We start from the raw sequence: 54,755 nt of genomic DNA, 5'->3' as shown, positions 1-54,755 counted from the left end.
TACTTTGCTGCCCGCATCGTCCAATTGTTCGCCCCAGGCGCGCGCCGCCTGCGCCCAATGGAGGTGATCGAACATTTCGACGGCGTGGTGCGTGGTGAACTTGACCTGCGCCTGGAAAGCGCCGCCGCCTCGGAATATGCCGCCAACACCAAGGATGATGCCGGGTTCTGGTTGCCGCCCGTGGTGTGGTCACTGTCAGCGCGCCGAGTCATGACACTCAGCTGGGCCGACGGTATCCCGCTGGGAGAAAACGAAGCGTTGGACGCAGCCGGCCACAACCGCCGCGATCTGGGCGAACGGGTCCTGCGCCTGTTCCTTTTGCACGCCTTGCGCGATGGCTATTTCCACGCTGATATGCATCAGGGCAACCTCAAGGTCGCCGCGAACGGTGATATTATCGCCTATGATTACGGCATCATGGGCCATATCGACGAATACACCCGCCGGGTTTACGCCGAGATCCTCTTTGGCTTCATCCGTCGCGACTACAAACGCGTGGCCGAGGTCCACTTCGAAGCAGGCTACGTCCCCGCCAATCAGGACGTCGACGAATTCGCCCGAGCCCTGCGCGCAGTGGGCGAGCCGATCTTTGGAATGGACGCCACCCGTATCTCGATGGGCCGCCTACTGAACTACCTGTTCGAAGTCACCGAACGCTTCGGCATGGAAACGCGAACCGAATTGATCCTGCTGCAACGCACGATGGTTGTTGTCGAAGGCGTCGCGCGCTCCCTCGACCCGCATATCAACATCTGGGAGGTCGCCCGCCCGGTAGTTGAGGACTACATCAAGAAATCCATCGGCCCTCGCGCCGCGCTGCGTGATTTCAGCAAAACCGCAATGGTGCTGGCACGTTTCGGCCCACGCCTTCCGGGATTGGTTGAAAACGCGCTGATCGCGCAGACGCAAAAGGACGCACCCAAAGGCATCGGCCTCCGATCCCAACTGCTGCCTGCCTCGCTGGGTGCTATCGCGGGTGCCGTCCTTGCCTGCCTGTTCCTGACATTGGGCTAACGCGGAACCCGCCTGCTTCATTTGGCCAAAAATTCCTCGGGGGAATCGCGCGTCCGCGCGATGGGGGGCAGACAGCCCCCTACCCAAGCTCTGGTCAGAGCCGCTCGATGGCCAAGGCAATCCCTTGCCCGCCTCCGATACACATAGTGACCAGCCCTTTGGACCCACCGATGCGCTCCAATTCATACAGCGCCTTCAATGTGATGATCGCCCCGGTCGCCCCAACCGGGTGACCCAGAGCAATTGCACCGCCATTCGGGTTCACCTTCGCCGCATCCAGCCCAAGCTCCTGATTGACTGCCAGCGCCTGCGCCGCAAAGGCCTCGTTGCTTTCGATCACGTCAAAGTCGTCTACCGACAGACCAGTCTTGTCCAACAGGTTCCGCACCGCAGGAACTGGCCCAATGCCCATCACCTCGGGACGCACTCCGGCATGAGCATAACCCAGCACCCGCGCCTTGGGCTTCAAGCCGGCCTTCTCAGCCGCATCCGCGGTCGCCAGAACCATCGCCGCCGCGCCGTCATTGATACCCGACGCGTTGCCCGCAGTCACACGTCCATCCTTTTGGAACACAGGTCGCAATCCAGCCAACGCCTCGACGGTGGTGGCCTTGGGATGCTCATCGACCTGGAAGTCGACCATGTCGCGTTTGACCTTGACCTGCACGGGCGCGATCTGACTGTCAAAATAACCTGCCTCGATGGCCGCCGCCGCGCGGGACTGGCTGGTCAGAGCGAATTCATCCATTTGCTCGCGACTGATCTGGTGTTCATCTGCGACATTCTCGGCGGTCACGCCCATATGTCCCGTACCAAACGGACAGTTCAAAGCCCCCAACATCATGTCCAGCGAAGACACATCGCCCATCTTTGCACCCCAGCGCGCCTGCGGAACGATATAAGGGCTACGCGACATACTCTCAGCCCCACCTGCCACCGCAAACTCCGCATCCCCCAGCATCAAGGACTGCACTGCCGACACAATCGCTTGCGCCCCCGAGCCACACAGCCGGTTCACATTCATCGCTGGCGTCCCGTTCGGAATTCCCGCCTGCATCGCCGCGACGCGCGACAGGTACATATCGCGCGGCTCGGTGTTGATCACATGACCAAACACCACATGCCCGATTTGAGCGCCCTCGACCCCTGACCGCTCCATCGCTGCTTCAGTTGCCACTGTGGCCAAATCAATCGGCGCGGTCGACGCCAGTGCTCCGCCAAAGGTTCCAATTGCGGTGCGGGCACCGTCCAGCAATACGATATCGGTCATGTCTGTCTCCTCCAGGATTCGGCGCCAGTATGCACCTGCAGCATAAACATGTCCTATGAGACGTCCCGTCACGGTTAGAATTGACAATCATCTGCTCAGGGCGCATGAAATTCCGTCATGACGGAGAACACTGACGATATCCTGACACGCCTACCTGCTCGCCTGAAAGAGGCGCGCCGGGCCAAGGGCCTGTCTTTGGAAGCCGTGGCCAATCTCAGCGGTGTGTCCCGCTCGATGGTCAGCCAGATCGAACGGGGTGAAAGCAGCCCCACCATCTCAACCCTTTGGAACCTGACCCGTGCCCTTCAGGTCGATTTTGCGGGTCTGCTGGAAGAGTCCAACACCACCGATCAGGTGGAAGTGCTGCGCAAGGCCGAAGTGCCCAGCATCGACAATATGGGCCAGAAATGCCGTATCCGCATATTGTCCCCACCAGAAGAAGCCGGAGGGCACGAGGTTTACGATATCGAGTTCGATGCGGATGGCGCCCTGAACAGCCAACCCCATGCACGCGGTGCACGGGAACAACTGACAGTGCTGGAAGGCGCGGTGCGCGTGACCTCAGGCACCGCGTCCCGTGACCTTCAACAAGGTGATACAGCGCGTTACGCAGCAGATGTTGCGCACTCGATAATCGCCAATGGCCCGGCGCGCGTGTTCCTGATCGTTAAGAACGCCTGACATCAGCGATTTTCCGCCTTTACGGATTTTTTTCTTAAATATTGTAATTCCCCCATTTGGGAATTACATCCGTTATGTTAGATATGCGACTCACATTAACGGAGACCGCCATGGCAGACGCATTCCTGTCCCACATCACGGACACCCTCGCGCAGATCGAATCCGAAGGTCTGTATAAACGCGAACGAATGATCACCTCGCCTCAGGGCGGTGAAATCACGGTGGGCGACAAGCAGGTGATCAACCTGTGCGCCAACAACTATCTGGGTCTGGCCGATCACCCCGCGCTGATCGACGCCGCCAAAGGCGCGATGGAGCCCAAGGGGTTCGGCATGGCCTCAGTCCGGTTCATCTGCGGGACGCAGGATATTCACCGTGAGCTGGAGCAGAAGCTGGCCAAGTTCCTGAACAAGGACGATGCGATCCTGTTCGCCGCCTGTTTCGACGCCAATGGCGGACTGTTTGAGCCTTTGTTAGGGCCAGAAGACGCCATCATCTCGGACAGTTTGAACCACGCCTCGATCATCGACGGCGTGCGGCTGTGCAAGGCCAAGCGCTATCGCTATCTGAACAACGACATGAACGACCTCGAAGCCTGGTTGAAACAGGCGCGCGAGGACGGGGCGCGACATATCATGATCGCGACCGACGGCGTGTTCTCGATGGACGGCTATCTGGCCAACCTTCCGAAGATCCGCGAACTGGCTGACAAGTACGATGCCATCGTCATGGTTGACGACTGCCACGCCACCGGTTTCATGGGACCGAGCGGCGCGGGCACACCTGATCACTTTGGCGTCGACGTGGACATTCTGACAGGGACCTTGGGCAAAGCACTTGGTGGGGCAATCGGCGGCTACATCGCCGGGCCGCAGCCAGTGATTGATTTGCTGCGGCAGCGGGCGCGGCCCTATCTGTTCTCAAACTCGCTGCCACCTTCCATCGTCGCCGCAGGAATTGAGGCGATCCGTCTGGTCGAAGAAGGCGACATGCTGCGCGCCCAACTATTCGGAAACGCAAAGTACTGGCGCGCGGGGCTCGAGAAACTAGGCTTCGACTTGCTGCCGGGAGAACACCCGATCATCCCTGTCATGCTGGGTGAAGCAACGCTGGCGCAAGACATGGCCTCGCGGCTGTTTGACGAGGGCGTTTATGTCTCCGGTTTCTTTTTCCCCGTCGTTCCGCGCGGGCAAGCGCGGATCAGAACACAGATGAATGCGGCTCTAACAAAGGACGAATTGGACCGTGCACTGGCAGCCTTTGGTAAGGTCGGCAAAGAATTGGGAGTAATCTGATGCGACCCAACACAATGAAAGCTTTGGAGAAATCCAGGCCCGAGGAAGGTTTGTGGATGGTGCAGGCCCCTGTGCCCGAGATCGGGCCGGAGGAAGTGCTGATCAAAATCAACAAGACCGGCATTTGCGGCACCGATATCCACATCTGGAACTGGGACGACTGGGCCGCCGCCACCGTGCCAGTGCCTATGATCACTGGCCACGAATTCGCGGGCGAGATCGTCGAGATCGGACGCAACGTGAGCGGTCTTGAGATCGGCCAGCGTTGTTCAGGCGAAGGTCATCTGATTACTACGGACAGCCGCCAGAGCCGGGCCGGGAAGTTTCACCTCGACCCCGGCACGCGCGGGATCGGTGTGAATGAACAGGGCGCTTTTGCTCAATACCTGAAACTGCCCGCCTTCAACGTGGTACCCTTGCCGGATGACGTGCCGGATGAGATCGGAGCCATCCTCGACCCGCTCGGAAACGCCGTGCACACCGCGTTGAGCTTCGATTTGCTGGGAGAGGACGTTCTGATCACCGGCGCTGGTCCCATCGGCATCATGGCCGCCGCCGTTGCGCGCCATGCCGGCGCGCGCCATGTGGTGATCACCGATATCAACCCAGACCGTCTGAAATTGGCCGAACACGTAGTGCCGACTGTCCGCACCGTCGATGTGTCCAAGGAAGACCTGCAGGACGTCATCACCGAACTGGGCATGAAAGAGGGATTCGACGTCGGGCTGGAAATGTCCGGCTCGCAGATCGCCTTGGACCAGATGGTCGAAGCACTGGTGATGGGTGGGAAAATTGCTCTACTTGGCATTCCACCCGGAAAATCGCCGGTCGATTGGTCACGCATCGTATTCAAGGCCATCACCATCAAAGGCGTTTATGGGCGTGAAATGTTCGAGACCTGGTACAAAATGATCGCGATGTTGCAGAACGGTCTGGATGTCAGCCGGGTCATCACGCACGAGCTGAAGGTCGACGATTTCACCGAAGGTTTCGCCGCGATGAAATCGGGCCGGTCGGGAAAAGTGGTTCTGGACTGGACCTAACGCTCTGGAATTGCGTGGGTTCAGCCCCTACACATGGGTGAACTCACGCGTTTGGAGGAGCACATGGGCGACAAAGACGATCGGTATCTAGAACGCGGGATCGAGGACTCTCTGGTCACCGATTTCGCGCAGACTCACCGCAAGAGCTATGGCGATTTCCTTCAACTCAAGACTCTGCTGAACCTGCAAAAGACCTTTCAGGACCCTGCGCAACCCGATGAGATGCTGTTCATCATCATCCATCAGGTCAGCGAACTGTGGCTGAAGCTGATGCATCACCAATTGGTCGAGGTGCGCCACTTCCTGCAACAGGACGATTTCGGCCCAGCGATGAAGAACCTCGACCGGGTGAAGGCGATTCAGCGGCAGTTGATCTCAGCCTGGGAGACACTGCTGACCATGACACCAGCAGATTACATGACCTTTAGGCAGGCGCTGGGGAATTCCTCGGGTTTTCAAAGCTATGGCTATCGCCAGATCGAATTCATTCTGGGAAATAAGGATGCCTCGACCTTAAAAGTCCACGAACATGACCCCGAAGTCATGGCGATGCTAGATGATGCGCTAACCAAACCGTCGCTGTATGACGAAGTCCTGTTCATGCTGGCTCGCCAGGGGTTTGAGGTGCCACAGGACCTGCTGGACCGCGACTTCTCGCAACCCTATTCCGGCGACCCACGCGTGGTAAAAATTTGGGTGCAGGTTTTTTGCGACACAGACCGGCATTGGGACCTCTACGCATTGGCTGAAAAGCTGATGGATGTAGAGTCCCTTTTCCAGCGCTGGCGCTTCGATCATGTCACAGCGGTCGAGCGCGTGATCGGAGACCAACCCGGCACCGGAGGGTCCAGTGGTGTGTCCTTCCTGCGCAAAGCCTTGGATTTGAGGTTTTTTCATGATCTTTACGATATGCGCACCGAACTGATGTATGCGGATCAGGAGTAAACCATGCTGTACCGGGGTTTCACTCAAGCCGAACTGGATCAGGAATACTCACCCCGCTCGATGATAGGCGGTGACCTGACTCCTTATCTGGAGAGTTACGCCGCACTCAGCGCACAGCATCGGGCCCAGATGGACGTGATCGGGAACATATCATACGGAGACGGCACGGCTCAGGTTCTGGATTTCTTTCCCGCGCGCGTGACCAACGGTCCGCTGCACGTGTTCATCCACGGCGGCTACTGGCAGGCACTGAGCCAACGCGAATCGGCCATGATGGCGCCCGCCATTGTTGAGGCAGGAAATGCCTTTGCGACGCTGAACTACACACTCGCCCCAGCCGCGCGCATCGGCCACATGATCGCAGAGTGCCGGGACGCACTGCTCTGGCTGGCAGCCAACGCGCGTGATCTGGGCTTCGACCCGTCGCAGATTACCCTGTCGGGGCACAGCGCCGGGGCACAGCTGGTGAGTATGGTCATGGCGACCTCGGCCGACGCACTGGCCCGTTCCGGGCTACGCGTCCGCGATGTGATTCTGATCAGCGGGGTCTATGATCTGGAACCGATCAGCCTGACCCCCGTCAACGACCCGCTTCAACTGACCCCGGTCGAGGTGCATGATTTGTCCCCGATCCTGAACCTGCCCGCCCCTGGCCCACGCTATCACATTACAGTGGCCGAGCGGGACACGCCTGAGTTCATCCGCCAGAGCCGCGACTATGCCGAATTTCTGCGCAAGGGCGGACATTCGGTCAGTTTCGATCTGAAGTCGGGGATGCAGCATTTCGACATTATTATGCATCCAAGTACGTTTCTGCCCGCATCACGGTAATCAATTGTATTGGGCATCAGAAAGTTTTGATCTTTGCGTCGCACTCCGGTTCAACCAATACAAACCGTACATTTTGCCCGAGCCTCGAATGTCCGGTTCGGGCCCACTTCGACGGATGCTGCGCAATGGGCGAAGGTCTGCTTCAGTAGCAATCCCCTCTGATCACCCATGAATCAGCAGTCTTGAATATGTAGAATGAACCTGTATCGCCGAGAAACATTTTGCCTTTGTCGTTCGAGTCGACTTGAAAGAAGAACTGCGCATCTTTTGGCCAATCAGCACCCTGAATCCATGTAGGCCAACCGCCAACTTTTACCGGGCACTTGTTGCGAAGTTCGAAATATCGATCAGATGAGTATTTGCTTTTAAAGAACCAATCATCTGCGGCAGCTTGCGCAACATTTGTTGGCACTTCGTCGGCCATGTCTTCCCAGCTTGGCTGTTCAGATATCGTTTCACGCCAGAAAATAGGAAAAGTGGGTAGATCGGAGCTTTCCCTGTAACCGACCCCAAGAGGGACAAGTTTATCGATGTCAGTGTACGTCCGAACAAGAAATCCATTGCCGTTTTCTGCACCCCAAAAGGTGGATGATTGCAAATCCATCCAAATATTTATGACTGCAAACTCTTCGAAGGCGGGCGGAATTTCTGGTAATTCATCAACACGAATTTGCAGCACAGGATGCATAGCCCGTCCCGACTGGCTGCATACTGGGACATCCTCATCTTGCGCACCTAGAAAATTTCCACCCCACCAGCTCGCAGCCCTGTTTTCCTTTTGGGGTTTGCTCCCGCCGATCTCCCCGAGAATTGCAGTTGTCGCCAGTTCATCCAGTCGATTCACAGCAGTTTGCATTTCCTGCTGTGTGGGTTCGGCAGCCTTGGTGTCCGAGACTTTAGGTCGGGCAACTGGTTGGGAAAATAGAGACTTAATCCGATCTAGAAATGGCATGTCATCTTCTTCTTAAATCTATCGTCTCCTTAATATCTGGAAAGACTATATAGTGCGATAGCAGTCATTCGCGCTGTTACAGAGAACGGCAGGAAGGTCCGCTCAGCCGACGTTAAATCAAATTCACTCCGTGTTCAGGTCAGGATTGCATGACGCGAAGTGTTTCTGAGATGCCGAAACTCGCGGACAAGACAAAAAAGGTAATCAACGGCCAACAAAAAAAGCGGCCCAAAGGGGCCGCTTTTCATAATTTCTTTTCCGGACCGGATCAATCCAGCGTACGCGTAACCTCTTCACGCTCGAAGATTTCGATCACGTCGCCCTGACGTATATCGTCATAGTTTTCGAACGCCATACCGCATTCCTGACCCGACTGAACCTCGGCCACTTCGTCCTTGAAACGCTTCAGCGTCTTCAGCGTGCCTTCGTGGATCACCACGTTGTCGCGCAGCAGGCGGACACCTGCGGAACGGCGGGCAACACCTTCGGTGACCAGACAGCCAGCAACCTTGCCAACGCCGGTGACCTTGAAGACTTCGCGTATCTCGGCGTAGCCGATGAACTTCTCGCGGATCTCGGCGCTCAGCAGGCCAGATGCGGCCGCTTTCACGTCATCCACGAGGTCATAGATCACCGAGTAGTAGCGGATCTCAACACCCTTCTGGTTCGCGGTGTTCCGCGCCGATGCGTTGGCACGGACGTTGAACCCGAAGATCGGTGCACCTGAAGCTTCGGCAAGACCGACGTCTGTCTCGGTGATCGCACCCACGCCCGAATGCAGAACGCGCACGCGCACCTCGTCGTTGCCGATCTTTTCCATCGCCTGAACGATGGCTTCGGCCGAACCTTGTACGTCCGCTTTCATCAGAATCGGCAACTCGGTGACGTTTTCGTCTTCCTTGGCTTTCTGCATCAACTGCTCAAGGGTGGTCGCGGCGCCAGCGGCAGCGCGTTTGTCCTTGGCGGCCTGTTCGCGGTAGGCGGCAATCTCACGGGCCTGCGCTTCGGTCTCGGTCACGTTCAGAACGTCACCGGCCTCGGGCGTACCGTTGAGACCCAGAACTTCGACAGGAACCGAGGGGCCAGCTTCTTTGACGCGTTCACCCTTGTCGTTGATCAGCGCGCGGACCTTACCGTACTGCTCACCCACAACGAAGATGTCGCCCTGATGCAGCGTACCGTTCTGAACCAGAACGGTGGCGACCGGGCCGCGGCCCACATCCAGCTGCGCCTCGATCACGGCACCCTGGGCGGCGCGGTCGGGGTTGGCTTTCAGTTCCAGAATCTCGGCCTGCAGCGCGATGGCTTCCAGCAGTTCGTCCAGACCTTGACCGGTGATGGCAGAGACTTCGACGTCCTGAACCTCACCCGACATTTTTTCGACGATGACTTCGTGCTGCAACAGATCGGTCCGCACCTTGTCGGGGTTCGCATCCGGCTTGTCCACCTTGTTGATCGCCACGATCATCGGCACTCCGGCCGCTTTCGCGTGGTTGATCGCCTCGATCGTCTGCGGCATCACCGCGTCGTCAGCAGCAACAACCAGAACCACGATATCCGTGACCTGAGCACCGCGCGAACGCATCGAGGTAAAGGCCGCGTGGCCCGGTGTATCCAAGAAGGTCAGCGTGGTGCCGCCATCGGTTTTCACCTGATACGCGCCGATATGCTGGGTGATTCCCCCGGCTTCACCGGCGACAACACGCGCATCGCGAATCGCATCCAGCAACGAGGTCTTACCGTGGTCGACGTGACCCATGATGGTAATTACCGGCGGGCGCGGCTGCAGGTCTTCTTCCTTGTCTTCGACTTCTTTGATGACGTCTTCAACGTCCGAATCAGAGACACGGGTAACCTTGTGGCCAAATTCTTCGATGATCAGTTCGGCGGTGTCTGCGTCAATGGTCTGGTTCTGCGTGACCATCATGCCCATCTGCATCAGCGATTTGACCACGTCAGCCACACGCTCGGCCATACGGTTGGCCAATTCCGAAACCACGATCGCCTCGGGCAACTGAACGTCGCGGATTACCTTTTCCCGCTCGACCGGGCCGCCCATGGCTTTCTGACGCGCACGCTCTTGCTTGCGCTTCATCGACGCCATCGAGCGTTGGCGGTTGCCTTCACCACCAGTGGCCTGACCTAGTGTCAGCTTACCGGAACGGCGGTTGTCGTCACGACCCTTGCCACGACCACGCTGTTCACGCTCGCGATCCTGCTTGCGCGGAGTCGCTGCGGGTGCCGGCTTGCTGGCCGGGGCGCGGGCGGCTTTGGGTTCTTCGGGGGCCGGCGCTGCTGCGGCGCGTTTGGCAGCTTCTTCTGCCTCTTTGCGCTTACGCTCTTCCTCTTCAGCCTTCTGACGCGCACGTTCTTCGGCCTCACGCTGTTCGCGTTCCTTGGCTTCCTGCTCGGCACGACGACGGGCACGCTCTTCCTCGCGCGCCTTTTCGGCAGCCTCACGGGCGGCGGCTTCTTCGGCCTCACGCGCCTTGGCGGCCTGCAGTGCCTTCATCCGGCGCGCCATTTCAGCGTCAGAGATACCCGCAGGGCGGCGCGACGGATCACCCGACGGCGTTGCTCCGCCACCCGGTTTGCCGGCGCCCGGCTTGGGAACCACCACGCGTTTGCGTTTGGTTTCCACCACGACATTCTTGGTACGTCCGTGGCTGAAACTCTGTTTCACATTTCCGGGGCGTGCCCCGCCACGAAGACCCAATGTCTTTTTGCCGTCATTATCGCTCATAAAGCTTCTTACCCTTCCGCGCGGCCCCTGCCGCCGTCATCCGTTTCGCGCAAGCCACGCAGGCGCTGCGCTTCCTCTACAACACGTTTGGCGAGTCCACCAGAGGCCAAGGCCGCATGAATCACGGTTTGGCGCCCAAATGCCTGTCCTAACTCGTCCGCCGTGAGCCATCCGATGTATTTTCCGAAGTGCGGCGTGCTGAGTTTCGACTTGCCGCGCCCCGATCCGTCGGTGGCCTGAATCAGCACCTGGGCTTCTTCCCGGTCCAGCCACGTCTTGACCTTTTCGTATCCGGCGACCGCGTCGCCGGACTTGCGTGCCAGGCTCAGCAATTCGATCACCCGGCGCGCAACCTGTTTTTCGACCTCTTCGCTCAGGTCTTGCGGCACGCTCACTTGCGCCTTGAACCCACGTGCGAACAGCTTCTTGCCCACGGCCTTTTCCAGTGCAGCACGATCCGCCGCCACATATACCCCGCGCCCCGGCAATTTCGCCGCGACATCCGGATAGACCTGACCGTCCGGCCCCGTCACAAAGCGGATCAGCCCGTATTTGGGCTGAACCTCGCCCGTGGCGATGCACTTGCGTTCGGGTCCTTCGGACCGATCCTTATGGACGCCACCGCGACCCATGTGCGCACCCCGAGGCCCTGAGATCAGGCCTCGGCCTCCTCTTCAGCAACTTCGCCGTCTTCTTCGGCTTGCTCCAGTTCGGCCGGATCAACCCAACCCAGCATGATGCGCGCGGTCATGACCAGATCCTGCGCTTCTTCCAGCGAAACGCCGAAAGGCTCAAGCACACCGTCATCCTTGATACGCTCACCGTCGACCGTGGTCCAGCCGCCCGCCAGTTCCCAGTCGGCGCAGGTGGCAAAGTCTTCCAGCGTTTTCACGTCGTCCTTCGCCAGTGCCTCTACCATCTGGGGAGTCAGTCCCTCGAATTCAATAAGGCTGTCCTCGGCGCCCAGCGCACGGGCACTGTCCAGTGCCGCTTTGGCCTGTGCTTCCAGGAATTCACGCGCACGGGTCTGCAACTCTTGCGCAGTGCCTTCGTCGACGCCGTCGATCACCAGCAGTTCGTCGATCTCAACGTAGGCCACTTCTTCGAGGTTGGTGAAGCCTTCCGAGACCAGCAGTTGAGCGAAGAATTCATCCAGATCCAGGCTGTCCATGAACAGCTTGGTGCGGGCTTCGAACTCTTTCTGACGACGTGCCGATTCTTCGGCTTCGGTCATGATGTCGATGTCCAGACCAGTCAGTTGGCTGGCCAGACGCACGTTCTGACCGCGGCGACCGATGGCTAGGCTCAGCTGTTCTTCGGGAACAACAACTTCGATCTTGCCGGCTTCTTCGTCCAGAACAACCTTTGAAACTTCTGCGGGCTGCAATGCGTTCACCAGGAAGGTCGGCTGATCTTCATTCCACGGAATAATGTCGATCTTTTCGCCCTGTAGTTCGTTCACAACGGCCTGAACACGGCTACCGCGCATACCAACGCAGGCACCGACGGGGTCGATCGAACCGTCATACGAGATCACAGCGATCTTGGCGCGCGAACCGGGGTCACGGGCCACGGCTTTGACCTCAATGATGCCATCATAGATTTCCGGCACTTCCATCTTGAACAGCTCGGCCATGAATTCCGGCGCGGTGCGCGACAGGAAGATTTGGTGGCCACGGGCTTCGCGGCGGACTTCCTTAATGTATGCGCGTACACGGTCATTCGGGCGATAGCTTTCGCGACCGATCTTGTCGTTGCGACGCAGAACGGCCTCGGCACCGCCCAGATCGACAATGACATTGCCAAACTCTTCGCGCTTGACCGCACCGTTGATAATGGTGCCTGCGCGATCCTTGAATTCTTCGTACTGACGGTCGCGTTCAGCTTCGCGGACCTTCTGCAGAATTACCTGCTTGGCAGATTGCGCAGCGATCCGGCCCATTTCAACCGGCGGCACTTCTTCAACGAAGACGTCACCAACCTCGGGCGATTCCATATATTGCTTCGCTTGCTCGACGGTCATCTCAGCCTGGTAGTTCTCCAGCTCGTCGTCCTCAACCACGGTACGGACGCGGGTAAAGGTCGCCTTGCCCGTCTTGCGATCGATCGACACACGGATGTCCATCTCGGCGCCGTAACGGCTCTTGGCGGCACGGGCGAGCGATTCTTCCATCGCTTCGACAACCAGACCGGGGTCGATCATCTTTTCGCGGGCCACGGCCTCGGCGGTCTGCAGCAGCTCCAGCTGGTTGGCTGAGGTGATTGCCATCAGTTCGTCTCCTCTTCGGACCCTTCGGTCTCAATCTCGTCGAAAGCGTTTTCGTTCAGGGCACCGGCGTCTTTGCGCTGGCGCAGCATTTCCTTAATCAGGTCATCGGTCAGGACCAGCTTGGCGTCGCTCAGCCAGTCGAATTGCAGACCGATTGTGATCGTCTCATCCCCTTCGGGAAGGTTGATCAGAACCTCGTCCCCTTCGATCCCGGCCAGTTCGCCTTTGAAGCGGCGACGACCGTCGATCAGTTCCGAGGTTTCCAGCTTGGCCTCATACCCCTCGAACATCTCAAAATCCTTGAGACGGGTCAGCGGGCGGTCGATGCCCGGGCTCGACACCTCAAGCGTATAGGCGTCAAGAATCGGGTCCTCGACATCCAGCGTGGCACTGACCGCGTTGGAAATCTCGGCGCAGTCATCCACTTCGATGCCGCCCTCAGGCTTGTCGGCCATAATCTGCATTGTGGTGGTTTTGCCGCTCATCAGGCGGATACGCACAAGTTCATACCCCAGATCCTCGATCACGGGGGTGATGATCTCGGCCAGTCGCCGGTCAATGGCAGCTTTGGCAATAAGGTCGTTTGTCATCAGGTTCTCTACCCTTCGAACGGGCACAAAAAAACGGGCGCGCGGCCCGTCGAAATTTCCGGTGGAGCCCCGGACCGAAGCCCGACACGCCGCTGTTGAAACTGCATATACGCAGGGTTTCCCGAATCTGCAACCCCCGGTGGGATTCGTGAACGGATTTACGCCAGCCACCACCGTTCGGCAATGCGCCCGTCATCCAGGCCGCGCGCCGCCCCGATTTGGCGCGGCATACCGACATGCGGGGCCACCGCCAGTGCCATATCCGATTCGCTGGGGTGATAGCGCAGGCCACGCTGCCCTTTCAGTTCATTGCCTTCGGGCAGGGCCGCCACATCCACATATCCATCCCGCAAGGCCTCGGCCCGAACGCGAGCATCTGGGATGACAATAATCTCGAACGTCTCGGCCCACCCGGCCGTGTTGTCCTTATAGTGTCCTGCCACCTTGCGACCCAGGAAATGACGATCATCCTCGGCCCGTTCAACACGATAACACCCGGTGCCATTGGCCACGTGCAGAGGTGTGACGCCCTGCCCGTCGCGGGTGATGACAAAGCGGTTATCGGCTAGCAGGAAAGGCAGACCTGGGTTGGCCTCGGCCAATTCCAACTGCACAGAGCTTTCTGACAGAGCCTCAACCTGCCCGACCTCGCGCAATACCGCCGCCACGTCGTTCACATTCAACGCCAAGTCATCATGAAAGGTCACACCCTGACGCAATTCAAAACGCCAGACGCGTGCGTCGGCATCCGTGTGCCAACCGGTCGCCAACTCACCGCGCAAAGTGCCGTCGGGCGCGATTTCGGTCAGTGTGTCGAAAACGGCTCCGCGCGCCAACTGTTCCAGACTGTCATCGCGCGGCACCGCCAGCCGCAACGTACCGCCCGCTTTTGGTGTATCCGCCAACGAAGCCCCCGTCGCCGCCAACAAAGCGGCTGCGGCACCCGAGGCAAACAGAGCACGGCGATCAATCCGGGTCATACGACCTCCTCGGCCACGCGGTCCATGATTCGGACCAGTTCGGCGCTGATACCGGGTTCGGACAGGGCGTGGCCCGCGTTGCGTACCATCTTCAGTTCGGCATTTGGCCAGCGTTGGGCCAGGTTCCAGGCCGCTTGCGGCGGGCAGATCATATCATAACGCCCCTGCACGATATGGCCGGGGATATGTGCGATCTTGTCCATCTGATCCAAAATCTGACCATCTTTTTCAAGGAAAGCGCCGTTGATGAAATAGTGATTCTCAAGCCGCGCAAAGGCGCGCGCGTATTCGCCGGGACTTTCCCCAGCCCCACCATTCGCATGGATTGACGCCAGCGCATTCTCCCACGCTGACCAAGCCCGGGCATATAGAATTTCGGTTGCGCGATCTCCCGAGAACAGGCGTTTATTATAGGCGCTGATCGCGTCGGACAGTTCTTCTTTAGTCAGCAGTGCGGTGAACTTCGCCCATTGCTCGGGCCAGAACTTGCCCGCGCCACCGCCATAAAACCACTCCAGCTCGGCCTGCGTGGCCAGGAAAACCCCGCGCAGCACCAGTCGATTGACGCGATCCGGGTGCGCCTGCGCATAGATCAAAGCCAGAGTCGCACCCCAGCTGCCGCCGAACACGGTCCAATCCTCGATATCCAGCAAGGTGCGCAGCCGCTCGATATCGGCCACCAGATGCCATGTCGTGTTGTCGACCACCGACGCATGGGGGCGCGACCGGCCACAGCCGCGCTGATCAAACAGAATCACCCGGTAGATATTCGGGTCAAAATAGCGCCGCATCGCCGGGCTGCAGCCACCACCCGGCCCGCCATGCAAGATCACAACAGGTTTCCCATTGGGATTACCGCATTGTTCCATGTAGATACGATGGCCTTCGCCCACATCCACCATGCGCTGATCGAAAGGGTCGATCGGCGGGTAAAGATATTGAACTGCGCGCTTTTGGTCCGGGTACTTGTCCATTATGGCCCTATATAGTCCTTACACGTAAAAGAGCATACGGAGACAGGAATGCAAGCGCATCCGAACACTGTGGACCCGTCCGAGATCGCAAAATTCGAAGCGATGGCCGCGGAGTGGTGGGATCCTCACGGTAAATTCAAGCCTCTGCACATGCTGAATCCCTGTCGTCTGGACTATATCACACAACAGATTGCGGGCGAATTTGACCGTGATTTGAAAGCCTCGCGCCCGTTCGAAGGGCTGCGTTTGCTGGATATCGGCTGCGGCGGCGGGCTGCTGAGCGAACCCATGGCGCGCCTTGGGGCTACGGTCGTCGGAGCCGACGCCGCGGCAGGCAACCTACCCATTGCCCGCATCCATGCGGAACAATCGGGGCTCGAGATCGACTATCGCCACACGACTGCCGAAGACATGGCCGCCGCAGGTGAACAGTTCGACGTAGTGCTGAACATGGAAGTGGTCGAACACGTGGCCGACCCGCTGTCCTACCTGACTGCAACGCAACACTTGCTGAAACCCGGCGGGTTGGAGATTTGCTCAACCATCAATCGCAACCCGAAATCCTATGCCATGGCCATTTTCGGGGCCGAGGTGGTCATGCGCTGGCTGCCGCGCGGCACCCATGAATGGAACAAGTTCATCACCCCCGATGAGCTGTTCGACCTGCTGCGCCAGGCCGGGCTGGACCCGGTGGACCGCAAGGGGTTCGTGTTCAACCCGGTTCTCTGGAGCTGGTCGATTTCGGACCGTGACTTGAGCGTGAATTATGTGACGGCGAGTGTGAAGCCGGGGTAAGTGCTGGGCTTTTCTAAAGTTTACTCGGCGAACTCTGTTTATTCCTCCCGAATAAACTTGTTTCGAGTCAACTCTGCCGCAAGCGAATCGAAGAATTTGTCATTGGAACCACGAGCCAAGGCCGCTTTTCTCATTGCGGCTCCGTCTTTAAAGAAGTCACTAATCAACACCGCTTCAACACGACCTTTAGTCAAAGGTTCTTCCGTCACCTGAATTGTAACTCTGGAAAGCGAATAACCATCATCAAAGGCTGCAGCGATATTGGCAGGGTCAACAAGTTCAACCGAAGTTGGATTCTTAACATCTTTGTAAGTGACCATTCTCGGCCAAAGCTTCATTGGCAAATCTAAGGGCTCGGTCTGGCTTTTGATCCAGCGAATAGTGCTTTTAAATGACTGCCCCTTTTTGTCTGGAGGTAGCGCACGCACAATCATTCTGCCTGCGTCTTCTTCTATCAACGCAAACAAATATCGACCGCCGAGATCCGCGACCACTGCTTCTCCAGTCAGGTCAGTATGGTCATGATCAAGATCACCGGCCCACGCCATAGCACCGGTGAAGTCCACCCGGATCACACTCGATGCGGTCAGGGGACCATTGGGTGTGTCAAAATACAGCACCATTTTCTGATGCCAGTCCGCTCTTTTGGTACAACCTGTCAGCAGAACGGCCATGACTACAAATAGGAGTATGTAAACTCTCAAACCATTTCTTCCCGCCGGGGTTGAACCCCAGCTTGATCAAATCAATCAAATGGAAAAAACCCTACTCCCCCTCAAGCTGCAACCGCAAATCCCGCAGCACGGGAAGTGTGCTGCGGACGCGCTCCAGCCCCAGCTCTCCGACCACGCGGTTGATCAGCGGCGCGATCGAGGAAATCGCCTGATCGCGCGCGCGGCGACCGGCGGGGCTGATCGCGACCATCTTGCGGCGGGCGTCGTCCCAGTCAGGGCGGATGTGGATGTATCCGGCCCATTCCAGTTTGGCCAAGGTGTTGGTCATCGCTCCGCGCGTGACGTGGAACGTGCTGGCCAGTTGCGCCGGGGTACGCTCGTCGCCCACAAACACCAGATGGTTCAGCACCGAGAAATGCGAGATTTCCATGCCCTTGGGCAGCACCCGGCTGAGCCGGTTCCGCAACAACTGGTCGGCAGTCAGGATCTCGCTGAACAGCGTGACCGCAAGGGCATTGTGTTCGTCAGTCATGTCTCGGTTCTGGGTCAGGGCCCGTCGAAGGGCCGCACGTGAGTCAGTGAGGGCACCCGACGGCGCGCCTCTGACACAGAACTATCATCCAAATCGAAAAAGTGAATGCCCGGATCGGTGCCTGCGTCGATGACGACCTCTCCCCACGGGGCCACAACCATGCTGTGACCGTAGGTATAGCGCGTTTTTCCGCGGGTTTTCGGGTGTTCACCGGTTTGTGCCGGCGCCAGCACCCAGCATCCGTTTTCTATCGCACGTGCACGCAGCAGGGATTCCCAATGGGCTTTCCCTGTCACCGGGGAAAATGCCGAAGGAACGGTCAGGATACGCGCACCGGCCTGTGCCAGAGCCGCGTAGAGCTGCGGAAAGCGGATATCATAGCAGATCGTCAGGCCGACTTTGCCGAAATCGGTCTCGGCCAGCACCGCCTTGTCGCCGGGGCGGTAGTTCTTCGACTCGCGGAAAGTCTCTGCTTCCGAGACCTGCACGTCGAACATGTGTATCTTGTCATACCGCGCCACAATCTGCCCCTGAGGGTCAATCATGAAAGAGCGGTTGGCAAAGCGCCCGTCGGCGTCATGGGTTTTGATCGCCAACGAACCGATCAGCAGCCAAACGCCCAGCGCTGCGGCCTGATCGCTCAGGCCCGCCAGCATGATATCGTCTTCTTCGTACTGCAAAACCTGGCGCTGCCGCGTCGTACTGGTCGAGACGCAATTCGTCACCTCGGGCGTCAGGATAAACCGCGCGCCTTGACCCGCCGCTTCCGCCATCATCGCGCGCACGGTCTCCAGATTCTCGGCCGGGTCGTCCGAAGAGGTGATCTGCAGCAGCGCGGATTTCATCAGGCCGCCAGCAAATGGTCCAGCTTGCCCTTACGGTCCAGCTCGTACAGGTCGTCACATCCGCCCACATGGGTTTCGCCGATGAAAATCTGCGGTACGGTGCGTTTGCCACCTGCGCGCTGGATCATCTCGGGCTTGCGTTTGGGATGCAGCAGGACGTCGACCTCCTTAAATTCGACGCCTTTCTGTTTCAGCAGGCGTTTGGCCGCGTGACAAAAGCCGCAGAGCGGCGAGGTATAGATTTCGACCGGTTTCATATTCCGTCCCTTTGGGTTTCGCACAATCTTGAGCGAATTAGGCATCTTTGGCAACGCGCGCCAGAGCCAACACGAAAATATGATTTGCCCCCGCCGCAAGGCAGGCACGCGCACAGACCGCTAGCGTCGCGCCCGAGGTCATCACGTCATCCACCAGCAATACATCCCGGCCCTGCATCCGGTGCAACCGCCTGGAATGGGGCACTATCGCGTCAGACAGGGTCTCTGCTCGCTCTGCCGCAGTTTTTCCATCCAAGACCGGTGTTTTTAACCGACGCACCAGAAGATCCACGCACACCTCCAGTCCGGTTTCCCTCCCGAGGTGCTGCGCTAACAAGGCCGATTGATTGTAGCGCCGCTTCAGCAAGCGCGACCAGTGCAGCGGTACTGGCGCAATCAGCATGTCGTCACGGAAAAGATCTCGCCCCGCCTGCGCCATCCAGCGTGCCGCCGGGCGCGCCAGTTCCGGCCTGTCGCCATGTTTCAGCGCCAGAATCAGCGACCGCGCCTTGCCATCATAAAGCAGCGCTGCCCGCCCATCCTGCCACGGACGCGGCGTTTTCATGCAATCATCACACTCGATCCGATGCCCATCCGCCTCGCCCGGCAGAGGCATGCCGCAACTTTCACACACCACACCGCCAATGAACGGTGTGTCGCGCCAGCAGGAGCCGCAGAGTCCGAAATCCGCCTTGGTCAGTTCTCCGCAACTCATACAGCGCGGAGGGTAGATCATCTGAACCGCGGTTTGAATCCGCTGCCATATGCGATAGTTGCGCCCTATGAAACTTCCTGAGTCCAACGCACCCTCTCTGTTTGACCGTCCGGCCCTGACCCGGCACCGCGCCCGTGTGCGGGATGACGCGCTGTTCCTGCACCACGCCGCAGTGGATGAAGTGCAGGATCGACTCTCCATGGTTAACAAAAGCTTTACGGCACCCGCGATCGTGACCCCGTTCCGACAGATTTGGCAGAATGTGCTGCCCGAAGCACGGCTTGTTGCCGATGACGAGGTTCTGGACCTCAGCCCCGGCGCACATGATCTGGTGATCCACGCCATGGCGCTGCACTGGGCCAATGATCCAGTCGGGCAGTTGATCCAGTGCCACCGCGCCTTGCGGCCCGACGGATTGCTGCTGGTGGTCTGTCTCGGCGGTGAAACCCTGCACGAATTGCGCGCGGCACTGGGACAGGCCGAGATCGAAGTGACCGGCGGCCTCAGCCCCCGGATCGCTCCGATGGCCGAACTGCGGGATTTGGGTGGCTTGCTGCAACGGGCAGGCCTTGCGCTGCCCGTCGCCGATACGGCGCGCCTGACAGCGGAATATCGCGACCTGACGCACCTGATGCACGATCTGCGCGCGATGGGAGAGACCAACAGCCTCTCCAACCGCATGAAACGACCTACAAGGCGGCAGGTCTTTGCTCGCGCACAGCAGATCTATGCCGACCACTTTTCAACCCCCCAAGAGCGGCTGGTAGCAACTTATGAGTTGATCTGCCTGACCGGTTGGTCGCCCGATGAAAGCCAGCAGAAACCGTTGCGCCCCGGATCGGCCCAAACACGCCTTGCCGAGGCGTTAGGGACAAAAGAAGGCAAACTGTCCGATTGACGACCGAGTAATTCCGGTTATCTCAGCCCGGTACAGAGAAATGTCAGGAAGCTCGAAAATGTTTGACGCTACTCGCCCCGATCATGCCCCGTCGGACCACCCCAAGGTCAAAATGGGCCGTGTCGGCATCCTGCTGGCCAATCTGGGCACGCCGGACGATTACAGCTATTGGCCGATGCGCCGCTATCTGAACGAGTTCCTGTCGGACCAGCGGGTGATCGATTACCCCAAATGGAAATGGCAACCGATCCTGCAGGGCATCATCCTGACCAAACGCCCTTTCAGCTCGGGCGAGGCCTACAAGTCCATCTGGAATCACGACAAAGGCGAGAGCCCGCTTATGACGATCACCAAGGACCAAACCGCCAAGCTGCGCGACGCGATGCAGGCGCGCTACGGCGATCAGGTCATGGTCGATTTCTGTATGCGATACGGCAACCCGTCGACTAAATCCAAAGTGCAAGAGATGGTGGCAGCAGGCTGTGATCGCATCCTGTTTTTCCCGCTCTATCCGCAGTATGCCGGTGCCACGACCGCCACAGCCAACGATCAGTTCTTCCGCGCGCTGATGGAAGAAGCCTGGCAGCCCGCCACCCGCACCGTCCCCGCCTATTTTGATGAGCCTGCCTATATCGACGCTTTGGCTGGATCGGTGGAGCGAGCCTATGCTGCGATGGAAACCAAACCAGACATTCTGGTTTGTTCCTATCACGGCATGCCGGAAAGGTATCTGCAGCAGGGCGATCCCTATCACTGCCAATGTGCCAAGACATCGCGACTGCTGAAAGAGCGGCTGGGCTGGTCGGACGATCAGCTTGTGTCAACTTTCCAGTCACGGTTCGGGCCTGAGGAATGGCTGAAACCCTATACGGTCGATCACGTGGCCGAGCTGGCAAAACAAGGTAAGAAGAACATCGCCGTGATCGCGCCGGCGTTCTCAGCCGATTGCATCGAAACGCTGGAAGAGATCAACGAAGAGATCAAGGAAAGCTTCGAAGAAGCCGGTGGTGAGGGCTTCACCTATATCCCTTGCCTCAATGACGATGATTCGCACATCGCGGCCCTTGGCAAGGTGATCGAAGACAATCTAATGGGCTGGCTGGACTGATCGCCACAATACAATCAGACATGAAAAAAGGCGGTGGAGAGACCCACCGCCTTTTCTCTAGATAATGCTCGCTAAATTAGCTTGCTGCAACAGCTGCGGCAACTACGACCAGCAGGATCAGCGGCAGGATGATGCCCTGCGACGTACCTTGAGTTTCCTCAACAACAACCGGTGCTTCAACAACCGGCTCTTCCAGGTTACCGGCATAAGCGGTCGAAGCAGCAGCGGTCAGTGCAGCGGCGAGAACGAGTTTCTTCATATTAACCTCCAGAATTTGCGCGGTTCCAAATAACGAAACCGCACACCCAAGACTTACCTCGTACGTTTTTTCTAATCAGCTATCCGACTGGAATGCAATTACAACTTGCGCCGCAAGCGGGTTCGTGCGCGAAAATGTCGTCAAATAAGCAACACTTGCGTGCCGACCTTAGCCATCGAAAACAATTCCGCGATATCCTCGTTGAACAGACCGATACAACCGTTCGACGAGCGTCGCCCGATTTTGCGCGTATCGTGGGTTCCGTGAATGCGGTAATACTTCCAACTCAGATATAAAGCGTGTGTTCCCAATGGGTTATCCGGACCAGGTGGAATATAGTCCGGCCATTCGGGATTGCGCTTTTTCATCGACGGGGTCGGAGACCAACTGGGCCCCTCGACCTTGCGGATGACGCTGGTGCGGCCGCGGCGGGTCAGCTCCTCGGTCAGCGGCACAGACGAGGGATAGAGTTTATACACCCGCTGATCCTCGGACCAGTAATGCAGCGCCCGCGAGATTGTATCGACCAGAATGGCGCCGTTATTCGTGTTAGAGAAGTACGGCTGCCAATCCATCGCACGAAAACCGGAAATGTTACGGCGCACCTGAGGTTCGGGCTCGGGCGCAGGGCGCAGTGGATCTCCGGGGATATATTGAGCAATAGCAGGTGAGGCCAGCACCGCAGACGCTCCAGCCAGGAACCCCCGGCGCGTCGACATTTGAATGTGTTTCTTGACCATGATGAACGGTCCTTTTCTAAGGCCAATCTGAAATTTTTTCGCATTCTATTGCCAGAATGCTTCAGTCGCAAATCAAACCGGCAGAATCACGCGGAACAGAGTCACTGTGCGTTTGCCCAAGGCGGCCTGTCGCGCTATGCCGTAGGATAACTCAATAATCAGGTCGATCATGACGCGTATCCTTTCTTTACTCATTGCCTGCTTTGTCGCGCTAGCTGCATGTACCCCAGGCAGTACCCCAACCTACGGAGCGGATGGTCGCCCCCTACCGACGGTCTACAAAATCCGAGGCAACCCTGAAAAACTGCAATTCCGCATGCTGGATTCTGTCAACGCGTTGCGTCAGGCGCAGGGCCTGCAACCCGTGCAATTGAACGCACAGCTCAACGCCGCAGCGGCCACACATTCCAAGGACATGGCACGTCAGAACCGCCCCTGGCACTTTGGATCTGACGGGTCTTCTCCGATCGACCGCGCCGCGCGTGTCGGATATTATGGTACATTCCTCGGTGAAGCGATTTCCGAAACCTACGAAACTGAAACCGAAACCCTAGCCGCCTGGATGCAGGAACCCGGCCCCCGTTCGGTCATCATGGATCCCAAGGCCACGCAAATGGGCTTTGCCTGGCATCAGGAAGGTGGCGGCAAAATCTGGTGGACGCTGGAAATGGGCGCCGGTGGATAACCACAACCAATCCAATATAAAAGCCCCCGAAAAATCGGGGGCTTTTTTTGTATCTAAAACCGCTTACGCCGCTTGCATAGACTGTGCTTCGGTCAGAATAGCGTAGAGTTTGACCGGATCCGGGTTGGCTCGCAATTTTGCGCAAACCGAAGTGTCGCGCAAGGTGCGGGATACCAAAGCAAGCGCCTTCAGGTGGTCCACTCCGGCTTCTTCCGGCGCAAACAGAGCAAAGGCGATATCCACCGGTTGCCGGTCGACCGATCCGAAATCAATCGGCTTTTCCAGCATGACAAAGACACCCGAAACGGATTCGAGTTCAGCCATCCGCGCATGTGGCAGAGCCACGCCGTGCCCTACACCGGTCGGCCCCAGGCTTTCCCGTTCGAGCAACCCGTCAACAACAACCTGAGCGTCAAGGCTCAGGGTCACCTCAGCTACGTCAGCGATTTCCTGAAACAACCGCTTCTTGCTGGAAGCGGCGGACAGTACGCGAACTGCTTCGGGCTTCAGTATGCTCGAAAGCTCCATGATCATGCTCCACGGCAACGCCCCCACATGTGCAGGGGCATGCCTTTGCTATTCTTGCCTGTTACGGATCAATCCAGCCAATATTACCGTCTTCCCGGCGGTATACGACGTTTAATCCGTCCTTGTTTTCATTCCGGAACACCAGCACCGGAGCACCGGCCAGTTCCATCTGCATAACGGCTTCACCAACACTCAGCGACGGGATCTTGGTTTCCATCTCAGCCACAATCATCGGCTGCAGAGACTCGGGCTCGGCTGCCGACTCAGACTCGTCAGAAGCGAGGATATATGACGACGCTCCAAAGAGTTCAACAGGCTCAGACCGGTCCTTGTGGTGGTCTTTCAGACGGCGTTTATACCGCCGCAACTGGGTTTCCATTTTATCGCAGCAGCCTTCGAAAGCCGCATAGATTTCGGTTGCGTGAGCCTTGGCCTGAGCTGTCAGGCCAGTGGAAAGATGCACGGTGGTTTCGCATACATATTCATGCGCTGAACGGGAAAAGACGACGTTGGCATCTGTCGGGCGCTGGGCATATTTGCCCACGACTTCGCCCAGTTCGCTCTGCACGTGAGTTTGCAGCGCCGTACCGATGTCGATCTGTTTTCCGCTGATTTGGTAACGCATGTGATCTCCTTCACAATTCACACCCATTCTGACGTCACGTAACGCGACACATGTTTTTTTATCGGGTGGGGGGTAGAGACATTTCCTGCGGTAGCCATACTGTTCCCCTTTCGAAGAAGGAGCATCGTGATCCAGACGGGAACCGAAGAAATGCCATGGCCCAATTGAGGCAAGAGACGGCGGAAGAGTCAATCAAAACAGACGTGTATATACGTGATTTCTGCCATGCACTCGGCGCATTTCTGCGCAAGCTCATGAAATCCGGAAATTTTCGCCCAGGTAGACGCGGCGGACGTTCTCGTTCTCCACCACTTCATCCGGGGTTCCGGACATCAGCACCTGCCCATCATGCAAAATATAAGCGCGGTCTACGATTTCCAGCGTTTCGCGTACGTTGTGATCGGTAATCAGAACTCCGATACCGCGCTTCTTCAGATCAGCCACAAGGTGGCGGATATCACCCACGCTGATCGGGTCGACACCCGCAAAGGGTTCATCCAAAAGCAAATATTTCGGGTCAGCGGCCAGACAACGCGCAATTTCAACGCGGCGACGTTCCCCCCCCGACAGCGCCAAGGCCGGAGCGCGTCGCAAATGTTCGATCGAGAAATCTGACAGCAATTCCTCAAGTCGCTCCTTGCGGCGGTGGGCGTGTTTTACCGTAATGTCGAGGACCGAGGCGATGTTGTCTTCGACGCTCATACCGCGAAAGATCGACATTTCCTGCGGCAAGTAACCAATACCCAGCCGCGCACGCCGATACATTGGCAGGGTTGTCACCGTCTGCCCGTCAATCGTTACCGTGCCCGCCTCAGGGAACACTAACCCGGCGACCGAGTAGAAAGTGGTCGTCTTGCCCGACCCGTTCGGGCCCAACAGTGCCACGACTTCGGACCGGTCGAGTGTCATCGAGACGTCCCTGATCACGGTCTTCTTGCGGTAGGATTTCCGTAACTTTTCGATTCTGAGACCGGAATTGCCTTCGGCCACGGTCAATTCGGGACGCGCCATCAGTTGGCACCCTGCTGCAGGATGGTTTTCACATTCCCCGTCATTGTCGCCGTGCCGGTGGTCAGGTTGGCATTCATTTGATCGCCGGTGATGGTGCTGGGGCCCTGCGTCAGGAGCACATTGCCCTTCATCACGATCACGCCAGAGTCGATGGTGTATTCGGCCCAATCGCCTTGCGCCGCGTCCGGGGGGCTGATCAGAACCACGTCCTCGACCGCTTCCATCCGCTCGATACCCGAGCGTTCTTCGTTATAAACAACCAGAACCCGTTCGGCGGTCAGGCGCATTTCACCTTGAATCACAATCACATTGCCCAAAAACTCGGCTGATCCGTCTTCCTGGTTGACGTTCAGGGATTCCGAGGTCACTTCGACCGGCTGGGTCGGGTCAGCTTTGACAGCGCCAAAAGCAACCTGAGTCTCCTGCGCAGCTGCAGAATAAGCGCCAATGGTCAGCACAAGACAAATCGGGACTAAACGAAAATCGAACACAGGTTATCTTTCTGCCTTTTGCGGCTCGTATACCAGCTTCACGCCGTCTGTAAAAATAATATGAACAGGTCCGTCTTTTTTTTCTGTGCCAAAAGTCATGCCACCTGCGGAAAAGTTACCGATGATGCCAGTACCGTTAACCTGACCCGGCGCATCCCCACGGATTTCGTCCAACGCGGTGTTCAGCAGATCGGTTGTGATTTCAGTACCGTCAGTCGAGGTGATGACCACATCACCCACAAAGGTCGCGGTATTCTTATCCGGCCGGATCATGCCGGAATTGGAATCCAATGTGATGACACCGCCGTTCGACAGACCCAAGCGGCCTTGAAATTCAGCTGCGGTCGGGACCGAGGCTTCAGTTCCCTGTGTCGCCCGGACCGCCTCGATCCGGACCTCTTCACCCTTGCGCGTGGTGCCTTGATATTTGGGCTGCGTCACCACCTGCTCGGTCAACCGTTCATCGATATCTTTTTGGCTAAAGGGGACGGACACGTTGGTCTCAATACTGCGTGACAGCAGAAAAACCGTGGACAGCATCAAGATGGCCACCAGCGGCAGCAACACCTTTAGAAACTGTACCCTGCGTGAATGCCCGTCCACCGCGCAACCCTCCGCCTAACCCAGCCCGACGCGCAGGCAGTCGTGGATGTGCAACAGCCCTTGTGCCGGCCCCTGAGTCTCGGGGTCCACCACGAAGAGCGATGTGATCTTGCGATCATTCATGATCGAAACTGCCTCTTCCGCCATGGCATTCGGCGCAATGGTCAGAGGGTCACGGGTCATGACCTCTTCGGTGGTCTTGTTCAGCAACCCGTCCATGTTCCGGCGCAGGTCACCATCCGTCACGATCCCCATCAGACGACCGCCTTCGTCCGTCACGCCGACGACGCCGAAACTCTTCTGGCTCATCACCAGCAACGCCTCGCTCATTGGCGTGCCAACGGGGACAAGCGGCAGATCCTCGTGCATCAGATCACGCACCGTGGACAACTGCGCGCCCAGCTTGCCGCCGGGATGAAAAGCGCGGAAATCTTCGGGTTTGAAATCGCGGTATTTCATCAGCGCAATCGCCAGTGCGTCGCCCATCGCCAATGTCAACGTGGTCGAGATCGAAGGCACCATGCCGAAGCCACAGGCCTCACCCATTGACGGGATCAGCAGGTGCACGTCCGCCTGTTTCATCAGCGTGCTTTCTGGCTTGCTGGACAACCCAATCAACGGGATGCCGAAACGGCGGGTAAAGGCCAGAAGATTTACTAATTCCGGTGCTTCGCCCGAGTTCGAAATCGCCAGAACCACATCGCCCCTGGACACCATGCCCAGATCGCCATGACTGGCCTCGGCCGGATGCACGAAATAGGCCGGCGTCCCCGTGCTGGCCAGTGTGGCAGCGATCTTGTGGCCGATATGGCCCGACTTGCCGATGCCACTGATGATTATGCGGCCCGGCGCTTGCAAGATCATCTGTACGGCTTCGGCAAAGTCTTCGTTCAGGCTGTCGGCCAGAACGTCCAGCGCGCGGGCTTCGTCGGTGATAACCTGGCGGGCGGTTCTCAGGAATGCTTCGGTATCGGTCATGAGTGCGCAAAAATATCCGTTTCTGGCCAACCGGCGAGATCGAGTTTCGCACGCATCGGCAGGAAGTCAAAACAGGCCTGTGCCATCTCGGTGCGGCCTTCGCGGGCGAGTCGTCCGTCCAGTGCCTCACGCAGTTGATGCAGGTACAGCACGTCTGAGGCCGCGTATTCCAGCTGCGCGTCGGTCAGGGTTTCGGAACCCCAGTCGCTCATCTGCTGCTGCTTCGAGATATCCACACCAATCAGCTCCTGACACAGGTTCTTCAGACCGTGCCGGTCGGTATACGTGCGCACCAGACGGCTGGCGATCTTGGTGCAATAGACCGGCGCGGCCAATGCCCCAAACGTGTGGTACATCGCGGCAATGTCAAACCGGCCAAAGTGGAACAGCTTGAGCACGTCAGGGTTTTCCAGCATGGCGCACAGGTTCGGAGCCTCGGTCTGCCCAATTTCCACCTGCACGATATGGCTGTTGCCGTCTCCACCTGACATCTGGATCACGCAGAGGCGGTCGCGATGCGGGTTCAATCCCATGGTTTCGCAGTCGATGGCCACTACAGGGCCCAGATCCAACCCGTCCGGCAGGTCGTTTTTATACAGGTGGTTCGCCACGGGGGTCTTCCTTTATGCGATATCGTCCCCGAGATAGGAGGTTTGGACCGCAAACTCAACGCTATCAATACAATACATCCTAGATACGCGGATTTCTTGACCCTGATGGTTTCAGTTGGAAAATGGCATCGGGTGCTTAGCAGTTGCGGCTTGCCTATAGCCCTGAGAGCCTGCCGGGTCCGATGTCGGTCATACCCGTGGCAAAAAGCCGTTTCCAAAGAACGCGCTGACATGCCTTGAGCCTCCCGGTCCCTGTGCATTACACCTTAACCACAATGGACCAGCTAAACCGACGCATCATCGCCGCCCTGCAGCACAACGCCCGCGAGTCTACCTCGAAGATTGCCGCGAAACTGGGCGTAGCCCGGACCACCGTGCATGAGCGAATTCGCAGAATGGAAGAGAGCGGCGTGATCGCCGGGTACTCGGTGGTTCTGAACACCCCAGAAGACGCCCCGCGCGTGCAGGTAGTCGTGCTGCTGGAAGTGCAGCAAAAGGAAACCACACGCATCATCAAACGGCTCGAGGCCTACCCCGAAGTGAAGCTCTGCCTCTCGATCAACGGTGAGTTCGACCTGCTGCTGTCCGCCGAGGCCCCGCGGATCGAGGATCTGGATATTCTGGTCGATGACTTGGCTAAAATCCCCGGCGTGCTGCGTACCAATACCAGTGTCGTCTTCGGCCGTCGGATTGATCGAATCTGAGCGGCTGATAACCCTCTGTAAACCGTAGCGCGCCTAGCTTGACCGGGACTGACCAGAATCCCGGACCGGCAGAATGCCCCATCGTTTCTTCCTTGGCTTAAGTTTCTTTGCGTTTTGCGTGGCGCAACAGGGATTTGCCATGTCTGACGTGCGCGTGGCAGGAATTTGCGATAACGCCGCCCGACGCGCCGCCCTGTCCGAGGACGTACCGCTGGACGTGCTACGCGCGATTGCACGAGTGGAGACTGGACGCATAAACGACGGCCGGCTGGAACCCTGGCCCTGGACCATCAATGTCGAAGGGCAAGGGTTTTGGTTTAAGTCTGAGTACGAGGCCAAAACCTACGTTTTCAACATTTTCAAGGCGGGCAAACGTGGCTTCGACATCGGCTGCTTCCAGATCAACTACCGCTGGCACGGCAAGGCGTTCCGGTCGATCGACGCCATGTTCGACCCGGATGAAAACGCCACTTATGCTGCGCGTTTCTTGAAGAAGCTCTACGCCGAGCTTGGCTCATGGCCCGCTGCCGTGGGGGCCTATCATTCCCGCACGCCATCTATGGCCAATGCTTATTCCGGCAGGTTTCAAACCGTGCTGGCACAGCTGGACCAGAACCTGCCCGCCGCCCCAGAAAGAGTGTCGCGCGACCCTTTCACTACTGCCGCAACCCCACTGATCCCGGTCAACCTGCCGCAATCCGGCAGCGTTTTGGGGTCTCTGGTTCCGCCCTCAGGCACCGCCACCGCCTTTATCTCGTTCAACTAGGAGACCCGCGTGCCCAAGATCGACGCCCGTTCCCTGTTCTCTCCGACCGTGCTACTGGCCTTGGCGCTGATGACGGTCATCGTGATGATGATCTTGCCGATGCCCGCCTGGGTGCTGGATGTGGGGCTGGCGGCCTCGTTCGCACTGGCGATCCTGATCTTCACCCTAACACTATTCATCGAACGGCCACTGGATTTCTCCTCTTTCCCGACGATCCTGCTGGCCTCGCTGATGCTGCGGCTGTCGCTGAACGTCTCCTCGACCAAGCTGATTATCGGAGAGGGGCATACCGGCCCCAACGCCGCCGGGGACGTGATCGAGGGCTTTGCCGATTTCGTCATGGGCGGCAGTATCTTTTTGGGGCTGGTGGTGTTCGGGGTGCTGCTGATCGTGAACTTCATGGTCATCACCAAAGGGGCTGCGCGTATGGCCGAGGTTGGCGCGCGGTTCGCGTTGGACGGGATGCCCGGTAAACAACTGGCCATCGACAGCGACATGTCCGCCGGGGCCATCGACCACCAGCAGGCCAAGGAACGGCGCGAGCGTGAACAGCAGGAGACGACCTTCTTCGGCTCGCTCGACGGGGCGTCGAAATTCGTCAAGGGCGACGCGATTGCCGGTTTGCTCATCACGCTGCTGAATCTGGTGATGGGTCTGATAATGGGCGTGATCGTGCATGGCATGCCAATCTCATCTGCGTTTGAGGCCTATGCCATCCTGACCGTCGGCGACGGTCTGGTGTCGCAAATCCCGGCTGTGATCATCTCAATCGCGTCGGCCCTGTTGCTGGCGCGCGGCGGCACGCAAGGGGCGACTGACAACGCGATCTTCTCGCAATTGGGTCGGCACCCGGCAGCGCTGGGAACGGTTGCCGTACTGATGGTGCTGTTTGCACTGGTTCCCGGCCTGCCTTTCCTGCCCTTCATTCTGGGCGCGGGCGTGCTGGGCTATGCGGCCTTCAACGTCCATCGCAAGCAAAGGGCCACTGAGGATGAAGCGCTGACCCCAGCGCTCCAGGATGACACGCCGGTCTCACAGGCCATTGGGGACATTCTGGATTTGGACGATGTGCATCTGGAATTCGCGCCTGATCTGGTCAGCATGGTCCTGAACCCCGGCACCGGACTGGACGCGCGTATCGCCAATATGCGGACCTATGTGGCCTCGAGCTTTGGTCTGATCCTGCCTGATATCCGCCTGACCGACCGGGCCGATCTACCTATGGGCACCTATGTGGTCAAGGTGCAGGGGGTCGAGCAGGCCCGCGGAGTGCTGAACCCCGATCTGGTGTTGGCGTTGGTGCAGGACGACCACGACATGCTGCCCGAGGGCAATGACGTGAAGGAGCCCGTCTACGGCGCACCTGCCCGCTGGATATTGCCCAAGGATCAGGAGGCCGCCGCGATGAGCGGGGCCACTATCGTCTCTCCGCCCGAAATTCTGGCCACGCACCTGCTGGAAATCATCAAACAGAACTTCTCGCGCCTGTTGACGCTGAAGGCCCTGCGCCGCCTGCTGTCCGAAATGACCCGTCTTAGCGATCCGGTCCGGGCTGAAGCCAACCGTAAACTGCTGGACGAGTTGATCCCCGACAAGGTGCCGATTGACACGCTGCATGCCGTGCTGCGGTTGCTTTTGGACGAACGTGTCTCGATCCGCAACATGGCCCTGATCCTGGAGAGCGTGGCCGAGGCGCGCCTGATCACCACCCAGCCCGAAGGCATCTGCGAGTTGGTCCGGCAACGGCTGGGCTTCCAATTGGTGGCCGAGATGAAACGCGAGGACGGCTCGATCCCGCTGATCCAGCTGGCCCCGGAATGGGAAGACACTTTAGCCACCTATCAGATCGACGCGCCCAATGCGGGGCTGGACGTCGCGCTGCCGCCAAACTTGTTCAACAAACTGGCCGACGGTGTGGTCGACAGCGTGGCGCAATCCACCGATCACGGGCTGTTCCCGGCGGTGGTGACCTCGACCCGGCGGCGACGGCTGCTGCGCACCATCATGCACGCCCGCGGCATCGCCAACCCGGTTCTGTCCTTCGAGGAAATCGGGCTCGAGGCGCGGCCCTCATTGGTTGGAACGGTGCCCGCGTGATCGCGCTGCCGCCAGAACTCTTGCCCCAACTGGGCGATAGTCTGTGGCATCTCTTTGCCGTGTTCCTGCGCGTCTCGGCCACTGTGTCGCTGCTGCCCGCCTTTGGTGAGCGCAGTATCCCAACCCGGGTCAAATTTGGGATCGCGATGACCTTTACCCTTATTGTGACGCCAGCGATTGCGCCGCCTGTCGCCCAACCCGATCTGCTGCCAATGGCAGGATTGGTCCTGACTGAAGTGCTGATCGGGGTGGCCTTGGGAATGGCGCTGCGGCTGTTCGTTCTGGCCCTGCAAACGGCAGGGTCGATTGCGGCCCAAGCGACGTCGCTGTCACAGATTTTAGGTCCTGCGGCAGCAGACCCTGTGCCCGCGATGGGGTATCTGCTCACACTGGCCGGGCTGACACTGGCCGTGCTGCTGGGCCTACACATCCGAGTCGCTCAGTTCCTGATTCACAGCTATACGATGTTTCCAATGGACAAGCCGCCCCTGGCCCCGGACCTGTCGAATTGGGGGGTACAGCAAATCGCGCGCAGCTTTGGGCTGGCCTTTGCGTTGGCCATGCCATTTGTCATCGCCTCGCTGATCTACAACCTTGCGCTTGGGGTCATCAACCGCGCGATGCCGCAGCTTATGGTGGCCTTTGTCGGTGCCCCGGCCATCACATTCGCGGGTCTGTTCCTGCTGTTCGCGGGCGCGCCGCTGATCCTTTCGGTCTGGTCCGATGCCCTGTTCGCCTTCATGCTGAACCCGCTTGAGGGCCCAAGATGAGCGGATCCGACGACGACAGCGACAAATCCTACGAGCCGACGCCGCAGAAACTGCAAAAGGCGCGCGAAAAGGGCGAAGTTGCCAAATCCAACGACCTGTCCGTGGTGGCCGCCTATACCGGGTTTCTGATCGCCCTTTTCGCAGCCGGGCAACTCAGCGTTCAGAACATGGGAAGCCTGTTTGTCGTGCTGATCGACCAGGCGGATGAGATCAGCCCTTTGCTGACCGATGGACCCGCCGCCAGCCCGGTCGGGGGGATGGTGAAAACGGCGCTGCTGTCGGTCACGATCCTGTTTGCCCTGCCCGCTTCGGCCGTACTTCTGAACCTGATCGCCCAGCGCGCGCTGATTTTCGCGCCTACCAAGCTGAAACCAAACCTATCCCGCATTTCCATCCCGTCCAACGCAAAGAGCAAGTTCGGCCGCAGTGGCCTGTTCGAATTCACCAAGAGCTTTGTGAAACTGGTGATCTACTGCACCTGCCTGGCGCTGTTCCTGCGTGCGAACCTCAGTGAGATCCTGTCGGCCAGCGCCGCGCCCGCGCGGTCCTCGGTGATGCTGATGATGAACCTGCTGTTTCGATTTCTGTTCATCGTCATCGCGGCGGCTCTGACCATCGGGGTGGTGGACTACCTGTGGCAATACGCGGAACACATGCGCAAGAACCGCATGTCTCGCAAAGAAATCCAAGACGAAACCAAGGACGCCGAGGGCGACCCGCATGTCAAACAGCAACGCCGCCAGCGCGCGCAGGATATTGCCACCAACCAGATGATGTCGGACGTACCCTCGGCGGATGTCGTTATCGTTAACCCTACCCACTACGCGGTAGCCTTGAAATGGGCCCGGACGGCAGGCTCTGCCCTTGTCTGTTTGGCCAAGGGCGTGGACGAGGTGGCTGCCGCGATTCGCGCGCGTGCTATGGAAGCTGGCGTTCCGATTCACCCCGATCCCCCTACCGCTCGCGCTCTGCATGCGACGGTGGAGATCGGACTGGAAATTGAAGAAGAGCACTATCGCCCGGTCGCCGCCGCGATCCGCTTTGCTGAGGCGATGCGCAAGCGGGCAAAAGGACAGATCAGATGAAACACACCGGGCTGATTGACCTCGAGAAGGTCACCGAGGCTGCGTTCCAGAAAGAGTACAACACGCTACGCCCGCTGCTTGAAGCCGAGGCGCGCGTGCAGCAACAACTGCTAAGATTGGATGCGCAGGTAAAACAAACGCGTCAGGACAGCACTTCAGCCGAGGGCTACCGCGTCACGGGTACGGATGTTCTGTGGAACGGATGGGAAGCGTCCACGCGGCGGCAACTGAACATGGAACTGGCACGGCTTCGGGCCCAAAAATTGTCAGCGATGCAAGCGTTGCGCACTGCCTTCGGGCGCAAACAGGCCGTCAGGAATCTGTTGGTGGCACGGGAAGAATCGCTCAAACGCGCGCAGAACAGGAAAATGCACACGTACTAGCAGCGCGGAGCCGTCAGGATCAGACATCCTGACGGCTGACACTCATGATCAATACCTGCGACACGTCATCGCCAAGATCTTTTCGTGCCGTCTCCAGCAAGGCTTTGCGCAAAACGTTCATATTGTCCGAGTCGGTGAACGCACCATCAAAGCCACCGGAGTTGGCGTGATCGAACATGACCTGTAAAAACCCGTCGCGCAGCTTTGGCTCACGCGCATAAAAGGCTTCAGTCATGGCGGGAGTGACCTCAAGACTTAGCGACATGGTGACCAGGGCAGCAATGCGGTCTGTGTCAACCACGGGCACCACAAACTGCTTGGTCAACTTGAGGTATTCATAGTCGCTCTGCTCGTCCTTCTTTCCCGCATTGTCTTTTTTCTCGTCGGAATTCTCATTGAGCTTTTCTGCCTTAGTGTCTTCTTGCTTTGCGTCCTCTTTCGTCTCTCCGGGCGGGGCCAGAACAACTCCGGCTCCGATACCGGCCCCAAGCCCGACCAGCAAAAACACGACGGGTAGCAGTTTCATCATCACGTCCGCTCCTTAATACGGCAGTACGGCGTCCAGGATCTGCTGGCCGTATCGCGGTTGCTGCACATCGGTGATCTGACCGCGTCCGCCATAGGACACACGGGCCGAAGCAATCTTGTCATACGTGATCTCGTTCTTGCGCGAGATATCCTGCGGCCGCACGTAGCCTTGAACCAACAGCTCACGCAGTTCGAAGTTCACGCGCAATTCCTGCGAACCCGAAATCGACAGCACCCCGTTCGGCAATACGTCAATTACGGTCGCCGCCACCCGCAGTGTCAGCTTTTCTTTGCGTTTGACAGACCCTTCGCCCGTGCTTTCCGAGGACGAGTCAATTTCAACGGCGTCCGCCAGCGACGCGCCATCCGGCAAGTGTTTGGCAGCACGCTGCGGCAATCCGAACAGGCCGACAATCCCCAAGCTTTCCGAGGCCGAACGTGAACGCTCCGTATCATTCGAGAATTCGGCCTTTTCGTCCAGCTCGATCACAACAGTCAAAATATCACCCTTCTTGATCGCTCGCTGATCTCCCAGCAACGAATTCTGCCCGCCACTCCACAATGAGGACTGATCGACATTGCGCTGAGGTTGAGTGTGCAAAGGCAAGCCCGGCCACAGCATGGCGACATGTTCGGGGGAATCCTCATTTGGAGTAAAACTCGGCGGTTTTCCGAGATGATCCATGCGCCCGCAGGCTGAAATGACCAAAACGGTGCATAGCAAGGACTTTGAGAGTGCTGACATCATTTCACCTCGATTTGGCCGTCCGGTCGGATAACGCCAGTGACGGTAGTGCGGGAAGACAGGTTCATGACCCGAATGCGGTCTCCGGCGGCGCCACGCCCTAGGGCGCGGCCTTCTGCCGTGATCGACAGGGGTTGGCGGTCAAAGACCAGAACGACCAGATCGTTGCGGTCCACAAGGGCGGGTGGCCCCACATCGCCTGCGAGTATGGGGCGCCCGGGGTAGAGCGCGATGCGCGCCTCTTGCCCGATCAGAAATTCCGGATTGGATACAGCGCCGGACACCTGCTGAGCCTCGAGCTGCAAATCGGTCGCCGAGATGATCTCTTTGGCCCGGATGGTTCGGGTTGGCACGACAATGTCAGCCAGCACGGGAATCGGTGTCAGCAGCAGTATCAGGATCAGAACCCGCATCACCGCACCTGTGTGGTTGCGCCCATCATCTGATCGACGGCGGAAATGACCTTGGCGTTCATCTCATACCCGCGCTGCGCCTCAATCAGTTCGGTCACTTCACGCACCGCATCGACCGAGCTGTCCTCAAGATACCCCTGCCGCAAGGTACCCAACCCGTCTTCGCCCGGTGTGCCTACCACCGGCGCGCCTGAAGCTTCCGTCTCTCGGAACAGGTTGCTGCCGATCGCCTCAAGTCCTTTGGCGTTCGAGAAGCTGGCCAGCGTGAGTTCCCCCAATAACTGACCTTCGGGCGCGTCGTCGAAATAGGCGTAAACTTCGCCCGAAGCATTGATCGAGATCGACCGAGCATCGTCGGGAATGGTGATTTCCGGCGCCACCGCATAGCCGTCGGACGTCACGATCAACCCTTCGCCCGAGCGTTTCAGGCTACCATCACGGGTAAAGCCGGATTGTCCGTTGGTCAGAGTGACTTCAAGATAACCGCGACCTTCAATGGCAACATCCAGATCGCCGCCAGTGGCCGACAATGCGCCCTGCGCCAACTGCACCGAAACCGCCGATGGACGCACGCCCAGGCCGAGCTGAATACCAGTGGGCAGAACGGTTCCGTCATTGGCATTCACCGCTCCGGCCCGCGCCATCTGTTGATAGTGCAAATCCGCGAACTCGGCCCGCCGCGCGTTGTAGCCGGTGGTGTTGGTGTTCGCGAGGTTGTTCGAGATCGTCTCGACCCGCATCTGCTGCGCGGTCATGCCCGTTGCTGCAATTTTCAAAGCCCGCATATCAGAATCTCCTTTTCACAAATCAACGCATCAGCACCTTGAGCGCGCCGCGCAGACGTTCGTCTTCGGTTTCCAGAAAGCTCTGCCCCAGCTCATAGGCGCGTTGGATTTCCACCAGCCGGGTCACCTGCTCGACTGCGTTGACATTCGAGCCTTCGAGGAACCGATGCAGGACGACGGGGTTTTCCACCGGATCGATCTCGCCCTCGGCCCGGAACTGGGTACTGCCCTCTCGCACCAATGTTTTGGGATCGGCCACGCGGTAGACACCGATCTGACCCAGCAATTGCCCTTCGATGCTGAGCGTACCGTCACTGCCCACGTCGATCGAGGCGGCGTCCGGGGGAATGAAAACAGGCGCGCCATTGCTGTCCAGAACCCGGTAACCGTCCATGGTGACCAAATCCCCCTCGGCACTGGGGGAAAAGGCCCCAGCCCTTGTAAGCCGATTACCCGAAGGCGTTTCGACCATGAAGAACCCATCCCCTTCGATGGCGAAATCAAACTGGCCTCCGGTCTCGGTCAACAGACCCTGTTGCAGCGAGGTATTGCGCACTTCGGCCCGCGCCATGGACAGGGACGGGTTACCCGGCAGGTCGCGGACGAATTCGGAAAACACGAGGCCTTGCGCACGATATCCGGTGGTGTTGGCATTGGCGATATTGTTTGCCACCAGCCGCATTTCATTCATCAGCCCGGACTGGCGGGACAAGGTGGTATAGGCTGTATCCATCAGCGACCTCCGGCGATCAGCGGGATGAGGGTTGTGGTGAAAAAGGTCACCAGCGTCTGGGTCATGAACCCCATGGAAATCCAGAACACGATGACAATGGCGATCAGCTTGGGGACGAAGGTCAGCGTCATCTCCTGCACCGAGGTCAGCGCCTGAAACAGGCCGACGATCAGGCCGGATACCAGCGCCACCGCCAGAATCGGGACCGAAGTGATCACCGCGACCCACAGCGCCTGACGCACGATGTCATAGAAGAGACCTTCGCTGAGCATCGGATCAGACCGGCATCCGCAGGATTTCCTGATAGGCCTCGACCACTTTATTGCGCACCACTACAGCCGTTTCCACGGCCAGCTCGGTCTGTGCCAGCGCCTGTACCAGCGCATGCGGATCGGCCTCGCCCATCATCGAGGTCTGCGCCACCTGCTCACTATGTTTCAGCGTTGCCGCAAAATCCTGAAAGGTGGATCGCAACCCCTGCGCCATTCCCGCGTGGTCAGGGTCGGCCTGCGTGGCCGGGCGGGCAAAGGCATAGCTTTGGGCGGCATTGAGGGATCGGATATCCATTCTGGTGTCCTTTATTTTCTGAGGAGTTCCATCAGGCTCGACGACATCTGGCGTGTCTGGTCGAACATCTTGAGATTGGCTTCGTAGCTGCGCTGCGCCTCGCGCGCGTCGGCGATCTCGATCATCAGATCGACATTCGAGCCGCGGTAGTGGCCAGTGTCATCGGCCATCGGATGGCTGGGGTCATAGATGCGGGACAGCTCACGACGGTCCAGCCTGACGCGCCCGGCCTGCACCATTTCGTTGCCGCCCTTTTCGACCGTCTCAAACGGCACTGTCTTGCGCCGGTATCCCGGCGTATCGGCGTTCGAGATGTTCTCGGACACGTGGCGCAACCGCGCCGCCTGCGCCCGTAGTGCGCTGGCCGAAGCGGTCAGGGAATGGGAAAAATCACTCATCTCAATCCCCCGTTACGACCGGCCAAGACTGGCGCGCAGGATGTTCATCGAGGACTTGTAGATCGCCAGCGCACCATTGTGCTGCCTGCGCACCTCGACGGCCTTGAGCATCTCTTCCTCAAGGGACACGCCGTTGCCATTCGGGTCGCCTGACGGATCAACCTCGAACTCGGGCCAGGGCTGCGGGCCGGTGCCGCCGTGCAGATGGCCGTGCCGCGTGGCAGTCATCGCCACCTCACGCCCGCTGTTTTCAAATGCTTTCTGAAAGGCCTCGATATCGCGGGGCTGGTAGCCCGGCGTATCCGCATTGGCCATGTTGCGCGCGACGATAGCCTGCCGTTGCCCGGCATGGGTTGCCATTGCGTACGCGGTCTTAAAGACGTTCAGGTCATAGAACATCGGGGCTTCTCCCTCGATCAATTTCAATCAAGGCTTAACCCCGATTCCTTTAGAAAGCGTTTTCAGAAACCCGTTGGAGAACCCACGATGTCCAATCTCGACCCGATGCTTTTGAAATGCGAATTCGACCGCCTGTCCGCCGTGCGTCATATGGGCCGCGTGTCCGGCGTGGCGCGCGGGGTTATAGAAATACAAGGGCTTGAGGGGCATGCCCGCATCGGGGATCACCTGACGCTGCGACAGCGCAGCGGACCGGATCTGGCCGGAGAGGTTCAGCATGTCGAATCGGAAATGATTCACATGATGCCGACGGCGGCTCCTGATGGGGTCTGTCTGGGCGACCGGGTGATTCTGGACCAGACGCCCGCTTTTGCACCGGGGATGCACTGGCTAGGGCGGGTGGTCGATCCGTTCGGCAAACCACTGGACGGCAAGCCTTTGCTGTCGGGCACACAGGAGCAGGACATCATGCGCGCTACGTCCCCCGCCGTGAACCGCAAGCCACTGGGCGCGCGGATGGAGACCGGGCTGGCGATGCTCAACACCATGCTGCCGGTGGTGCAGGGCCAGCGGATTGGCCTGTTCGCCGGGTCGGGTGTGGGCAAATCCACCTTGTTGGCGACGCTGGCAAAGTCGATGCAGGCGGATGCGGTCGTGGTCGCATTGGTAGGCGAACGCGGGCGCGAGGTGAATGAATTCGTCGAACACGCGCTTGGGGCCGAAGGGATGAAACGCTCGGTCGTTGTGGCGGCGACCTCCGACCAGTCTGCCCTTGCACGCAGGCGTTGCGCGTGGTCGGCAATGTCGGTGGCCGAGTTTCTACGCGATCAGGGGCTGAACGTTTTGTTCCTCGCCGATTCGGTGACCCGTTTTGCCGAAGCGCATCGCGAAATCGCGGTTGCGATGGGTGAAGCGCCTTCGTTGCGCGGGTTCCCTCCGTCGGTAACGCCACTGATTGCCGGGCTTTGCGAACGCGCCGGTCCCGGAACCTCCGCTCAGGGCGACATCACCGCCGTGTTCAGCGTTCTGGTCGCCGGGTCGGACATGGACGAGCCGGTGGCCGATATTCTGCGCGGCGTGTTGGACGGGCATATCGTGCTCAGCCGCGACATCGCCGAGCGCGGACGGTTCCCAGCCATCGACCTCAGCCGCTCGGTCTCGCGCAGCCTGCCGGGGGCGGCGGCGCCGGAAGAAAACCAAATGATCTCGGAGGTTCGTAAACTGGTTGGCAGCTATGAGCAGTCCGAAGTGATGATCAAGGCGGGGCTCTATGCCGAGGGCGCAGACCCGCTACTGGATCAGGCCGTGCGTGTGCATGAAGAACTGGATGCGTTCTTCGGCACAGCCGAGCCTGACGGCATCCAGAACAGTTTCAACCGTCTCCAACTGATCCTGCGGCGCGCCGGTGCAAACCCGCCGCGCTGAGGAAATCCGGACAGTTTTAAGTGTTAAGCCCACCTTAAGACCTGCCCGGCTACGCCTGTAGTCGGGTGATAGAAAAAGGTGGTGGAGATGGGTGCGCAAACCAATGCGGCGCCAATCATCATCAAGAAGAAACGTGTGTCAGGTGGCGATGGCCATCACGGTGGCGCGTGGAAGGTCGCATATGCCGACTTTGTCACGGCCATGATGGCGTTCTTCATGTTGATGTGGCTGCTGAACGCAACGACGGAAACTCAACGCAAAGGGCTGGCGGATTACTTCTCTCCGACGATTCCGGTGAACCCGGTCTCGGGTGGTGGTGACGGGGCCTTTGGCGGAAACAATATGTTCTCCGAACGGACGATGGTAATGGATGGTTCAGGCGCTGCTAAACGGCATCCAACCATCGCCCGGCAGGCGCGCGGGTCGATCGGGGTAAACCCTGACGGTGGCAAGGAAATGTCTGAGGACTTTTCCACGCTCGAAGCACAGCTTTTGGGTCATACTGGAGAAAGCATGGTGTCAGACAAGGTGCTGAAACACATCGTCACCCGCGTCACCGACAAAGGTTTGGTGGTCGAGCTGTTTGATACCGAGGATCAACCGCTGTTCGAATCGGGCACGAATGAGCCCACTCCGATGATGCGGGCGCTGGCGTTGCTGGTGGCGCGATCCTCGGATCTGGTTACCAATGACGTATCGGTTGAGGGACATGTCAGAGCTTCTCCCGTAGTTTTGGCACGGGATCCGTCTTGGGACGTGTCGACCTCGCGCGCGCAGGTGGTTCGGCAACTACTTGAAGATAAGGGTTTTGCAGCGGCTCGGCTGGATCGGATTACCGGGCACGCTGACAGAGAACTATCTGATGAAAATCCGATGGCAGTGCGCAACAACCGGATTGAGATCATCTTTCTGCGTAACACATGACTGCGAAAGGATAGACGGCATTTTACCTGTTAGCGCGCTGTTAAGAGGCTGTGCGCTAGCTGTTGCATCAACATTTGACGCAACAGAAGGGCGTGCCAATGACGATTTCCTCCTCGCTGAATGCCGGTGTGGCCTCATTGAAGGCCAACGCCAACCGGCTGGCCACCATTTCCGACAACATCGCGAATTCGTCGACCTTCGGCTACAAGCGCGTCGAGACGGATTTTCATTCCATGGTCACCTCGGGCCAGGGTGGCAGCTATTCGGCGGGCGGGGTCAGAACCACCAGCCAGCGTCTGATTGATCAGCGTGGATCGCTGGTGACCACCAACAATTCGACCGACCTGGCGGTGCGGGGTCGGGGCATGCTGCCGGTGCGCCCAAGTTCACAAATAGCGGGCGGATCGAATGAGATGCTGCTGACAACGACCGGATCGTTCCGCACCAATGACGAAGGCTATCTGGTCACCGAATCCGGTCTGGTTCTGCTGGGCTGGCGCGCGAACGCCGATGGATCGATCCCGGCGGTTCCCCGCGATACGCCGGCGGCACTGGAGCCGGTGCAGCTGAGCGTCAATCAACTGTCCGGCTCTCCGACAACACAGATGAACCTGCGCATGAACCTGCCCGCCACGGCCACCGATTCAGGCGCACCGGGCGATACACAGCCTCTGTCAGTTGAGTATTTCGACAACCTGGGCAAGTCCGAAAGCGTCGATATCGAGCTTGTGCCAACCGTCCCTGCCACCGGCACCAGCAATGAATGGACCATGGTTCTGCGCGATTCGGCCTCGGGCGGGGCGGTGATAGGGGAATATACCCTGACCTTCACCGACAGCCGCACCGCAGGCGGCACTCTGGCCAGCGTCACGCCGGTTTCGGGTGGCGCATATGATCTCACCACCGGCAGTGTCGTCGTCAACGTTGCGGGCGGGCCAATGGAGATCAATATCGGCCAGATCGGTGACCCGGACGGCATCACGCAGCTGTCGGACACGTTTGCTCCGGTTTCGATCACCCGTGACGGCTCGGCTGTGGGCACGATGACCAGCGTTCAGGTCGATGAAAACGGCTATGTCTATGCCTTCTATGACACCGGTGTCAGCCGCCGCATGTTCCAGATTCCGTTGGCGGATGTGCCCAACCCTAACGGCCTAACTGCGCTTGACAGCCAGACCTATGCGCCGTCGCGGGACAGCGGCACATTCTTCCTGTGGAACGCAGGTGAGGGGCCGACCGGAGATCTTGTGTCCTTTGCGCGCGAGGAATCGACCACGGACATCGCGACCGAGCTGACTTCGCTGATCCAGACGCAGCGCGCCTATTCCTCAAGCGCGACGGTGATTCAGACCGTCGATGAAATGCTGCAGGAAACCACCAACCTGAAACGCTGATTTAGGTTTTGGCCAGGAAAGGGGAGCTGACTCATGAACTTGTCGACGGCATTCAACAACGCAGTTAGCGGTCTGACCGCTGCGCGTCGAGGCACGTCGGTTGTGTCGGACAATATCGCCAACGCACGGACACCCGGCTATGCCCGCAGGTCGCTGGAGCTGACGACAAATGTGATTTCGGGCACCGGAGTGCGTACAGTTGGTGTGATCCGGAACCAAGACCCAGTGCTGACAGCCAACCGACGCGCAACCGACGCGGACCTGGCATACCAAACAGCGGTCTCCAACTTTCACGCCGGGGTAGAAAGCGTTGTCGGTACAGCCGACGACCCAACATCCCTTGCCGCCCGGCTGGCCGGGTTCGACAGCAGCCTGATCACGGCTGCCAGCCTGCCCGACTCGTCCGAGCGGCTGGATCAGGTCGCTCGGACCGGTCGCGATCTGGCTGAAAGCATCAACAGGGCGTCCGAAAGCGTACGGCAACTGCGGTCGGACGCGGATCGGACGATTGGCAAGCAGGTGTACAGCCTGAACCAGACCCTCAAGGAAATTGAGAAGCTGAACGCCAAAATCCCTTCAGTCAAACATTCGGGCGGTGACATTGCGGCATTGCTGGATCAGCGGCAGGTCTTGGTGGATCAGGTCAACGCATTGGTGCCGGTGAATGCGGTGCCTCGCGCGAACGATCAGGTGTCGCTCTATTCCGATGGTGGTCTGATCCTATTGGAAAGGACCGCCGCCGAGTTTTCCTTTACCACGACTGGAGACACAAAGCCCCATATGACCGTAGGAAATGGGTTGCTGTCGGGGTTGGAAATGAACGGCAACCCGGTGCGCACCAGCGGTGACAACGCGCAGGTAAGAGGCGGTGCGCTGATGGCAAATTTCGAGATCCGGGATGAGCTGGCGGTTGAAGCACAGGCCAATCTGGACTCGGTCGCCCGAGACCTGATTGAACGGTTCGAGACACCCGGCCTGGACCCCACCGCCCTGCCCACCGATCCGGGCCTGTTCACCGATGCCGGCAACCGGTTCGATGCCACGGCGCCCGAGGGGCTGGCCTCACGCATCAACCTGAACACAGTTGTCGACCCGGACAATGGCGGCGGCAGCTGGCGTTTGCGCGGCGGGTTGGGCGCGGTGGCTTCGGGCGATCTAGGCGACGCCACGCAGCTGCAGGCCTTTGGTGCCGTTCTGAACGCAGCCCGCCCCGTGGCCGGATCACCCTTTGGCACCGGTGACATGCGCGCTTCAGACCTGACCGAAGCACCGATGTCCGATATCGGTTCCAACGCCCATACCGCCAGCCAACGTCTGATCTTTGCCAACAATGCGCAATTGGAAATGGCCCGGATCGAGGCGGAACAAGGTGTGGATACCGACCAGGAACTTCAGACCCTGATGGAGATCGAGCAGGCCTACGCCGCAAATGCCCGTGTCATATCGGCGGTGGATGAATTGATGGAAACCTTGTTGAGGCTGTGAGGATGAATTTAACGTCAATCGGTGATCTGGCGCGGGGCATGACATTGCAGGCCCGCTCGACCGAACTCAGAAACCAGATCGAAACCCTGTCTTATGAGATGTCCACCGGCAAGGTTCAGGATGTCTCCGGTCGGTTGGATGGTGACTATTCGCATCTGCTGGACCTGGACCGTAGCCTGTCGCGGCTCGACGCCTATCAGGTCTCGACCGCCGAGGCCGGGCTGTTCACTGATGCCATGCAGCTGAGCCTGACGACGGTCAACGATTCCGTGACCGAGTTTACTTCGTCCCTTTTGTCATTTGGCACGTCCAACCAGGCGGTCAGCCATAAAAACGCCTCGGTGCAGGCAAGGAATGAGTTGGACACGAACATCTCCGCCCTGAACACACGGGCGGGTGGCCGCAGTCTCTATTCCGGCGCGGCCACGGATGTGTCACCCCTGCCCTCGACCGACACGCTGTTGGCTGCACTTGAGGCGGAATTGACTGGCTACACCACAGCGGCGGATATCCGTCAGGCGGCCGAAGACTGGTTCAATGACCCGGCCGGTTTCGACTCAGCAATCTATCAGGGTTCGGACACCGCATTGGCACCGATGCAGATATCCGAGAATGAAAGCGTCAGGATACCGATCACGGCTACGGACCCTGCGCTCAAAGATGCGATCCGGGATATTGCTGTTGCTGCATTGGTCTCTGACGATGCTCTGAATCTGCCTCGGGACCAACGCACAGGGCTGTTCACGCAACTGGGCGTTGATCTGGCCAACACTCAGAACGATATCGTCAATCTGCGCGCTCAGGTGGGATCTGCTGAAGCCCGGATCGACGAGGCCGCGACCCGCAACAGTGCTGCACAGACCAGCCTGGAATACAGCCGGAATGAGCTGATAGCAGCCGATCCCCATGAGACGGCCGCACAGCTACAAACTGTCCAGTTTCAGCTAGAGAGCCTGTATTCGGTCACCGTTCGCAATGCCAACTTGTCGCTGGTGAATTTCCTGAGATGAGACTCTTCGTTTTCTTATTGATGCTACTGCCCGGAATCGCGTCTGCTGGCTCGATCCGCCTTAAGGATCTCGTAGATTTCGACGGGGTGCGGGGCAATGATCTGGTAGGCTATGGCCTCGTGGTCGGGTTGAATGGCACCGGTGATGGGTTGCGCAACTCACCCTTCACCGAAGAGATCATGTCAAATATTCTCGAACGGCTGGGCGTCAACGTGAACGGTGAGGATTTTCGCCCCAAGAACGTCGCGGCGGTCTTGGTGACGGCGAGCCTGCCGCCCTTTTCGCGGGTTGGTGGGCAGATCGACGTGACAGTATCGGCCATAGGCGACTCCAAAAGCCTGCTGGGTGGCACGCTGATCATGACACCCCTCAACGCAGCGGACGGCCAGATTTACGCAGTTGCGCAAGGGACGGTTCTGGCCGGGGGGGCCGTGGCCGAGGGCGAAGCGGCTTCGGTGGTTCTAGGCGTACCGACTTCTGGTGTAATTCCCTCGGGCGCGCGGGTCGAACGTGAGATCGACTTTGATCTCTCGACACTAACGCAAATGCGGTTGGCCCTGCGCGAGCCGGATTTCACCACTGCCAGCCGAATCGAGACCGCGATCAACATCGAATTCAACCGGGCCGTGGCAATTATGAGGGACTCCGGGACGGTGGAACTTAATATCGCAGCGGCGCAATCGATATCACCGGCGCATGCACTGGGCCGGATTGAAAACATACTGGTCGAACCAGAAACCAAGGCCCGCGTGGTCGTCGATCAACGGTCCGGCACCATCGTCATGGGGCAAGAGGTCAGGATTTCACGGGTCGCGGTGTCACAAGGCAACCTGACCCTGACAGTCGAAGAAGCGCCAATCGCAGTGCAACCCAACCCGTTTGCGCGCGGCGAAACCGTTGTTGTTCCCCGTACAATCGCCGGGATCGAAGAAGAGGAAGGCACCGGGCTGGCAGAAATCCCCGAAGCCACCACCCTGTCAGAGGTCGTAGCCGGGCTGAATGCGCTTGGTGTGTCGCCGCGCGACATGATCGATATTCTCAAAACGATCAAAGCCGCAGGAGCACTTCACGCCGAGTTCATCGTGCGGTGAAGGTCACCGCACGAAACGTCGCTGACGATTTATTTCGACTTCCAGCTATCCAGCCAGCGACGCAACCCGTTGCGCTTTTCTTCGATCGCGTCACCGGCGGCATAGAGGCCATCTTCGACATTTTCCAGCATCGGGTCGATCTTCGCCTGTCGGAACCTGCGCCAGCGCACCCATATCGCCCAGACAATCGCAAAAAACACCGTCAGGAAAATGATGTTGAACCATGGAATGATGCGAACATCCGGGCCGTCGACATGCTTGATAAACACCGCATTGGGGAAAATCGACATGAACTCATTGCGCCAGCCATAATGAGTCACAACAACCCATTCCGGCTCATTCTTATTTGAGATCGCGTCATTGGCTTCGGTGTAGAGATTTGCGGTGTCGAATTTGAAATACGGTGGCCATCCCCAGCTGGTGTCTTCGTTCCGATAGACGATCGGCTTACCGTTTGCCCGCACAGCCTGAATGAACTGCACATCGCGATTTGAAAGGCTGGTCGACTGATCATCCGGTTCGGACCAGAAAATGCGGGTCCAGTCGTTCAGGTCCTGACGTTCTTCATACGTGTTCACAATGCGCACGACATCGTGCTGTGGTAGCGAGTATTGCAGGATCACGGCAATCGTGCCCCAGAAGATGATGATGAATGCCCATTTCACATAGGCCATGCCGTAACCCTCACATGTAGTTCACGATATAAATCAACGCGCCAATCGCAACCCAAGGAATAATATAGACCCCAAGGATCAGTTTGCGCCGGAACGAATTGTCATAGACGTGCAGACCGCGCGCGACAAACGCTTCTTTATTGCCGGATTTTCCCTTTTCGTCCCACCAGGTCTCAAGCTTGCGACGTCGCACACCGCGCGAATAGAGCGACAGGGCGAAGTACGCGACGGTCTGGATGACCAGCAGGATCAGAAAAAGGCGCAGCGCTCCGAACATATCAACCCTTTCTTACCGCGCCCCAGGGACCGACGCGCGCGATGATGTCATCGCTTACCCGGTCCTGGCCGCTCATATCCGGTTCGTGACCGAACAGCGCGGCGCGGGCGCCTGCCTTGTCCACCTGATACTCGCGTTCCAGAAAGTCGGCAACAAAGGCTTTTTTGGCCTCGGGCCAGGTGGCGTAAGTGCTGTAAAACAGTTCCTTGTGGCAGATGAACATCTGGCGCGGGTCCAGCGGGGCTAGCTCGGTCAGCAACATATTCACCAGATCGCGGTGCGGTGTGTCGGCTGCGCGCAGTGTATAGAAATAAGCCGGATGATCCGACGTGATCCGCGGCCACGGCCCGCCATCGCTCGCCCAGCGCAGCAATTGAGCGAGACCATGAAAGGCTTCGGGCAGACGATCCGCATGGTTACGGGCCAGGCGACGCATGTCGCTGCGGTCCAGCCCGGTCAGGTCAACGCCCGCGTCGGCGGCGGCGTGGACGGTCAGGAAATCCATCTTCTGCTGCAGAACGGCGGCTGAGTTCACGCCGCGCGCTTCGATGATCGTCTCGACCAGATTATTGTCGTTCAGGAAGGCTGCGATACGGTGCCTCTGCGTGGGATCAAACACGTGGTCGATCGGCATGTCATCGGGCCGATCACCCATGCAAATCGCTGCCGGATAGTCCAGATCAGGGAACAGGTAGAGCCCACCGAAATGCGCCGTCCAGAAGTTGCGCTGCTCAAACGCGGTGTGGCGCAGGTGGACGGGGTTGCGGGTGACGTCGCCGGTTTCCTTCGAGGTTTCGATCATCTTTGCGATCAACACATCGTCGAACCATGCGTCCTCTTTGGTTTTGAACCGTTCGACCATGCCCGCCAGTTGCTCGGCCTTGCGCAGGGTGCCGCCGACCGTGTCGGCCTCGATCTCGATCTTGCGCAGGTTCAGCAGGTCGCGCGGAGTGGTGAGTTTGAAGACCGAGTTCACCAGCTCTCCGGCCACCGCATCGGTGGCGGTCAGGGCAAACAGCTGCGCCTCGTTCATTTCGATGAATTCGCGCAGGATATCGCGCGAAGTAGAGAATTTGACGTTCAGCAGAGGCGCGCGTTTCTGTTCGGTCGTCAGCAGGATGAACTGCCGGTTGACCCCGTTGGGGTTAAGGTAGAGCGGGTCATCCAGCTCAATCCCCACCTCCGGCGAATAGCCCGAGATATCGACATGGAAATCCGTCAGCGCCGTAGCCTTGCCCGCCAAATGCTGCAGCGCGCGGTTATACCGCTCGACCAGAGCCGGGCTGGAGATGTGGACGAGGTTGCCAAACATCAGGCCTTTTTCGATGAGGCGGATCATTTCAGCTCGTCCTTAGAAGTATGGCGCGTTCGCGCTTCGTTGATGCGGCTATGCTGAGCACTTATTCGACTTTGCAATTCTCGCCGCGAATCCATGTCTTCAGCGGCCGCGCGACGCCCTAAAGCGTGGTTCAACACGCAGACAGCAACGCTCGAAACTACTATCAGCACTAGGAACTCAGCCCCTCCTTCAGAACCAGTAGAAAGAAGAAGGAGCCAGCCCCACAAACTCAGAACGGTCGGAACGCTACCGAACCCTTCCGAAAGTATTGATGAAAGAATGACCGGCCCAATGGGCACCACAACGAATACAAGTACCAAACTTACGAGCACCGCTCCCATTCCGGTATGCTCGTCTCTCTTCAAACGGAGTTTTCCAGCGTGCCAACCCACGACCGCCGAAATAGCGACGCTTAAGGAATAATACGCAACAAGCGGGAGAAGATCATCCATTTCTCTTCCCCTCCAGATACCGACGCTTGGCCTCTTCCATCCGGCCCATCTCACGGACGGCGTTCTCAATGGCGACCTCGTCGCTCTTGTCGGCATAGCGGAACTCGCTGTCGGCGTAGCGGTTGATTTCCTGCATCACCATCTCGACCGTGATCGGCTGGCGCAGGTCCTCGATCATGGCCTTCTTGGTGTCGTAGTCGCGGAACAGGAACAGGTCGGGGTTCTCCATCCATTCATCCGGCAGTTCGAAATCCATCGCGCGGACTTTGACCGCGTCGGTGATGTTCTTGATCGCGCGGCCGGTGAAACGCTCATCCGCGGCTTGGATCGCCTTGAGGTAGGTGCCCAGCTTGGCGATCGTGTCCATCTGGCCGATCTCGCCCGAAACCCGGTCATAGACCTGCAAAAGGGCGTCCTCATGCGGGCGGGAATGGCTTTCAAAACTGGCGGCGACGGCCTTCTTGATCTCTTGTGCGGCATAGGCTTCGTGTTCGCCCAGCGGGATGTCGTGGTTGCGGCCCATCAGCAGGTGCAGGATGTCGATGTAATCCTCGCGCGTTTGCGGGCCGTCCACCAGAAACCGCGCACCCGCCCGTTGGCGCAGGGCGTCGTCCACATTCTCGGGGTAGTTCGAGAACATGCCAAAGGTGCAGTTGCCGCGCACGACAGTGTTGGCACCCGCAAAGCTCTCCATCAGCACCGCGGTGATTTCCAACTGCCCGGCTGACGACTGCCGGTCGCCCCGTTTGCCCGCCAGCTGGTCGATATCGTCGATGGTGCCGAAGCCGATGACCGAGGGGTCGATGATCGTGTTGATAAACGCCTTGGCGTTCTGGCCGGACTTGCCCTGATAGCTGTCGATATTGTCGGTGCTCAGGTTCTGATAGCGGAACGGGTAGCCCGCGTTCTGGCAATAATCGTTGATCAGCCCGGCCATCATCTGGATCAGGGTGGTCTTGCCGGTGCCCGGTTTGCCGTCGCCCATGAAGGTAAAGATGAACCCGCCGAGTTCCGCAAACGGGTTCAGGCGGCGGTCGAAGTCATAGGCCATCAGCATCTTGGCCAGCTTCATCGCCTGATACTTGGCGATATGGTTGCCGACCACCTCGTTCGGTTTCTTGAACGTCATGGTCAGGGTGGTGGACTTGGCCTTGGACGCGGGTTCGAAGCCGCGGATCGTCAGATCATCCGCCTCGATATGCCACGCGGCATTCTGGAACGGGGCCAGATGGCCTGCGGACAGCGCGCGCAGGGCGACTTTTTCCATCAGTTGTTCAGCATAGGCGCTAGCCGCCGCAATCAGGTGGGCGTCATCGGGGGCATGTTTGGCCAGCGTCTGGTCCAGCTCCCACAGTGCGCCGTGCAGGGCGAGTTGCCCGTTGTCGGTCAGAACCTCTTCGATTTCGCCAATATCGACAGTGGTTTCGCCCAGATGCGAGGACATCAGATAAGCCAAGGCGTTGCCGAAAGTGTGCGAGGTGATCAGAGCCTCAGCCGTCAGCAGTTCCGAGAATTCGGTCTTGCGGGCTGCGGGCAGATCCCCGGCCAGATTGGCGCGCTTAAGATCGGCCAGCGGGGTTTGTTCCGCGTACGTCTCAGCCACGGCCAGAGCGATGGCAATGGCGCGGCGAATGGCTTGTTGTGTGGTGGCTTGAGGTGGTGAGACCAGCGTATCACCATCATCCGAGGCCTCGATCCGCTCCACCAGATGCACCCCATCCGCGCGCACGGTCCGTCGTGTCACCAGACCCGGCGTCGTTGACCGGAACCGGCGCGTGGTCGAAACACCCGGCGACCGTTCTGTCGACGCCTCTACTGCCTTCGCAATCCGTGGCGCGTGTTCGAACCCGTTCAGCAAGGCGGTTGCCGCCGAATAATGCTTGCGAATATCCGCCTCGCGCAATTCCATCTGATCTGATGTCAAGCTCATCTCAAAATCCGCCCTTGCTTCATCTCTTCAAAAAACTCCCGCCGGAAGCGCAAACTCTAATATCGCAACACCTGCCCAGCCCGGCTAACAACGAATTTCTGCACGTCTGCAAAACCCGGCGGGTTGCGCTCGGCCAGCACCTGAAACGGGCGCTGGGGCAGGATGATCGACCTTTGCGTGCGGGTGGCGCCGGTCTCGGCCCCCTGCCCGCCGAACGGGTCTAGCGCAAAAACTTCGCGCTCAACGGTCGAGAACCACCCGGCGCGCTCTTCGATCACCTCTTCGCTTTCCAGTTCCTCGGTGGTCCAGGCCAGCGCCCAGTCCTGCCCCTCGGGCGCTTGCGCATCCTCCAGCACTTGCCGGAGAGGACCTGATTGCTCGGTATAGGCCGAGGAATACATCGGACCCACATGGATGCGGCGCATGTGTTTGGGATGCAGGTCGTCGAAATCCTGATCGAAACCTTTAGCGATGGTCACCAGCTTCAACCCGCCCAAGGACTGCGCCATCAGATGCGCCTGCACTTCGGGCCATCGGCGCTGGTCCTTGGGTAGAGCCGTCTTACCGCTGTCCTCAAGCTGCATTACGTAAATGACCGGCAGGTTGATCTGGCTGTCATAGACCGCCCAGTGGATCATGAATTTCCGCCGTTCACCTTCGTTCCCAATCCAATGGCATTCAGGATCGTTGCGGGCCCAGAACAGCTCTCCCTTTAGCAATTCCTCGTAATAGAGCCTTTGGGACAGCGCGAATTGCAGCTTGGTGGGGATTTCCTGATCACCAATGATCGTACGCACCATGTCTGTCTTCAGGTCGTCTTCCGAGGGCATATTCTCCAGATGCACCCGCGCCTGCTGCGCATCATTGGCCATGGTCAGAAGCTCGGCCGCCACCGGAAACCCGCTGTCGCGCTTGTCCATGGCGAGACTGCCAAAGAACCGCCCCGTATCGCGCCCGACCAGCAGGTATTTCATGGAAAGCGCGCGGAAGGTGTAGAGCAGCCCCGAAAGGTAGCGCGACACGATCCGCACCTCTTGCTTGCTGATTGCGCCTTCGGCCTCCATCGTCGCGGCCACGCGCAGGAGGTGAACGGTGATCACCTCAAATTTGCGGAAATAGCGGCGCGAGGCGAAGGTGTCGGTCAGGCCGACATGGTCTTGGGTGGGGTCGTTCATTTTCTTTTCGATCCAAAGTCTTGGATGCCGAACAAGTCCCTTATTGATCGAGGCCAACTTGCTGTCATTCTGTCCAAGAGTTTAAGAACGGATACAAACACCCAAACCATTCCAAACCAAGTCTGTACAAACAGATACGCGAAACCAATAGTCCATATCGCTGCTGGAATGTACCAAAGGTACTGGGCAGAACCTTCAAACTGGAATGCTGGAAGGTCCTTCGCCAAATACGCAAAGTAAAGCGACACGACTAATGCTGCCAAAACTCCGACGTACTTTATTACGGGGTTTCTGAGCATCACCCACCATACAAATTCTTATCATGCTTCTCGACAATCGAGGCAAACCGGCGGGCGAAGCGTTCATCTGCCTTGGCCTTTTTCTCCAGCACGTCGCGGGCAAAGACCATGTGGTCTTCATGCGCCTCGAGCATGTCGGCCATTTTCTGGTTGGTCGCGGTGCCGATGGCGGCCATGGCGGTTTGGGCCTCTTTGTCGGTCTGCACGCCGATCTCGTTGATACGGTGGGCGACGTCCTGCTGCTGCGCGGTTTTCAGCGATTTGGTCAGGGCGTCGTACAGCACAACGCGCTGCTGCGTGTCTGTCTGCAGCTTGTTGATCAGCACCATCTGGGTCGCCGCCTGGTTCTGTAGCGAGTCGACCCAGGTCTTGCCCTTTTCGATATAGCGCTCGAGCGTTTGCGACTTGGCCAGCTTGACCTGCTCTTCCTGAACCTTGGCGTTGTATTGCTTGTTCAGCTCGGCCAGTTCGGTCTCCAACTGCGTGCGCGCGGCAGCGTCCTGTTCGACGCTGATCTTGTTTTCCAGAGTGATAATCGTCGGGTCCATGCCTTGAATTTCAGAGCGCAGCGCCTCCAGCTCGGCCACGGTCGCCTCACGGTCATCCAGCGTGACGGTCAGGTTGTCCTCGACCTTCACGCGCTGTTCTTCCAGCACGGACAGCTGCCCTTCCAGCAGCTTCACGATCACGTCGGATTTTGCGATCAAGTCCTGCAGTTTGTCGTCGATATTGGCGGTGCGCATCCGCTCCTGCCGCATCGACTCGGATTTACCCTTCGAGAAGATGCCGACAAACGATTCCCAACCGGTTTTCGAGCGCATTTCGTCGAAATCCTTGGAGAAGGCGCTGGTGACGTCGTCCAGCCCCATGATCAGCTCGGCAATATTGGCGTTCATCACCTCGGTATGGGCGTGCACATCCTCAAGCGTCGCATTTTCGATGTCGATATCCGCCTCGGCTGTGCCGATCTTGGCACGGGCGGCCTCGATGCGCGAAGTCAGCCCTTCGATCTGCGACTGGCTTTCACGAACTTTCGCCTGAGTCTCTTCGATCAAGGCTTCAAATTGATGGTTCGACATCTCTGCTATCCCCTTTTTTCTTTAATTACCCAATAAGATAGGGAATGTTACAACCATTTACATCCCCTAGGGCCTACAAATCACGCGAAGATTGGCAAACTCATCAGCAAAAAGATAGGCGGGATTGCAAATTGAAAGGTCTCGAATTTGGGCAACTTATCTAAATTAACATGTTAATTTTATTTTGATCAAATCTGGATTGATTCCACATACAGAGTGGCCCTAGACATTTGCGTCCCCACTTGCTTGGGTGCGCGCAATCCAATTTTCGCCGGAGGCTTATCATGCTGGACGCAACAACCGATCTGAAATCAATCCTCAAGAACCCCGAATTACTGGCCACCAAAGCCTACATCGGCGGTCAGTGGGTGGACGGAGATAACGGGACGTTCGAGGTGACCAACCCCGCGCGAGGCGATGTGGTGGCCGAAGTGGCCGATGTCAGCCGCGCGCAGGTTGCAGGCGCGATTGCGCAGGCTGAAGCCGCGCAGAAGGAATGGGCTAAGCTGACCGGCAAGGAACGCGCCGTGATCCTGCGCCGCTGGTACGACCTGATGATGGAAAACGCCGAGGATCTGGGCAAGATCCTGACCGCCGAACAGGGCAAACCGCTGGCCGAAGCAATTGGCGAGATCGGCTATGGCGCGTCGTTCATCGAGTTCTTCGGCGAAGAAGCCAAGCGCGTTTACGGTGAAACTATTCCGGGCCACCAGCGCGACAAGCGGATCATGGTGATGAAGCAGCCGATCGGCGTTGCGGCTTCGATCACCCCGTGGAACTTCCCGAACGCGATGATCACCCGTAAAGCAGGCCCGGCGCTGGCCGCGGGCTGCGCCTTTGTTGCGCGCCCTGCGAAAGAGACGCCGCTGTCAGCGTTGGTTCTGGCGGTTCTGGCGCATGAGGCTGGCGTCCCGGCGGGCGTGTTTAACGTGGTGCCGTCGTCCCGGGCCAGCGAGATCGGCAAGGAATTCTGCGAGAACCCTGGTGTGCGCAAGCTGACCTTCACCGGCTCGACCGAGGTAGGGCGCATCCTGTTGAAACAAGCAGCCGATCAGGTCATGAAATGCTCGATGGAGTTGGGCGGTAACGCGCCGTTCATCGTGTTCGACGACGCCGATCTGGATGCTGCGGTCGAAGGCGCGATGCTGTGCAAGTTCCGCAACAACGGCCAGACCTGCGTTTGCGCGAACCGCATCTACGTGCAGGCCGGTGTTTACGACGAATTCGCCGCCAAGCTTAAGGCGGCGGTCGAAGCGCTGAAAATCGGCGACGGTCTGGCCGAGGGCACCACCACCGGCCCGCTGATCAACACCGAAGCAGTCGAGAAGGTAAAAGAGCACATCGAGGACGTCACCTCGAAAGGCGGCGCGGTTCTGACCGGCGGCCTGCCGCACGATCTGGGCGGCACCTTCTTCCAGCCAACCATCGTGACCGGCGTGACCCAAGAGATGATGGTGGCGCAGGACGAAACCTTTGGTCCGCTGGCCCCGCTGTTCAAATTCGAGGACGAGGACGACGTCATCGCCATGGCCAATGACACGATCTTTGGTCTGGCTTCATACTTCTACGCCAAAGACCTCAGCCGCGTCTACAAAGTGGCCGAGGCGCTGGAATACGGCATCGTTGGCGTGAACACCGGCATCATCTCGACCGAGCTTGGCCCGTTCGGTGGCGTCAAGCAGTCCGGCCTGGGCCGCGAAGGCAGCCACCACGGCATGGAAGACTATCTCGAGATGAAATACGTCTGCCTGTCGGTCTGATCTGAATAGGGCTCCGGTGCATTGCGCCGGAGCCATTCGGTTTGTCATAAAACTGCAACCAAACCGTCACATCCCTGCAATGACCCGCGTTCATCCCCCTCTCATCCAAGTGAGAGAGGATACCAC

General features: G+C 58.7%; 61 protein-coding genes (1 of these 61 only partly in view). 23 read left to right on the top strand and 38 right to left on the bottom strand.

Annotated elements, in window-relative coordinates:
• Positions 1 to 1,014, top strand: partial view of a 2-polyprenylphenol 6-hydroxylase gene (gene ubiB / locus ABLN94_RS15170; protein ID WP_352993663.1) — the 3' portion only. 516 nt of this gene lie to the left of the window's left edge; only the last 1,014 of its 1,530 coding nucleotides appear in the window; its start codon lies off the left edge, out of view; its stop codon occupies positions 1,012 to 1,014.
• Between the two features lie 94 nt (positions 1,015 to 1,108).
• Here the strand turns inward: ubiB and ABLN94_RS15165 are convergent, their stop codons facing one another.
• Positions 1,109 to 2,284, bottom strand: a complete 1,176-nt coding sequence (locus tag ABLN94_RS15165; protein WP_352993661.1) for an acetyl-CoA C-acyltransferase family protein — start codon at positions 2,282 to 2,284, stop codon at positions 1,109 to 1,111.
• Positions 2,285 to 2,401: 117 nt separating this feature from the next.
• Here ABLN94_RS15165 and ABLN94_RS15160 point away from each other — a divergent pair, with 117 nt between their 5' ends.
• The 5 genes from ABLN94_RS15160 to ABLN94_RS15140 all read left to right on the top strand — a co-directional run bounded on the left by ABLN94_RS15160 (position 2,402) and on the right by ABLN94_RS15140 (position 7,079).
• Positions 2,402 to 2,965, top strand: coding sequence for a helix-turn-helix domain-containing protein (locus tag ABLN94_RS15160; RefSeq protein WP_352993659.1), 564 nt, complete (start codon positions 2,402 to 2,404; stop codon positions 2,963 to 2,965).
• A 110-nt stretch (positions 2,966 to 3,075) separates the two neighbouring features.
• Positions 3,076 to 4,260, top strand: coding sequence for a glycine C-acetyltransferase (locus ABLN94_RS15155; protein ID WP_352993658.1), 1,185 nt, complete (start codon positions 3,076 to 3,078; stop codon positions 4,258 to 4,260).
• Between the two features lie 14 nt (positions 4,261 to 4,274).
• Positions 4,275 to 5,303, top strand: coding sequence for an L-threonine 3-dehydrogenase (tdh, locus tag ABLN94_RS15150; protein ID WP_170491497.1), 1,029 nt, complete (start codon positions 4,275 to 4,277; stop codon positions 5,301 to 5,303).
• Positions 5,304 to 5,366: 63 nt separating this feature from the next.
• The gene (locus ABLN94_RS15145; RefSeq protein WP_352993656.1) at positions 5,367 to 6,248 is read left to right on the top strand and encodes a tryptophan 2,3-dioxygenase; all 882 of its coding nucleotides are present in this window, start codon (positions 5,367 to 5,369) and stop codon (positions 6,246 to 6,248) included.
• A gap of 3 nt (positions 6,249 to 6,251) precedes the next feature.
• Positions 6,252 to 7,079: an alpha/beta hydrolase gene (locus tag ABLN94_RS15140; protein WP_352993654.1), complete on the top strand. Its 828-nt coding sequence runs from the start codon at positions 6,252 to 6,254 to the stop codon at positions 7,077 to 7,079.
• 142 nt (positions 7,080 to 7,221) lie between these two features.
• On the opposite strand, the gene ABLN94_RS15135 is transcribed toward ABLN94_RS15140, so the two are convergent.
• From ABLN94_RS15135 to pip, 7 genes are all read right to left on the bottom strand, one after another.
• Positions 7,222 to 8,031, bottom strand: coding sequence for a DUF1963 domain-containing protein (locus tag ABLN94_RS15135; RefSeq protein ID WP_352993652.1), 810 nt, complete (start codon positions 8,029 to 8,031; stop codon positions 7,222 to 7,224).
• Positions 8,032 to 8,299: 268 nt separating this feature from the next.
• Positions 8,300 to 10,774: a translation initiation factor IF-2 gene (infB, locus tag ABLN94_RS15130; RefSeq protein WP_352993650.1), complete on the bottom strand. Its 2,475-nt coding sequence runs from the start codon at positions 10,772 to 10,774 to the stop codon at positions 8,300 to 8,302.
• 8 nt (positions 10,775 to 10,782) lie between these two features.
• Positions 10,783 to 11,406, bottom strand: coding sequence for an RNA-binding protein (locus tag ABLN94_RS15125; RefSeq protein WP_352993648.1), 624 nt, complete (start codon positions 11,404 to 11,406; stop codon positions 10,783 to 10,785).
• Positions 11,407 to 11,429: 23 nt separating this feature from the next.
• Positions 11,430 to 13,043 (bottom strand): transcription termination factor NusA, encoded by a 1,614-nt coding sequence (gene nusA / locus ABLN94_RS15120; RefSeq protein WP_352993646.1) that lies wholly within the window; start codon positions 13,041 to 13,043, stop codon positions 11,430 to 11,432.
• The gene (gene rimP / locus ABLN94_RS15115) at positions 13,043 to 13,633 is read right to left on the bottom strand and encodes a ribosome maturation factor RimP (RefSeq protein ID WP_352993644.1); all 591 of its coding nucleotides are present in this window, start codon (positions 13,631 to 13,633) and stop codon (positions 13,043 to 13,045) included. Before rimP ends, nusA begins: the two co-directional genes overlap by 1 nt.
• Positions 13,634 to 13,791: 158 nt before the next feature.
• On the bottom strand, positions 13,792 to 14,613 hold the full coding sequence (locus ABLN94_RS15110) for an ABC transporter substrate-binding protein (RefSeq protein ID WP_352993642.1): 822 nt from the start codon (positions 14,611 to 14,613) through the stop codon (positions 13,792 to 13,794).
• On the bottom strand, positions 14,610 to 15,587 hold the full coding sequence (gene pip, locus ABLN94_RS15105) for a prolyl aminopeptidase (RefSeq protein ID WP_352993640.1): 978 nt from the start codon (positions 15,585 to 15,587) through the stop codon (positions 14,610 to 14,612). The genes ABLN94_RS15110 and pip overlap by 4 nt, the downstream gene beginning before the upstream one ends.
• Positions 15,588 to 15,635: 48 nt before the next feature.
• On the opposite strand from pip, the gene ubiG reads away from it, so the two are divergent.
• Positions 15,636 to 16,382: a bifunctional 2-polyprenyl-6-hydroxyphenol methylase/3-demethylubiquinol 3-O-methyltransferase UbiG gene (gene ubiG, locus ABLN94_RS15100; RefSeq protein WP_352993638.1), complete on the top strand. Its 747-nt coding sequence runs from the start codon at positions 15,636 to 15,638 to the stop codon at positions 16,380 to 16,382.
• 38 nt (positions 16,383 to 16,420) lie between these two features.
• On the opposite strand, the gene ABLN94_RS15095 is transcribed toward ubiG, so the two are convergent.
• The 5 genes from ABLN94_RS15095 to ABLN94_RS15075 all read right to left on the bottom strand — a co-directional run bounded on the left by ABLN94_RS15095 (position 16,421) and on the right by ABLN94_RS15075 (position 19,426).
• Positions 16,421 to 17,056 carry a hypothetical protein gene (locus tag ABLN94_RS15095; protein WP_352993637.1) on the bottom strand — a complete coding sequence of 212 codons (636 nt, stop codon included), beginning with the start codon at positions 17,054 to 17,056 and terminating at the stop codon, positions 16,421 to 16,423.
• A gap of 91 nt (positions 17,057 to 17,147) precedes the next feature.
• Entirely contained in the window at positions 17,148 to 17,588 is a 441-nt protein-coding gene (locus ABLN94_RS15090) for a MarR family winged helix-turn-helix transcriptional regulator (RefSeq protein WP_170327795.1), read from the bottom strand.
• Between the two features lie 14 nt (positions 17,589 to 17,602).
• Entirely contained in the window at positions 17,603 to 18,433 is an 831-nt protein-coding gene (locus tag ABLN94_RS15085) for a carbon-nitrogen hydrolase family protein (RefSeq protein ID WP_352993634.1), read from the bottom strand.
• Positions 18,433 to 18,690, bottom strand: coding sequence for a glutaredoxin 3 (gene grxC, locus ABLN94_RS15080; protein WP_170491223.1), 258 nt, complete (start codon positions 18,688 to 18,690; stop codon positions 18,433 to 18,435). Before grxC ends, ABLN94_RS15085 begins: the two co-directional genes overlap by 1 nt.
• A 37-nt stretch (positions 18,691 to 18,727) precedes the next feature.
• Complete coding sequence (locus ABLN94_RS15075) at positions 18,728 to 19,426, bottom strand: ComF family protein (RefSeq protein WP_352993632.1); 699 nt, start codon at positions 19,424 to 19,426, stop codon at positions 18,728 to 18,730.
• A 46-nt stretch (positions 19,427 to 19,472) separates the two neighbouring features.
• Here ABLN94_RS15075 and ABLN94_RS15070 point away from each other — a divergent pair, with 46 nt between their 5' ends.
• Positions 19,473 to 20,303 carry a methyltransferase domain-containing protein gene (locus ABLN94_RS15070; RefSeq protein WP_352993630.1) on the top strand — a complete coding sequence of 277 codons (831 nt, stop codon included), beginning with the start codon at positions 19,473 to 19,475 and terminating at the stop codon, positions 20,301 to 20,303.
• 58 nt (positions 20,304 to 20,361) lie between these two features.
• The gene (hemH, locus tag ABLN94_RS15065; RefSeq protein ID WP_352993628.1) at positions 20,362 to 21,411 is read left to right on the top strand and encodes a ferrochelatase; all 1,050 of its coding nucleotides are present in this window, start codon (positions 20,362 to 20,364) and stop codon (positions 21,409 to 21,411) included.
• A gap of 76 nt (positions 21,412 to 21,487) precedes the next feature.
• On the opposite strand, the gene ABLN94_RS15060 is transcribed toward hemH, so the two are convergent.
• Positions 21,488 to 21,670, bottom strand: a complete 183-nt coding sequence (locus tag ABLN94_RS15060) for a hypothetical protein (RefSeq protein WP_170379961.1) — start codon at positions 21,668 to 21,670, stop codon at positions 21,488 to 21,490.
• Positions 21,671 to 21,810: 140 nt separating this feature from the next.
• Complete coding sequence (locus ABLN94_RS15055; protein ID WP_170491235.1) at positions 21,811 to 22,410, bottom strand: L,D-transpeptidase; 600 nt, start codon at positions 22,408 to 22,410, stop codon at positions 21,811 to 21,813.
• Between the two features lie 169 nt (positions 22,411 to 22,579).
• On the opposite strand from ABLN94_RS15055, the gene ABLN94_RS15050 reads away from it, so the two are divergent.
• A complete protein-coding gene (locus ABLN94_RS15050) occupies positions 22,580 to 23,095 on the top strand; it encodes a CAP domain-containing protein (RefSeq protein ID WP_352993625.1) in 516 nt (171 codons plus the stop codon).
• Between the two features lie 63 nt (positions 23,096 to 23,158).
• Here ABLN94_RS15050 and ABLN94_RS15045 read toward each other — a convergent pair whose 3' ends face one another.
• From ABLN94_RS15045 to ABLN94_RS15015, 7 genes are all read right to left on the bottom strand, one after another.
• Positions 23,159 to 23,623: a PTS sugar transporter subunit IIA gene (locus tag ABLN94_RS15045; RefSeq protein ID WP_170491241.1), complete on the bottom strand. Its 465-nt coding sequence runs from the start codon at positions 23,621 to 23,623 to the stop codon at positions 23,159 to 23,161.
• Positions 23,624 to 23,684: 61 nt separating this feature from the next.
• Entirely contained in the window at positions 23,685 to 24,248 is a 564-nt protein-coding gene (gene hpf / locus ABLN94_RS15040; RefSeq protein ID WP_170491244.1) for a ribosome hibernation-promoting factor, HPF/YfiA family, read from the bottom strand.
• A gap of 252 nt (positions 24,249 to 24,500) precedes the next feature.
• A complete protein-coding gene (lptB, locus tag ABLN94_RS15035; RefSeq protein WP_170491247.1) occupies positions 24,501 to 25,259 on the bottom strand; it encodes an LPS export ABC transporter ATP-binding protein in 759 nt (252 codons plus the stop codon).
• Entirely contained in the window at positions 25,259 to 25,750 is a 492-nt protein-coding gene (locus ABLN94_RS15030) for an LptA/OstA family protein (protein WP_417750523.1), read from the bottom strand. The genes lptB and ABLN94_RS15030 overlap by 1 nt, the downstream gene beginning before the upstream one ends.
• Positions 25,751 to 25,753: 3 nt before the next feature.
• Positions 25,754 to 26,353 (bottom strand): LPS export ABC transporter periplasmic protein LptC, encoded by a 600-nt coding sequence (gene lptC, locus ABLN94_RS15025; RefSeq protein ID WP_352993622.1) that lies wholly within the window; start codon positions 26,351 to 26,353, stop codon positions 25,754 to 25,756.
• 15 nt (positions 26,354 to 26,368) lie between these two features.
• Entirely contained in the window at positions 26,369 to 27,331 is a 963-nt protein-coding gene (locus ABLN94_RS15020) for a KpsF/GutQ family sugar-phosphate isomerase (protein WP_352993620.1), read from the bottom strand.
• On the bottom strand, positions 27,328 to 27,942 hold the full coding sequence (locus ABLN94_RS15015; protein ID WP_352993618.1) for a ribonuclease D: 615 nt from the start codon (positions 27,940 to 27,942) through the stop codon (positions 27,328 to 27,330). The genes ABLN94_RS15020 and ABLN94_RS15015 overlap by 4 nt, the downstream gene beginning before the upstream one ends.
• 236 nt (positions 27,943 to 28,178) lie before the next feature.
• Here ABLN94_RS15015 and ABLN94_RS15010 point away from each other — a divergent pair, with 236 nt between their 5' ends.
• From ABLN94_RS15010 to ABLN94_RS14985, 6 genes are all read left to right on the top strand, one after another.
• A complete protein-coding gene (locus ABLN94_RS15010; RefSeq protein WP_352993616.1) occupies positions 28,179 to 28,646 on the top strand; it encodes an Lrp/AsnC family transcriptional regulator in 468 nt (155 codons plus the stop codon).
• Positions 28,647 to 28,719: 73 nt separating this feature from the next.
• Entirely contained in the window at positions 28,720 to 29,412 is a 693-nt protein-coding gene (locus ABLN94_RS15005; protein ID WP_352993614.1) for a lytic transglycosylase domain-containing protein, read from the top strand.
• 69 nt (positions 29,413 to 29,481) lie between these two features.
• The gene (gene flhA, locus ABLN94_RS15000; protein WP_417750526.1) at positions 29,482 to 31,509 is read left to right on the top strand and encodes a flagellar biosynthesis protein FlhA; all 2,028 of its coding nucleotides are present in this window, start codon (positions 29,482 to 29,484) and stop codon (positions 31,507 to 31,509) included.
• A complete protein-coding gene (locus ABLN94_RS14995) occupies positions 31,506 to 32,279 on the top strand; it encodes a flagellar biosynthetic protein FliR (RefSeq protein WP_352993610.1) in 774 nt (257 codons plus the stop codon). Before flhA ends, ABLN94_RS14995 begins: the two co-directional genes overlap by 4 nt.
• On the top strand, positions 32,276 to 33,364 hold the full coding sequence (gene flhB, locus ABLN94_RS14990; RefSeq protein WP_352993608.1) for a flagellar type III secretion system protein FlhB: 1,089 nt from the start codon (positions 32,276 to 32,278) through the stop codon (positions 33,362 to 33,364). Before ABLN94_RS14995 ends, flhB begins: the two co-directional genes overlap by 4 nt.
• Positions 33,361 to 33,747, top strand: a complete 387-nt coding sequence (locus ABLN94_RS14985; RefSeq protein WP_352993606.1) for a hypothetical protein — start codon at positions 33,361 to 33,363, stop codon at positions 33,745 to 33,747. Before flhB ends, ABLN94_RS14985 begins: the two co-directional genes overlap by 4 nt.
• A 19-nt stretch (positions 33,748 to 33,766) precedes the next feature.
• On the opposite strand, the gene ABLN94_RS14980 is transcribed toward ABLN94_RS14985, so the two are convergent.
• From ABLN94_RS14980 to ABLN94_RS14940, 9 genes are read right to left on the bottom strand one after another with little or no spacing between them, the layout of a single operon-like run.
• Positions 33,767 to 34,276, bottom strand: a complete 510-nt coding sequence (locus ABLN94_RS14980) for a flagellar basal body-associated FliL family protein (protein WP_352993604.1) — start codon at positions 34,274 to 34,276, stop codon at positions 33,767 to 33,769.
• Between the two features lie 12 nt (positions 34,277 to 34,288).
• Positions 34,289 to 35,020 (bottom strand): flagellar basal body L-ring protein FlgH, encoded by a 732-nt coding sequence (gene flgH / locus ABLN94_RS14975; protein ID WP_352993602.1) that lies wholly within the window; start codon positions 35,018 to 35,020, stop codon positions 34,289 to 34,291.
• The gene (gene flgA / locus ABLN94_RS14970) at positions 35,020 to 35,433 is read right to left on the bottom strand and encodes a flagellar basal body P-ring formation chaperone FlgA (RefSeq protein ID WP_352993601.1); all 414 of its coding nucleotides are present in this window, start codon (positions 35,431 to 35,433) and stop codon (positions 35,020 to 35,022) included. The genes flgH and flgA overlap by 1 nt, the downstream gene beginning before the upstream one ends.
• Positions 35,433 to 36,218 carry a flagellar basal-body rod protein FlgG gene (gene flgG / locus ABLN94_RS14965; protein WP_352993599.1) on the bottom strand — a complete coding sequence of 262 codons (786 nt, stop codon included), beginning with the start codon at positions 36,216 to 36,218 and terminating at the stop codon, positions 35,433 to 35,435. Before flgG ends, flgA begins: the two co-directional genes overlap by 1 nt.
• A gap of 22 nt (positions 36,219 to 36,240) precedes the next feature.
• Positions 36,241 to 36,951 (bottom strand): flagellar hook-basal body complex protein, encoded by a 711-nt coding sequence (locus ABLN94_RS14960; protein ID WP_352993597.1) that lies wholly within the window; start codon positions 36,949 to 36,951, stop codon positions 36,241 to 36,243.
• Positions 36,951 to 37,223 (bottom strand): flagellar biosynthetic protein FliQ, encoded by a 273-nt coding sequence (locus ABLN94_RS14955; RefSeq protein WP_058282142.1) that lies wholly within the window; start codon positions 37,221 to 37,223, stop codon positions 36,951 to 36,953. The genes ABLN94_RS14960 and ABLN94_RS14955 overlap by 1 nt, the downstream gene beginning before the upstream one ends.
• A gap of 4 nt (positions 37,224 to 37,227) precedes the next feature.
• Entirely contained in the window at positions 37,228 to 37,518 is a 291-nt protein-coding gene (gene fliE, locus ABLN94_RS14950) for a flagellar hook-basal body complex protein FliE (RefSeq protein WP_352993595.1), read from the bottom strand.
• Between the two features lie 11 nt (positions 37,519 to 37,529).
• Entirely contained in the window at positions 37,530 to 37,916 is a 387-nt protein-coding gene (flgC, locus tag ABLN94_RS14945) for a flagellar basal body rod protein FlgC (RefSeq protein WP_352993594.1), read from the bottom strand.
• A 12-nt stretch (positions 37,917 to 37,928) separates the two neighbouring features.
• Positions 37,929 to 38,315 (bottom strand): FlgB family protein, encoded by a 387-nt coding sequence (locus ABLN94_RS14940; protein ID WP_352993593.1) that lies wholly within the window; start codon positions 38,313 to 38,315, stop codon positions 37,929 to 37,931.
• Positions 38,316 to 38,402: 87 nt separating this feature from the next.
• On the opposite strand from ABLN94_RS14940, the gene ABLN94_RS14935 reads away from it, so the two are divergent.
• The 6 genes from ABLN94_RS14935 to ABLN94_RS14910 all read left to right on the top strand — a co-directional run bounded on the left by ABLN94_RS14935 (position 38,403) and on the right by ABLN94_RS14910 (position 45,644).
• Entirely contained in the window at positions 38,403 to 39,740 is a 1,338-nt protein-coding gene (locus ABLN94_RS14935; RefSeq protein ID WP_352993592.1) for a FliI/YscN family ATPase, read from the top strand.
• Between the two features lie 87 nt (positions 39,741 to 39,827).
• On the top strand, positions 39,828 to 40,664 hold the full coding sequence (locus ABLN94_RS14930) for a flagellar motor protein MotB (RefSeq protein ID WP_352993590.1): 837 nt from the start codon (positions 39,828 to 39,830) through the stop codon (positions 40,662 to 40,664).
• Positions 40,665 to 40,762: 98 nt separating this feature from the next.
• Complete coding sequence (locus ABLN94_RS14925; protein WP_352993588.1) at positions 40,763 to 42,058, top strand: flagellar hook protein FlgE; 1,296 nt, start codon at positions 40,763 to 40,765, stop codon at positions 42,056 to 42,058.
• Positions 42,059 to 42,091: 33 nt separating this feature from the next.
• Complete coding sequence (gene flgK / locus ABLN94_RS14920) at positions 42,092 to 43,543, top strand: flagellar hook-associated protein FlgK (protein ID WP_352993587.1); 1,452 nt, start codon at positions 42,092 to 42,094, stop codon at positions 43,541 to 43,543.
• A 2-nt stretch (positions 43,544 to 43,545) separates the two neighbouring features.
• On the top strand, positions 43,546 to 44,553 hold the full coding sequence (locus ABLN94_RS14915; RefSeq protein ID WP_352993585.1) for a flagellin: 1,008 nt from the start codon (positions 43,546 to 43,548) through the stop codon (positions 44,551 to 44,553).
• A complete protein-coding gene (locus ABLN94_RS14910) occupies positions 44,550 to 45,644 on the top strand; it encodes a flagellar basal body P-ring protein FlgI (RefSeq protein ID WP_352993583.1) in 1,095 nt (364 codons plus the stop codon). Before ABLN94_RS14915 ends, ABLN94_RS14910 begins: the two co-directional genes overlap by 4 nt.
• A 29-nt stretch (positions 45,645 to 45,673) precedes the next feature.
• Here the strand turns inward: ABLN94_RS14910 and ABLN94_RS14905 are convergent, their stop codons facing one another.
• From ABLN94_RS14905 to ABLN94_RS14875, 7 genes are all read right to left on the bottom strand, one after another.
• On the bottom strand, positions 45,674 to 46,318 hold the full coding sequence (locus tag ABLN94_RS14905; RefSeq protein ID WP_170491319.1) for a DUF1523 family protein: 645 nt from the start codon (positions 46,316 to 46,318) through the stop codon (positions 45,674 to 45,676).
• A 10-nt stretch (positions 46,319 to 46,328) separates the two neighbouring features.
• Positions 46,329 to 46,595: a hypothetical protein gene (locus ABLN94_RS14900; protein WP_352993581.1), complete on the bottom strand. Its 267-nt coding sequence runs from the start codon at positions 46,593 to 46,595 to the stop codon at positions 46,329 to 46,331.
• Position 46,596: 1 nt separating this feature from the next.
• Entirely contained in the window at positions 46,597 to 47,934 is a 1,338-nt protein-coding gene (locus ABLN94_RS14895; protein ID WP_352993579.1) for a DUF6638 family protein, read from the bottom strand.
• Positions 47,931 to 48,386 (bottom strand): hypothetical protein, encoded by a 456-nt coding sequence (locus ABLN94_RS14890; protein WP_352993577.1) that lies wholly within the window; start codon positions 48,384 to 48,386, stop codon positions 47,931 to 47,933. The genes ABLN94_RS14895 and ABLN94_RS14890 overlap by 4 nt, the downstream gene beginning before the upstream one ends.
• A complete protein-coding gene (locus tag ABLN94_RS14885; protein WP_352993576.1) occupies positions 48,379 to 50,316 on the bottom strand; it encodes an AAA family ATPase in 1,938 nt (645 codons plus the stop codon). The genes ABLN94_RS14890 and ABLN94_RS14885 overlap by 8 nt, the downstream gene beginning before the upstream one ends.
• A gap of 56 nt (positions 50,317 to 50,372) precedes the next feature.
• Positions 50,373 to 51,491, bottom strand: coding sequence for a hypothetical protein (locus tag ABLN94_RS14880; RefSeq protein WP_352993574.1), 1,119 nt, complete (start codon positions 51,489 to 51,491; stop codon positions 50,373 to 50,375).
• A gap of 298 nt (positions 51,492 to 51,789) precedes the next feature.
• Positions 51,790 to 52,869, bottom strand: coding sequence for a hypothetical protein (locus ABLN94_RS14875; RefSeq protein WP_352993572.1), 1,080 nt, complete (start codon positions 52,867 to 52,869; stop codon positions 51,790 to 51,792).
• Between the two features lie 284 nt (positions 52,870 to 53,153).
• On the opposite strand from ABLN94_RS14875, the gene ABLN94_RS14870 reads away from it, so the two are divergent.
• Positions 53,154 to 54,629: an NAD-dependent succinate-semialdehyde dehydrogenase gene (locus ABLN94_RS14870; protein WP_352993570.1), complete on the top strand. Its 1,476-nt coding sequence runs from the start codon at positions 53,154 to 53,156 to the stop codon at positions 54,627 to 54,629.
• Positions 54,630 to 54,755 lie beyond the last annotated feature (126 nt).

The organism is Ruegeria sp. SCP11, assembly GCF_040329455.1.
GTDB lineage: Bacteria > Pseudomonadota > Alphaproteobacteria > Rhodobacterales > Rhodobacteraceae > Ruegeria > Ruegeria atlantica_E.
Note: the sequence above shows the minus strand (reverse complement) of the source record. Positions and strands in the feature narration are given on the sequence as shown.

Excerpts from the sequence above, each read along its gene's own strand:
- ABLN94_RS14885 (WP_352993576.1), bottom strand. The coding sequence starts at position 50,316 with ATGAGCTTGACATCAGATCAGATGGAATTGCGCGAGGCGGATATTCGC.
- ABLN94_RS14895 (WP_352993579.1), bottom strand. The coding sequence starts at position 47,934 with ATGATCCGCCTCATCGAAAAAGGCCTGATGTTTGGCAACCTCGTCCAC.
- rimP (WP_352993644.1), bottom strand. The coding sequence starts at position 13,633 with ATGACAAACGACCTTATTGCCAAAGCTGCCATTGACCGGCGACTGGCC.
- ABLN94_RS15085 (WP_352993634.1), bottom strand. The coding sequence starts at position 18,433 with ATGAAATCCGCGCTGCTGCAGATCACCTCTTCGGACGACCCGGCCGAG.
- ABLN94_RS14910 (WP_352993583.1), top strand. The coding sequence starts at position 44,550 with ATGAGACTCTTCGTTTTCTTATTGATGCTACTGCCCGGAATCGCGTCT.
- ABLN94_RS15045 (WP_170491241.1), bottom strand. The coding sequence starts at position 23,623 with ATGGAGCTTTCGAGCATACTGAAGCCCGAAGCAGTTCGCGTACTGTCC.
- ABLN94_RS15145 (WP_352993656.1), top strand. The coding sequence starts at position 5,367 with ATGGGCGACAAAGACGATCGGTATCTAGAACGCGGGATCGAGGACTCT.
- ABLN94_RS14985 (WP_352993606.1), top strand. The coding sequence starts at position 33,361 with ATGAAACACACCGGGCTGATTGACCTCGAGAAGGTCACCGAGGCTGCG.
- ABLN94_RS14935 (WP_352993592.1), top strand. The coding sequence starts at position 38,403 with ATGTCCAATCTCGACCCGATGCTTTTGAAATGCGAATTCGACCGCCTG.
- infB (WP_352993650.1), bottom strand. The coding sequence starts at position 10,774 with ATGAGCGATAATGACGGCAAAAAGACATTGGGTCTTCGTGGCGGGGCA.
- ABLN94_RS14875 (WP_352993572.1), bottom strand. The coding sequence starts at position 52,869 with ATGTCGAACCATCAATTTGAAGCCTTGATCGAAGAGACTCAGGCGAAA.
- ABLN94_RS14940 (WP_352993593.1), bottom strand. The coding sequence starts at position 38,315 with ATGTTCTATGACCTGAACGTCTTTAAGACCGCGTACGCAATGGCAACC.
- ABLN94_RS14880 (WP_352993574.1), bottom strand. The coding sequence starts at position 51,491 with ATGAACGACCCCACCCAAGACCATGTCGGCCTGACCGACACCTTCGCC.
- ABLN94_RS15110 (WP_352993642.1), bottom strand. The coding sequence starts at position 14,613 with ATGACCCGGATTGATCGCCGTGCTCTGTTTGCCTCGGGTGCCGCAGCC.
- ABLN94_RS15125 (WP_352993648.1), bottom strand. The coding sequence starts at position 11,406 with ATGGGTCGCGGTGGCGTCCATAAGGATCGGTCCGAAGGACCCGAACGC.
- grxC (WP_170491223.1), bottom strand. The coding sequence starts at position 18,690 with ATGAAACCGGTCGAAATCTATACCTCGCCGCTCTGCGGCTTTTGTCAC.
- pip (WP_352993640.1), bottom strand. The coding sequence starts at position 15,587 with ATGGACAAGTACCCGGACCAAAAGCGCGCAGTTCAATATCTTTACCCG.
- flgK (WP_352993587.1), top strand. The coding sequence starts at position 42,092 with ATGAACTTGTCGACGGCATTCAACAACGCAGTTAGCGGTCTGACCGCT.
- lptB (WP_170491247.1), bottom strand. The coding sequence starts at position 25,259 with ATGGCGCGTCCCGAATTGACCGTGGCCGAAGGCAATTCCGGTCTCAGA.
- ABLN94_RS14890 (WP_352993577.1), bottom strand. The coding sequence starts at position 48,386 with ATGGATGATCTTCTCCCGCTTGTTGCGTATTATTCCTTAAGCGTCGCT.
- ABLN94_RS14980 (WP_352993604.1), bottom strand. The coding sequence starts at position 34,276 with ATGATGAAACTGCTACCCGTCGTGTTTTTGCTGGTCGGGCTTGGGGCC.
- ABLN94_RS15060 (WP_170379961.1), bottom strand. The coding sequence starts at position 21,670 with ATGAAGAAACTCGTTCTCGCCGCTGCACTGACCGCTGCTGCTTCGACC.
- ABLN94_RS14870 (WP_352993570.1), top strand. The coding sequence starts at position 53,154 with ATGCTGGACGCAACAACCGATCTGAAATCAATCCTCAAGAACCCCGAA.
- flgA (WP_352993601.1), bottom strand. The coding sequence starts at position 35,433 with ATGCGGGTTCTGATCCTGATACTGCTGCTGACACCGATTCCCGTGCTG.
- tdh (WP_170491497.1), top strand. The coding sequence starts at position 4,275 with ATGAAAGCTTTGGAGAAATCCAGGCCCGAGGAAGGTTTGTGGATGGTG.
- nusA (WP_352993646.1), bottom strand. The coding sequence starts at position 13,043 with ATGGCAATCACCTCAGCCAACCAGCTGGAGCTGCTGCAGACCGCCGAG.
- flgG (WP_352993599.1), bottom strand. The coding sequence starts at position 36,218 with ATGCGGGCTTTGAAAATTGCAGCAACGGGCATGACCGCGCAGCAGATG.
- ABLN94_RS14900 (WP_352993581.1), bottom strand. The coding sequence starts at position 46,595 with ATGTTCGGAGCGCTGCGCCTTTTTCTGATCCTGCTGGTCATCCAGACC.
- ABLN94_RS15090 (WP_170327795.1), bottom strand. The coding sequence starts at position 17,588 with ATGACTGACGAACACAATGCCCTTGCGGTCACGCTGTTCAGCGAGATC.
- fliE (WP_352993595.1), bottom strand. The coding sequence starts at position 37,518 with ATGGATATCCGATCCCTCAATGCCGCCCAAAGCTATGCCTTTGCCCGC.
- ubiG (WP_352993638.1), top strand. The coding sequence starts at position 15,636 with ATGCAAGCGCATCCGAACACTGTGGACCCGTCCGAGATCGCAAAATTC.
- ABLN94_RS15050 (WP_352993625.1), top strand. The coding sequence starts at position 22,580 with ATGACGCGTATCCTTTCTTTACTCATTGCCTGCTTTGTCGCGCTAGCT.
- ABLN94_RS14915 (WP_352993585.1), top strand. The coding sequence starts at position 43,546 with ATGAATTTAACGTCAATCGGTGATCTGGCGCGGGGCATGACATTGCAG.
- flgH (WP_352993602.1), bottom strand. The coding sequence starts at position 35,020 with ATGTCAGCACTCTCAAAGTCCTTGCTATGCACCGTTTTGGTCATTTCA.
- flhB (WP_352993608.1), top strand. The coding sequence starts at position 32,276 with ATGAGCGGATCCGACGACGACAGCGACAAATCCTACGAGCCGACGCCG.
- ABLN94_RS15055 (WP_170491235.1), bottom strand. The coding sequence starts at position 22,410 with ATGGTCAAGAAACACATTCAAATGTCGACGCGCCGGGGGTTCCTGGCT.
- ABLN94_RS15075 (WP_352993632.1), bottom strand. The coding sequence starts at position 19,426 with ATGATCTACCCTCCGCGCTGTATGAGTTGCGGAGAACTGACCAAGGCG.
- ABLN94_RS15155 (WP_352993658.1), top strand. The coding sequence starts at position 3,076 with ATGGCAGACGCATTCCTGTCCCACATCACGGACACCCTCGCGCAGATC.
- ABLN94_RS14955 (WP_058282142.1), bottom strand. The coding sequence starts at position 37,223 with ATGCTCAGCGAAGGTCTCTTCTATGACATCGTGCGTCAGGCGCTGTGG.
- ABLN94_RS15135 (WP_352993652.1), bottom strand. The coding sequence starts at position 8,031 with ATGCCATTTCTAGATCGGATTAAGTCTCTATTTTCCCAACCAGTTGCC.
- hemH (WP_352993628.1), top strand. The coding sequence starts at position 20,362 with ATGTTTGACGCTACTCGCCCCGATCATGCCCCGTCGGACCACCCCAAG.
- hpf (WP_170491244.1), bottom strand. The coding sequence starts at position 24,248 with ATGCGTTACCAAATCAGCGGAAAACAGATCGACATCGGTACGGCGCTG.
- flhA (WP_417750526.1), top strand. The coding sequence starts at position 29,482 with ATGACGGTCATCGTGATGATGATCTTGCCGATGCCCGCCTGGGTGCTG.
- ABLN94_RS14925 (WP_352993588.1), top strand. The coding sequence starts at position 40,763 with ATGACGATTTCCTCCTCGCTGAATGCCGGTGTGGCCTCATTGAAGGCC.
- ABLN94_RS15165 (WP_352993661.1), bottom strand. The coding sequence starts at position 2,284 with ATGACCGATATCGTATTGCTGGACGGTGCCCGCACCGCAATTGGAACC.
- ABLN94_RS15095 (WP_352993637.1), bottom strand. The coding sequence starts at position 17,056 with ATGGCCGTTCTGCTGACAGGTTGTACCAAAAGAGCGGACTGGCATCAG.
- ABLN94_RS15160 (WP_352993659.1), top strand. The coding sequence starts at position 2,402 with ATGACGGAGAACACTGACGATATCCTGACACGCCTACCTGCTCGCCTG.
- ABLN94_RS14930 (WP_352993590.1), top strand. The coding sequence starts at position 39,828 with ATGGGTGCGCAAACCAATGCGGCGCCAATCATCATCAAGAAGAAACGT.
- flgC (WP_352993594.1), bottom strand. The coding sequence starts at position 37,916 with ATGAGTGATTTTTCCCATTCCCTGACCGCTTCGGCCAGCGCACTACGG.
- ABLN94_RS14905 (WP_170491319.1), bottom strand. The coding sequence starts at position 46,318 with ATGGCCTATGTGAAATGGGCATTCATCATCATCTTCTGGGGCACGATT.
- ABLN94_RS15020 (WP_352993620.1), bottom strand. The coding sequence starts at position 27,331 with ATGACCGATACCGAAGCATTCCTGAGAACCGCCCGCCAGGTTATCACC.
- ABLN94_RS15005 (WP_352993614.1), top strand. The coding sequence starts at position 28,720 with ATGCCCCATCGTTTCTTCCTTGGCTTAAGTTTCTTTGCGTTTTGCGTG.
- ABLN94_RS14960 (WP_352993597.1), bottom strand. The coding sequence starts at position 36,951 with ATGGATACAGCCTATACCACCTTGTCCCGCCAGTCCGGGCTGATGAAT.
- ABLN94_RS15140 (WP_352993654.1), top strand. The coding sequence starts at position 6,252 with ATGCTGTACCGGGGTTTCACTCAAGCCGAACTGGATCAGGAATACTCA.
- ABLN94_RS15070 (WP_352993630.1), top strand. The coding sequence starts at position 19,473 with ATGAAACTTCCTGAGTCCAACGCACCCTCTCTGTTTGACCGTCCGGCC.